At 66.1% G+C, this 57,671-nt stretch carries 47 protein-coding genes and 1 pseudogene (2 of these 48 only partly in view); 33 read left to right on the plus strand and 15 right to left on the minus strand.

The features are described from left to right. The 5 genes from QYL93_RS18605 to fabB form a co-directional block, all read left to right on the plus strand. A protein-coding gene (locus QYL93_RS18605) for a GNAT family N-acetyltransferase (protein ID WP_305745038.1) crosses the window boundary here: on the plus strand, positions 1 to 546 show its 3' portion. Its footprint begins 186 nt before the window's first position; 546 of the gene's 732 nt are visible here — the last part of the coding sequence; its start codon lies off the left edge, out of view; the stop codon is at positions 544 to 546. A 122-nt stretch (positions 547 to 668) separates the two neighbouring features. Further along, positions 669 to 1,544 (plus strand): HlyC/CorC family transporter, encoded by an 876-nt coding sequence (locus tag QYL93_RS18610; RefSeq protein ID WP_305745039.1) that lies wholly within the window; start codon positions 669 to 671, stop codon positions 1,542 to 1,544. Next, positions 1,544 to 3,184 (plus strand): apolipoprotein N-acyltransferase, encoded by a 1,641-nt coding sequence (lnt, locus tag QYL93_RS18615; protein WP_305745040.1) that lies wholly within the window; start codon positions 1,544 to 1,546, stop codon positions 3,182 to 3,184. The genes QYL93_RS18610 and lnt overlap by 1 nt, the downstream gene beginning before the upstream one ends. Before the next feature lie 158 nt (positions 3,185 to 3,342). Further along, positions 3,343 to 3,873, plus strand: coding sequence for a 3-hydroxyacyl-[acyl-carrier-protein] dehydratase FabA (gene fabA / locus QYL93_RS18620; protein ID WP_305745041.1), 531 nt, complete (start codon positions 3,343 to 3,345; stop codon positions 3,871 to 3,873). Next, positions 3,870 to 5,084 (plus strand): beta-ketoacyl-ACP synthase I, encoded by a 1,215-nt coding sequence (gene fabB, locus QYL93_RS18625; protein WP_305745042.1) that lies wholly within the window; start codon positions 3,870 to 3,872, stop codon positions 5,082 to 5,084. The genes fabA and fabB overlap by 4 nt, the downstream gene beginning before the upstream one ends. 52 nt (positions 5,085 to 5,136) lie before the next feature. Here the strand turns inward: fabB and QYL93_RS18630 are convergent, their stop codons facing one another. Next, on the minus strand, positions 5,137 to 6,048 hold the full coding sequence (locus QYL93_RS18630) for a LysR family transcriptional regulator (protein ID WP_057200015.1): 912 nt from the start codon (positions 6,046 to 6,048) through the stop codon (positions 5,137 to 5,139). A gap of 155 nt (positions 6,049 to 6,203) precedes the next feature. Between QYL93_RS18630 and QYL93_RS18635 the strand changes: the two genes are divergently transcribed. From QYL93_RS18635 to QYL93_RS18670, 8 genes and pseudogenes are all read left to right on the plus strand, one after another. Continuing rightward, positions 6,204 to 7,274 carry an asparaginase gene (locus QYL93_RS18635; RefSeq protein WP_370876999.1) on the plus strand — a complete coding sequence of 357 codons (1,071 nt, stop codon included), beginning with the start codon at positions 6,204 to 6,206 and terminating at the stop codon, positions 7,272 to 7,274. A 315-nt stretch (positions 7,275 to 7,589) separates the two neighbouring features. After that, positions 7,590 to 8,510, plus strand: a complete 921-nt coding sequence (gene glyQ, locus QYL93_RS18640) for a glycine--tRNA ligase subunit alpha (RefSeq protein WP_057200239.1) — start codon at positions 7,590 to 7,592, stop codon at positions 8,508 to 8,510. A 23-nt stretch (positions 8,511 to 8,533) separates the two neighbouring features. Further along, positions 8,534 to 10,672, plus strand: coding sequence for a glycine--tRNA ligase subunit beta (glyS, locus tag QYL93_RS18645; protein WP_305745043.1), 2,139 nt, complete (start codon positions 8,534 to 8,536; stop codon positions 10,670 to 10,672). Between the two features lie 35 nt (positions 10,673 to 10,707). Continuing rightward, positions 10,708 to 11,277 (plus strand): D-glycero-beta-D-manno-heptose 1,7-bisphosphate 7-phosphatase, encoded by a 570-nt coding sequence (gmhB, locus tag QYL93_RS18650; protein WP_305745044.1) that lies wholly within the window; start codon positions 10,708 to 10,710, stop codon positions 11,275 to 11,277. Positions 11,278 to 11,346: 69 nt separating this feature from the next. Beyond that, entirely contained in the window at positions 11,347 to 12,105 is a 759-nt protein-coding gene (locus tag QYL93_RS18655; RefSeq protein ID WP_305745045.1) for a 1-acyl-sn-glycerol-3-phosphate acyltransferase, read from the plus strand. A gap of 18 nt (positions 12,106 to 12,123) precedes the next feature. Beyond that, positions 12,124 to 13,068, plus strand: a complete 945-nt coding sequence (locus QYL93_RS18660) for a M48 family metallopeptidase (protein ID WP_305745111.1) — start codon at positions 12,124 to 12,126, stop codon at positions 13,066 to 13,068. A gap of 66 nt (positions 13,069 to 13,134) precedes the next feature. After that, positions 13,135 to 13,635 (plus strand): annotated as a pseudogene (locus tag QYL93_RS18665) (MBL fold metallo-hydrolase); the annotation flags it as partial. A 120-nt stretch (positions 13,636 to 13,755) separates the two neighbouring features. Then, positions 13,756 to 14,247, plus strand: coding sequence for a rhodanese-like domain-containing protein (locus tag QYL93_RS18670; protein WP_370877002.1), 492 nt, complete (start codon positions 13,756 to 13,758; stop codon positions 14,245 to 14,247). A gap of 63 nt (positions 14,248 to 14,310) precedes the next feature. Here QYL93_RS18670 and lysM read toward each other — a convergent pair whose 3' ends face one another. Next, entirely contained in the window at positions 14,311 to 14,793 is a 483-nt protein-coding gene (gene lysM / locus QYL93_RS18675) for a peptidoglycan-binding protein LysM (protein ID WP_305745046.1), read from the minus strand. Positions 14,794 to 14,985: 192 nt separating this feature from the next. Between lysM and QYL93_RS18680 the strand changes: the two genes are divergently transcribed. Beyond that, entirely contained in the window at positions 14,986 to 15,753 is a 768-nt protein-coding gene (locus tag QYL93_RS18680; protein WP_305745047.1) for a type III pantothenate kinase, read from the plus strand. 23 nt (positions 15,754 to 15,776) lie between these two features. Here the strand turns inward: QYL93_RS18680 and QYL93_RS18685 are convergent, their stop codons facing one another. The 3 genes from QYL93_RS18685 to QYL93_RS18695 all read right to left on the minus strand — a co-directional run bounded on the left by QYL93_RS18685 (position 15,777) and on the right by QYL93_RS18695 (position 18,133). Then, positions 15,777 to 16,550: a hypothetical protein gene (locus QYL93_RS18685; protein ID WP_305745048.1), complete on the minus strand. Its 774-nt coding sequence runs from the start codon at positions 16,548 to 16,550 to the stop codon at positions 15,777 to 15,779. 58 nt (positions 16,551 to 16,608) lie between these two features. After that, the gene (locus QYL93_RS18690) at positions 16,609 to 17,271 is read right to left on the minus strand and encodes a TetR/AcrR family transcriptional regulator (RefSeq protein ID WP_305745049.1); all 663 of its coding nucleotides are present in this window, start codon (positions 17,269 to 17,271) and stop codon (positions 16,609 to 16,611) included. A 247-nt stretch (positions 17,272 to 17,518) separates the two neighbouring features. Further along, the gene (locus tag QYL93_RS18695; protein WP_305745050.1) at positions 17,519 to 18,133 is read right to left on the minus strand and encodes a phasin family protein; all 615 of its coding nucleotides are present in this window, start codon (positions 18,131 to 18,133) and stop codon (positions 17,519 to 17,521) included. A 229-nt stretch (positions 18,134 to 18,362) separates the two neighbouring features. On the opposite strand from QYL93_RS18695, the gene QYL93_RS18700 reads away from it, so the two are divergent. From QYL93_RS18700 to QYL93_RS18760, 13 genes are all read left to right on the plus strand, one after another. After that, entirely contained in the window at positions 18,363 to 20,348 is a 1,986-nt protein-coding gene (locus QYL93_RS18700; protein WP_305745051.1) for an SDR family oxidoreductase, read from the plus strand. 111 nt (positions 20,349 to 20,459) lie between these two features. Next, positions 20,460 to 21,548, plus strand: a complete 1,089-nt coding sequence (gene rfbB, locus QYL93_RS18705) for a dTDP-glucose 4,6-dehydratase (protein WP_305745052.1) — start codon at positions 20,460 to 20,462, stop codon at positions 21,546 to 21,548. Next, the gene (gene rfbD, locus QYL93_RS18710) at positions 21,545 to 22,435 is read left to right on the plus strand and encodes a dTDP-4-dehydrorhamnose reductase (protein WP_305745053.1); all 891 of its coding nucleotides are present in this window, start codon (positions 21,545 to 21,547) and stop codon (positions 22,433 to 22,435) included. Before rfbB ends, rfbD begins: the two co-directional genes overlap by 4 nt. 10 nt (positions 22,436 to 22,445) lie before the next feature. After that, a complete protein-coding gene (gene rfbA, locus QYL93_RS18715) occupies positions 22,446 to 23,330 on the plus strand; it encodes a glucose-1-phosphate thymidylyltransferase RfbA (protein WP_305745054.1) in 885 nt (294 codons plus the stop codon). An 18-nt stretch (positions 23,331 to 23,348) separates the two neighbouring features. Further along, positions 23,349 to 23,912, plus strand: coding sequence for a dTDP-4-dehydrorhamnose 3,5-epimerase (gene rfbC / locus QYL93_RS18720; protein WP_057200028.1), 564 nt, complete (start codon positions 23,349 to 23,351; stop codon positions 23,910 to 23,912). Between the two features lie 32 nt (positions 23,913 to 23,944). Beyond that, entirely contained in the window at positions 23,945 to 24,916 is a 972-nt protein-coding gene (locus tag QYL93_RS18725) for a glycosyltransferase (protein WP_305745055.1), read from the plus strand. Further along, complete coding sequence (locus tag QYL93_RS18730; protein ID WP_305745056.1) at positions 24,913 to 26,028, plus strand: DUF1972 domain-containing protein; 1,116 nt, start codon at positions 24,913 to 24,915, stop codon at positions 26,026 to 26,028. Before QYL93_RS18725 ends, QYL93_RS18730 begins: the two co-directional genes overlap by 4 nt. After that, on the plus strand, positions 26,025 to 26,921 hold the full coding sequence (locus tag QYL93_RS18735) for a hypothetical protein (RefSeq protein WP_305745057.1): 897 nt from the start codon (positions 26,025 to 26,027) through the stop codon (positions 26,919 to 26,921). Before QYL93_RS18730 ends, QYL93_RS18735 begins: the two co-directional genes overlap by 4 nt. 348 nt (positions 26,922 to 27,269) lie before the next feature. Continuing rightward, the gene (locus QYL93_RS18740) at positions 27,270 to 31,142 is read left to right on the plus strand and encodes a glycosyltransferase (RefSeq protein ID WP_305745113.1); all 3,873 of its coding nucleotides are present in this window, start codon (positions 27,270 to 27,272) and stop codon (positions 31,140 to 31,142) included. Positions 31,143 to 31,198: 56 nt separating this feature from the next. Continuing rightward, positions 31,199 to 32,995, plus strand: a complete 1,797-nt coding sequence (locus tag QYL93_RS18745; RefSeq protein WP_305745058.1) for a methyltransferase domain-containing protein — start codon at positions 31,199 to 31,201, stop codon at positions 32,993 to 32,995. Positions 32,996 to 33,028: 33 nt separating this feature from the next. Then, positions 33,029 to 33,544: a hypothetical protein gene (locus QYL93_RS18750; protein WP_305745059.1), complete on the plus strand. Its 516-nt coding sequence runs from the start codon at positions 33,029 to 33,031 to the stop codon at positions 33,542 to 33,544. Between the two features lie 373 nt (positions 33,545 to 33,917). Next, positions 33,918 to 35,090, plus strand: a complete 1,173-nt coding sequence (locus QYL93_RS18755; RefSeq protein WP_179682165.1) for a hypothetical protein — start codon at positions 33,918 to 33,920, stop codon at positions 35,088 to 35,090. 136 nt (positions 35,091 to 35,226) lie between these two features. Continuing rightward, positions 35,227 to 36,342 carry a hypothetical protein gene (locus QYL93_RS18760; RefSeq protein WP_305745060.1) on the plus strand — a complete coding sequence of 372 codons (1,116 nt, stop codon included), beginning with the start codon at positions 35,227 to 35,229 and terminating at the stop codon, positions 36,340 to 36,342. A gap of 261 nt (positions 36,343 to 36,603) precedes the next feature. Here the strand turns inward: QYL93_RS18760 and QYL93_RS18765 are convergent, their stop codons facing one another. The 10 genes from QYL93_RS18765 to QYL93_RS18810 form a co-directional block, all read right to left on the minus strand. Beyond that, positions 36,604 to 37,437, minus strand: a complete 834-nt coding sequence (locus QYL93_RS18765; RefSeq protein WP_305745061.1) for a hypothetical protein — start codon at positions 37,435 to 37,437, stop codon at positions 36,604 to 36,606. 268 nt (positions 37,438 to 37,705) lie between these two features. Beyond that, entirely contained in the window at positions 37,706 to 38,839 is a 1,134-nt protein-coding gene (locus QYL93_RS18770; protein ID WP_305745062.1) for a glycosyltransferase, read from the minus strand. After that, on the minus strand, positions 38,830 to 40,014 hold the full coding sequence (locus tag QYL93_RS18775) for a bifunctional 2-polyprenyl-6-hydroxyphenol methylase/3-demethylubiquinol 3-O-methyltransferase UbiG (protein WP_305745063.1): 1,185 nt from the start codon (positions 40,012 to 40,014) through the stop codon (positions 38,830 to 38,832). The genes QYL93_RS18770 and QYL93_RS18775 overlap by 10 nt, the downstream gene beginning before the upstream one ends. Then, on the minus strand, positions 40,011 to 40,766 hold the full coding sequence (locus QYL93_RS18780; protein ID WP_305745064.1) for a hypothetical protein: 756 nt from the start codon (positions 40,764 to 40,766) through the stop codon (positions 40,011 to 40,013). Before QYL93_RS18780 ends, QYL93_RS18775 begins: the two co-directional genes overlap by 4 nt. 303 nt (positions 40,767 to 41,069) lie before the next feature. Then, a complete protein-coding gene (locus QYL93_RS18785) occupies positions 41,070 to 42,065 on the minus strand; it encodes a GNAT family N-acetyltransferase (protein ID WP_305745065.1) in 996 nt (331 codons plus the stop codon). A gap of 211 nt (positions 42,066 to 42,276) precedes the next feature. Further along, entirely contained in the window at positions 42,277 to 43,230 is a 954-nt protein-coding gene (locus QYL93_RS18790; protein WP_305745066.1) for a lysophospholipid acyltransferase family protein, read from the minus strand. Next, positions 43,227 to 44,087, minus strand: coding sequence for a cyclopropane-fatty-acyl-phospholipid synthase family protein (locus QYL93_RS18795; protein ID WP_305745067.1), 861 nt, complete (start codon positions 44,085 to 44,087; stop codon positions 43,227 to 43,229). The genes QYL93_RS18790 and QYL93_RS18795 overlap by 4 nt, the downstream gene beginning before the upstream one ends. 147 nt (positions 44,088 to 44,234) lie before the next feature. Then, positions 44,235 to 45,548, minus strand: coding sequence for an ABC transporter ATP-binding protein (locus tag QYL93_RS18800; RefSeq protein ID WP_305745068.1), 1,314 nt, complete (start codon positions 45,546 to 45,548; stop codon positions 44,235 to 44,237). Then, positions 45,538 to 46,302: an ABC transporter permease gene (locus tag QYL93_RS18805; protein WP_305745069.1), complete on the minus strand. Its 765-nt coding sequence runs from the start codon at positions 46,300 to 46,302 to the stop codon at positions 45,538 to 45,540. The genes QYL93_RS18800 and QYL93_RS18805 overlap by 11 nt, the downstream gene beginning before the upstream one ends. 109 nt (positions 46,303 to 46,411) lie before the next feature. Continuing rightward, positions 46,412 to 47,110 carry a Crp/Fnr family transcriptional regulator gene (locus QYL93_RS18810; protein WP_162261372.1) on the minus strand — a complete coding sequence of 233 codons (699 nt, stop codon included), beginning with the start codon at positions 47,108 to 47,110 and terminating at the stop codon, positions 46,412 to 46,414. Positions 47,111 to 47,430: 320 nt separating this feature from the next. On the opposite strand from QYL93_RS18810, the gene QYL93_RS18815 reads away from it, so the two are divergent. From QYL93_RS18815 to QYL93_RS18840, 6 genes are all read left to right on the plus strand, one after another. Continuing rightward, a complete protein-coding gene (locus QYL93_RS18815; protein ID WP_305745070.1) occupies positions 47,431 to 48,888 on the plus strand; it encodes a FecR family protein in 1,458 nt (485 codons plus the stop codon). After that, entirely contained in the window at positions 48,889 to 51,054 is a 2,166-nt protein-coding gene (locus QYL93_RS18820) for a CHASE2 domain-containing protein (RefSeq protein ID WP_305745071.1), read from the plus strand. It begins immediately after the preceding gene. A 55-nt stretch (positions 51,055 to 51,109) separates the two neighbouring features. Further along, positions 51,110 to 52,663, plus strand: a complete 1,554-nt coding sequence (locus QYL93_RS18825) for a c-type cytochrome biogenesis protein (protein WP_305745072.1) — start codon at positions 51,110 to 51,112, stop codon at positions 52,661 to 52,663. Between the two features lie 464 nt (positions 52,664 to 53,127). After that, on the plus strand, positions 53,128 to 54,801 hold the full coding sequence (locus QYL93_RS18830; protein WP_305745073.1) for a bluetail domain-containing putative surface protein: 1,674 nt from the start codon (positions 53,128 to 53,130) through the stop codon (positions 54,799 to 54,801). A 179-nt stretch (positions 54,802 to 54,980) separates the two neighbouring features. After that, a complete protein-coding gene (locus QYL93_RS18835; protein WP_305745074.1) occupies positions 54,981 to 57,332 on the plus strand; it encodes a glycosyltransferase family 41 protein in 2,352 nt (783 codons plus the stop codon). 275 nt (positions 57,333 to 57,607) lie between these two features. Next, positions 57,608 to 57,671, plus strand: the beginning of a protein-coding gene (locus QYL93_RS18840) for a class I SAM-dependent methyltransferase (protein ID WP_305745075.1). It continues 1,472 nt past the right edge of the window; only the first 64 of its 1,536 coding nucleotides appear in the window; the start codon lies at positions 57,608 to 57,610; its stop codon lies beyond the right edge, outside the window.

Raw genomic sequence — 57,671 nt, forward strand, 5'->3', positions numbered from 1 at the left:
GACCGCTACCTGCGCTTTGGCTACGCGGCCAACGACGAGCAGATCCGCCGCTATGCGGACCAGCTCGACTTCAACCGCGACGAGATCTTCGGCATCTACAACCGGCGCCTGGAGCTCATCGCCATGGCGCACCTGGCCTTTTCCGAGCACCCCGAATACAAGCACTGCGCCGAGTTTGGTGTCTCCGTGCTCAAGCAGGCCCGGGGCCGAGGCTTCGGTGCCCGCCTGTTCGAGCGTGCCGTGATGCATGCGCGCAACGAGGGGGTGAACATGGTGTTCATCCATGCGCTTTCCGAAAACACCGCCATGCTCAAGATCGCCCGCAATGCCGGCGCTCAGGTGCGCCGCGACGGCTCGGAGTCCGAGGCCTACCTGCAGATCGCTCCGGCCAGCCTTGACACCCGCATGGCCGAACTGGTTGAGCAGCAGTTCGCCGAGGTGGACTACCAGCTCAAGCGCCAGGCCAAGCAGTTCTGGGACTTCCTGGCCAGCGTGCAGGAAGTGCGCAGCGGCGTGCAGCATGCGCGCCACCAGTCCGCCGAATAGGCCGGACAGCGTGGGCAGGCGGTCCTGCACCTGCCGATTGGCCTCAGGACGACAGGCGATGTCACAACAATCCGCTATCCTAGGGGCCTGTTCCACTACCGCACGTCCTGCACTCCAAGACAGTGTCTGACCCGCACCCCGGGCGATTGCCCGAAAAGGAAGACAAGCGCACCTTCCTGCAAAAAGTCGCCGAGTTCATCCACCCCGGACCGGACTCGACCGAAGAGCTGATCGAAACGCTGGCCGAGGCCGAAGACAACGACGTCATTGGCGCCGAGTCGCGCGTGATGCTTGAGCGTGTGATCCGCATGGCCGACATGACGGCAGGCGACGTGATGGTGGCCGCGCCCCGCATGGACCTCGTCAACATCGACGCGCCGTTCGACGAGCTCCTGTACCTGGTCATCAACACGGCGCATTCGCGCTTTCCGGTGTACCACGGCGAGCGCGAGAACATCATCGGCATCCTGATGGCCAAGGACCTGCTCAAGCTGCAGCGGGCGCCCGAGCTGAACATCCGCGCGCTGCTGCGCCCGGCCGTGTTCGTGCCCGAGAGCAAGGGCCTCAACGACCTGCTGCGCGAGTTTCGCGGCAACCGCAACCACCTGGCCATCGTGATCGACGAGTTCGGCCGCGTGGCAGGGCTCGTCACCATCGAAGACGTGCTTGAGCAGATCGTGGGCGAGATCGAGGACGAGTTCGACATCCCCGAGGATGCGGGCGACATCTTCGCCCTGGCCGACCGCACCTACCGCGTGAGCGGCGACACGCCCATCGAACGCGTGGCCGAGTCCTTCGAGGTCACGCTGCAGGGCAGCGATGCCGAGGAACAATTCGACACCATTGGCGGCCTCATTGCCCACGAAATGGGCCATGTGCCCAAGCGTGGCGAGCAGGTGGAGCTCGGTGGCCTGCACTTCGTGGTGCTGCATACCAAGGGCGGCGCCGTGCGCTGGTTCAAGGTATCGCGGATCGAAGAGAGCCAGGCTGGCGCTTGATGGGGTTGGCGTACCGAACGCAGGGATCCGGACTTGCCTTGCCCGTGCTGATCGCCGTGCTGGCGGGGCTCGCGCAGGCGGCCTCGCTGGCCTTGCCCTGGAATGGGCAGCCCCAATGGTGGCTGCAGATCGCATCGCTGGCCGTGCTGGGCTGGCAGGTGCGCGCGGGCGTCTCCACCGTGCGCCGTGGCGCGCTGCTGGGTTTTGCCTTCGCCACCGCCTGGCTGTGCGGCACCTTCTGGTGGCTCTATATCTCCATGCACACCTATGGCGGGCTGGCTGTGCCGCTCACGGTGGCTGCCATCCTGGGGCTGGCGGCCTTTCTGGCCAGCTACTATGCGCTCGCGCTCGGCGTCTTCTGCCGGCTGGCCGTGGTGCACCGTGCCGGCGCTGCGCTGCTGTTCGCAGCGCTCTGGACGCTGGCCGAAATGGCGCGCGGCTGGCTGTGGACCGGCTTTCCCTGGGGCGCCGGCGGCTATGCCCACGTGGATGGCCCGCTGGCAGTGCTGGCACGTTACGTCGGCGTCTACGGCCTGTGCTTTGTCACGGCCCTGATCGCCATGCTGCTGGTGCAGGCGCGCGCCAGCGATCTGCGCAGCCTGCGCGCCTGGGCGCTGGTGGCGGGCGGGCTGGCGCTGCTGGGCCTGGCCACGGTGGACCGCCACTGCGCCGTGGAGCTGTGCCACACCCCTGCGGCACGCGCCCCTGCACCGCTGCAACTGGCGCTGCTGCAGGGCAATATCCCGCAAGACGAGAAGTTCCAGCCGGGCTCGGGTGTTCCCATGGCGTTGCAGTGGTACCGCGAGCAACTGGAGGGTGCCACCGCGCCCCTGGTCGTGGCGCCCGAGACGGCCATTCCCTTGCTGCCACAGCAACTGATGCCCGGCTACCTCGAAGGCATCGCGCAGCGCTACGCCAGTGGCTCGCAGGCGGTGCTGCTGGGCATTCCGCTGGGGGATGAGCGCGAGGGCTACACCAACTCGGTGCTGGGCGCACGGGCGGGGCTGGCCGTGCCCTACCGCTACGACAAGCACCACCTGGTGCCGTTCGGCGAGTTCATCCCGCCCTTCTTCAAGTGGTTCACGCAGATGATGAACATCCCCCTGGGGGACTTCAACCGGGGGGACGTGGGCCAGGCGCCATTTGCCTTTGCGGGCCAGCGCATCGCCCCCAACATCTGCTACGAGGATCTGTTTGGCGAGGAGCTGGGCGCGCGCTTTGCCGATCCGGCCGGCGCCCCCACAGTGTTCGTCAATTTCAGCAACATCGGCTGGTTCGGCAACACGGTGGCCATCGACCAGCACCTGCACATCAGCCGCATGCGCGCGCTGGAGTTTGAGCGCCCCATGGTGCGCGCCACCAACACCGGTGCCACGGCCATCATCGACCACCGGGGCGTGGTCACGCACCAGCTGGAGCGCCACACCCGTGGCGTGCTGCTCGGCGCGGTGCACGGCCGGGGGATGGATGCGCAGCAGGGCTGGGCCATCACGCCCTACGCCTTCTGGGTGTCGCGCTGGGGCCTGGTTCCCCTGGCACTGCTGGCGGCCGCCATCGTGCTGGTTGCGGCCCTCGGGGCGGGTAGGCGTGGCCGGGCTGTGCGGTCGAAAAACGGGGTTTTCGGGAGTAGCGGGCCTTGATCCTGGTCAGCTGCGGCAGGGGTGCCCCAGTGCCCTGGCAGGCCAATGCGCGGCACAGGCTCGCCGTGCCTTGATAATAGAGCCCGCAAGCGGGGGCTTGTGTTGGATACAACGATGATTTGAAGCGGTGTGGCCGCTGTTCTGGAGCACGACTGAAAATGGCAGATTCCTTTTCCTACGAACAACTGATCGCCTCGGGCGAGGGCCGGCTGTTCGACGCTGACAGCGGGCGCCTGCCGCTGCCGCCCATGCTGATGTTCGACCGCATCACGCACATCGACAGCGATGGTGGCGAGCACGGGCTGGGAAAGGTCCGCGCCGAGCTGGACGTGCGTCCCGACCTCTGGTTCTTTGCCTGCCACTTCCAGGGTGACCCGGTCATGCCCGGTTGCCTGGGCCTGGACGCCATGTGGCAGCTGATCGGTTTTTACCTGACCTGGCTGCGCCTGCCGGGCAAGGGCCGCGCCCTGGGCGCCGGCGAAGTCAAGTTCACGGGCGAAGTGGGCCCGGACGTGAAGCTGGTCACTTATGAGATCGACATCAAGCGCGTGATCAAGCGCAAACTGGTCATGGCCATCGGTGACGCGCGCCTGTATGCTGACGGCAAGGAAATCTACGTGGCCAGCGACTTGCGCGTGGGCCTGTTCAAGCGCGAGGAAGCCGGCGAAGCCCCAGGGGAGGCAGCATGAAACGCGTGGTCATCACGGGCACGGGCATCGTCTCGTGCATTGGCAATGACAATGCCAGCGTCACCGAGTCGCTGCGCGAGAGCCGTCCGGGCATCCGCGCCATGCCCCAGTTCACCGAACTGGGCATGCGCAGCCAGGTGGCCGGTGTGCCGCAGATCAACCTCGAAGAGCTGATCGACCGCAAGCAGCTGCGCTTCATGGGTGATGCGGCGGCCTATGCCCACATTTCGCTGGCCAACGCTATTGCCGAATCGGGCCTTACGCCCGAGCAGGTCTCTCACCCGCGCACCGGGCTCATCATGGGCTCGGGCGGCGGCTCGCCCGCCAACCAGATCGAGGCTGCGGACATCCTGCGCAGCAAGGGCATCCGCCGCGTGGGGCCTTACCAGGTCACGCGCTGCATGAGCTCCACCGTGTCCGCCTGCCTGTCGACCAATTTCGGCATCAAGGGCATCAACTACTCCATCACCTCGGCCTGCAGCACCTCGGCGCACTGCATCGGCGCAGCCGCCCAGCAGATCGCCTGGGGCATGCAGGACGTGATGTTCGCCGGTGGCGGCGAAGAAGTCAGCTGGGGCATGGGCCTGCTGTTCGACGCCATGGGCGCCATGTCCAGCGCCTACAACGCCACGCCCGAAAAAGCCTCGCGCGCCTATGACGCCCACCGCGACGGCTTCGTGCTGTCGGGCGGCGGCGGTGCCGTGGTGCTCGAAAGCCTGGAACATGCACAGGCACGCGGCGCCACCATCCTGGGCGAAATCGTCGGTTTCGGCGCCACCTCGGACGGCGCCGACATGGTCGCCCCCTCGGGTGACGGCGCCATCGCCTGCATGCGCCAGGCCATCGCCACGGTGGACGGCCCCATCGACTACATCAACACCCACGGCACCTCCACGCCCGTGGGCGACGTGCCCGAGCTGCGTGCCATCCGCGAAGTCTTCGGCGACGCCATTCCCCCGTTCTCGTCCACCAAGTCGCTCACCGGCCACTCGCTGGGCGCCACCGGTGTGCAGGAGGCGATCTACTGCCTTTTGATGCTGCGCCAGGGCTTCATCGCCGGCTCGGCCAACATCGAAAACCTGGAGCCCGCTGCCGAGGGCATGCCCCTGGTGCGCGAGACGCGCGATGCGCCGATCCGCACCGCGCTGTCCAACAGCTTCGGCTTTGGCGGCACCAATGCCAGCCTCGTTTTGCGCCGTTGGGATAACTGATCCGCGTAATCCTCCCGCAACCCGCCATCCTGCACGGGATGAGCGGGTTTTTTCATGCCCTCTGGTTCTGGGATGACAGGGCTTGGTGCAACAAGCCGGGGAGCATGGCCAGCATGCGCGTGGCCTGCAGGCCTGGGGGCAGGGCGCGGGCGTGGTAGCAGTACAGCGACATGGGCGGCAGTTCGTGCAGCTCCACGGCCACCATGGCCTCTGGGTCGAGTTGGGTGGCGGTGAGAAAGTCGACCACCGTCCAGCCCATGCCCCGGCGCACCAGGTCCAGCGCCAGGCGCGAGGTCTGCACCTGCAGCCCCGGGCCGGCGGGCGTGCCCAGGCGCTGGGCGATCTCGTCGATGGACTGGCGCATGGGGTCGTCCCCCACCAGCCGGATCACAGGCACCTGGGCCAGCCGGGCGGCGGGCGTCACGGCACGCGGCGCACGCGTCCACACCGACTGTGCCACCGCCAGGTACATGCGGCCGCTGACCAGCAGGTCGCTGCGCACCTGCGGATGCGGGTGCTTGTAGAAGCCCAGGCAGAAGTCCACGCTGCGCGTGAGCAGCGCCTGCGTCATCTGGTCCTGGTGGATGGTGCGCACCTCCACACCCACCTGCGGGTAGCGCAGCGCATGCTCCTGCAGCACCAGGGGCAGGAATTCGTGTGTGATGGACGGAATGGCCGCCAGGCGCACGTCCCCGGTGTCGCTGGTGCCCAGGTTGCGCGCCGTGCGGCGCAATGCGTCGAGCTGGCGGTGGATGCCGCTGGACTCGGCTGCCAGCACCTGGGCCTCGGGTGTGGGCGTCAGGCCAGCCGGCGTGCGCACGAACAGGCGGTAGCCCAGCTGCAGCTCGGTGTGCGCCACGGCCTTGCTCACGGCCGAGGGGGTGATGCACAGCAGGCGCGCTGCCGCGCTCATGTTGCCGGTTTGCAGCACGGCCTGGAACACCTCGAGTTGGCGCAGGTTCATGGGTATGAGTGAAATTCACAAGGAAGGGCTGATTATTCCCTGTTGGTGTGCGCAAGTCTCTCATACGATCCGGCACCGCCAACGAGCGGGTGAGGGCGCAGCAGGAAAGTCTGTTGGCAAGCCTCTTCAAAAACTACTGTCTGGAGATTTCCGTCATGCGCATTTCCCACCCCATGCACCGCTGGCTTGCCGGCCTGCTGCTCTCCGCTGCCTCGGCTGTGGCCATGGCCCAGGCCGCCCGCCCCCATGTCGTGGTGCTGGCCACCGGTGGCACCATCGCCGGTGCCGGCGCGTCGGCGGCCAACAGCGCCACCTATGCGGCGGCCAAGGTGCCGGTGGACAAGCTGCTGGCCGGCCTGCCCGAACTGACGGGCGTGGCCCGTGTCACGGGTGAGCAGGTGTTCCAGATCGCCTCGGAAAGTTTCACCAACGCGCACCTGCTCCAACTCGGCAAGCGCGTCTCGGCCCTGGCCAAGCAGGCGGACGTGGACGGCATCGTCGTCACGCACGGAACCGACACGCTCGAAGAAACGGCGTATTTCCTGAACCTGGTGGTGCGTACCGCCAAGCCCATCGTGGTCGTCGGCTCCATGCGCCCCGGCACGGCCCTGTCGGCCGACGGCGCGCTGAACCTGTACGACGCCGTGAGCGTGGCCGCCAGCAAGGATGCTGCCGGCAAGGGCGTGCTGGTCACCATGAACGACGAGATCCAGAGCGGTCGTGACGTGAGCAAGACCATCAACATCAAGACCGAGGCCTTCAAGAGCCAGTGGGGCCCGCTGGGCATGGTGGTGGAAGGCAAGAACTACTGGTTCCGCGCGCCGGTTAAGCGCCACACCACGGCGTCCGAGTTCAACATCGACGAGATCCAGGCCCTGCCCGCAGTGGACATCGTCTACGGCTACGGCAACATGAACAGCACCGGCATCGAGGCCTACGGCAAGGCCGGCGTGAAGGCGCTGATCCATGCAGGCACCGGCAACGGCTCGGTGGCCGCACTGGCCGTGGCCTCGCTGCAGGCGCTGCGCGCCCAGGGCGTGCAGATCGTGCGCTCGGCCCGTGTGCCCGATGGTTTTGTGCTGCGCAATGCCGAGCAGCCCGACGACAAGTACGACTGGGTGGTGGCCCACGACCTGCGCCCACAGAAGGCCCGCATCCTGGCCATGGTGGCCCTGACCAAGACGAATGACAGCAAAGAACTCCAGCGCATCTTCTGGGAATACTGATTTTTGACTTGGCGCACCACGCGTGCGCCGACCGGTCGCCCCAAGGGGCGGCCACCGGTGCGCACCGGCAGACTGCCCGCGCAACTGGTTGGAAAGGCCGGGGCTCCAAAAGGGCCCCGGCCTTTGTACTTGGTGCTTTGTTTTCGCGCTCTGGCGCGGCCTCCCTGGGCCTTGCGAGCGAAGGCCCGCTGCAGCGCCGTAAAATCACGGGTTTTGCGCGCACGCTGCAAAGGCCCCCAAGGGCCTGTCCGCTGCGTGCGCCCGGCTTTTTCATCCCCTTTTGCCCGGCCCTGGTCCGCCAGCGCCGCAGACGCCATGTTGACATTCCAGCAAATCATCCTGAAGCTGCAGTCCTACTGGGACGCGCAGGGCTGCGCCCTTTTGCAGCCCTACGACATGGAAGTGGGCGCTGGCACCTCGCACACCGCCACCTTCCTGCGCGCCATCGGCCCCGAGCCCTGGAAAGCCGCCTACGTGCAGCCCAGCCGCCGCCCCAAGGATGGCCGCTATGGCGAGAACCCCAACCGCCTGCAGCACTACTACCAGTTCCAGGTGGTTCTGAAGCCCGCACCGGCCAACATCCTGGAGCTCTACCTGGGCTCGCTCGAAGCCCTGGGTTTCGATCTCAAGAAGAACGACATCCGCTTCGTCGAAGACGACTGGGAGAACCCCACCCTGGGTGCCTGGGGCCTGGGCTGGGAAGTCTGGCTCAACGGCATGGAAGTGACGCAGTTCACCTACTTCCAGCAGGTGGGCGGCATCGACTGCAAGCCCGCCACAGGCGAGATCACCTATGGCCTGGAGCGCCTGGCCATGTACCTGCAGGGCGTGGACAACGTCTACAACCTGACCTGGACCGAGGGAGCGGACGGCTCGAAATTGAGCTATGGCGACGTCTACAAGCAAAACGAGGTGGAGCAGTCCACCTACAACTTCGAGCACAGCGACGCCGACTTCTTGTTCACCGCCTTCAATGCGCATGAAAAGCAGGCCAAGCACCTCATGGAGCAGCAACTCGCCCTGCCGGCCTACGAGCAAGTGCTCAAGGCGGCGCACAGCTTCAACCTGCTGGATGCGCGCGGGGCGATCAGCGTGACCGAACGCGCTGCCTACATCGGCCGCATCCGCAACCTGGCGCGCGCCGTGGCGCAAAGCTACTACGAGAGCCGCGAGCGCCTGGGCTTTCCCATGGCCCCCCGCGAATGGGTGGAGCAAATGCCCAAGAAAGCCGCCTGAGCCACCGCCGGAGCCCCTGAAAAATGACAACGCAAAATCTTCTGGTCGAACTGTTTGTGGAAGAGCTGCCTCCCAAGGTGCTCAAGAAGCTGGGCGACGCCTTTGCCGGCGTGCTGGCCGAGCAACTCAAGGCCCTGGGCCTGGCCACGCCCGCATCCGCCGTGACGGCATTCGCTTCGCCGCGCCGCCTGGCCGCGCACGTGACGGCCGTGGCCGGCAAGGCCGCCGACAAGGCCGTGCAGCAAAAGCTCATGCCCGTGACGGTGGGCCTGGATGCCAGCGGCAACGCCACGCCCGCACTGCTCAAGAAGCTGCAGGCCCTGGGTGCGGACGTGTCCGACCCGGCAGCGGCCGTGGCCGCCTTGAAGCGCGCCCCCGACGGCAAGGCCGAGGCGCTGTTCTATGACAGCGTGGTGCCTGGCGCCACGCTGGAAGAGGGGTTGCAGAAGGCACTTCTGGAATCCATCGCCAAGCTGCCCATTCCCAAGGTCATGAGCTACCAGCTCGAGTCCGACTGCGAACTGCCCGGCTGGACCAGCGTGAATTTCGTGCGCCCCGCGCATGGCCTGGTGGCGCTGCATGGCAGCACCGTGGTGCCCGTGAAGGCGCTGGGCCTGAAAGCCGGCAACAGCACCCTGGGCCACCGCTTCGAGGCGGCCGTGTCGCCCGTGGTGTTCCAGGACGCCGACAGCTATGCCGCCACGCTGCACAAGGACGGAGCGGTGATCGCTTCGTTCGCCGAGCGCAAGGCCGAGATCGCGCGCCAACTGGCGGCCGCCGCCGCCAAGGTGGGCAACGGTGCCCGCCCCATCGAGGACGACGCGCTGTTCGACGAAGTCACCGCGCTGGTCGAGCGCCCCAACGTGCTGACCTGCGCGTTCGAGCAGGAATTCCTCGACGTGCCGCAAGAGTGCCTGATCCTCACCATGAAGGCCAACCAGAAGTATTTCCCGCTGCTGGACGCCGCGGGCAAGCTGACGCACCAGTTCCTGGTGGTGAGCAACATCAGCCCAGAGGACGCGAGCTTCGTGATCGGCGGCAACGAGCGCGTGGTGCGCCCGCGCCTGGCTGATGCCAAGTTTTTCTTCGACCAGGACCGCAAGAAGACCCTGGCATCGCGCGTGGATGGCCTGTCCAAGGTGGTCTACCACAACAAGCTGGGCACCCAGGGCGAGCGCGTGGAGCGCGTGCGCGCCATTGCCAAGGCCATTGCCGGGCAACTGGGCGATGTCACTCTGGTGGCGCAGGCCGATCAGGCCGCTATGCTGGCCAAGACCGACCTGGTGACCGACATGGTCGGCGAGTTCCCTGAGTTGCAGGGCACCATGGGCCGCTACTACGCGCTCAACGACGGTCTGGGCGAGGTGGTGGCCGATGCCATCGAAGACCACTACAAGCCGCGCTTTGCCGGCGACACGCTGCCGCGCAACACCGCTGGCGTGGTGGTGGCCCTGGCCGACAAGCTCGAAACCCTGGTCGGCATGTTCGGCATCGGCAACCTGCCCACGGGCGACCGCGACCCGTTCGCGCTGCGTCGCCATGCGCTGGGGGTGATCCGCATGCTGGTCGAAAAGGATCTGCCGCTGAGTTTCCAAGCCATTGCCACGGCCGCCTATGATGGATTCCCTGCAGGTTTGATTGCTGATGCTCGGACGGAACTTTCATTATTCCTCCTTGATCGTCTGAAGGGCTACTTGAAGGATTTGGGCTACGGTGTAGCTGAGATCGAAGCGGTCGTAAATGCCCAAGGGATGAGTACGTGGCGCGATTTACCTGCTCGACTCGCTGCCGTGCGTGCCTTTGCCGCGCTGCCCGAAAGCCCGGCCCTGGCTGCCGCCAACAAGCGCGTGGCCAACATCCTCAAGAAGGCCGGCGAGGTGGACGCCCACGTCAACCCCGAGCTGCTGCAGGAAAAGGCCGAGCAGGATTTGTATGCGGCGCTGCAGCGCTTCGTGCCCGAGGCCAATGCGCAGTTCGACGCGGGTGACTACACGGCATCGCTGCAGACCCTGGCCGTGCTGCGCGCCCCGGTGGACGCCTTCTTCGACGACGTGATGGTGAACGCCGAGCAGATGGACCTGCGCCTGAATCGCCAGGGCCTGCTCAAGAGCCTGCACGACGCGATGAACCGGGTAGCCGACCTCTCCCGCCTGGCGGCGTGACCTGCTAGGCTGGCGTCTGTCACAAGGGGACCCCCATGAAACTCGCCATCCTGGACCGCGACGGCACGTTGAACCCGCTGGGTGAGGACTTCGTCACTTCGCCCGAGGAATGGACGGCCGTTCCCGGCGCGCTCGAGGCCATTGCACGGCTGAACCACGCCGGCTGGCATGTGGCACTTGCCACCAACCAGCCGGGTCTGGGGCGCGGGCTGTTCGACGTGGTGGCGCTCAACGCCATCCACGCCAAGATGCACAAACAGCTTTCGGCCGTGGGCGGGCGCATCGACGCCGTGTTCTATTGCCCCCATGCGCCCGACGAGGACTGCGCCTGCCGCAAGCCCGGCCCGGGCCTGCTCGAGCAGATCAGCGACCGCTATGGCGTGGAGCGCAATGACGTGCAGGTGGTGGGCAGCTGCCTGGCGCACCTGCAGGCCGGCGCCGCGCTCGGTGCGCAACTGCACCTGGTGTGCACGGGCAGTTCCGCCGGCGTGGTGCCGGGCCAGGCGCTGCCGCCCGGCTATCCCCCCGGCACGCAGGTGCATGCGAGCCTGGCGGCCTTCGTCGAGCAGTTGCTGCCGGCCGCCATCCCTTTGATGGCGGTCTGACCCACAGCGCCCCTTGGTGCCCGCCGCACGCCTTTGCTGCGGCGGCACCCATCGCAAGACCTTTTCACCATGGCCCTGATCCGCTCCATCATTCACCTGCTCTGGATGGCGACCACCGTCATGCCCTATGCGCTGGCCATCATGTTGGGCACATTGCTCGGCGTGCGCGGCCTGCCGCTGTACCGCATAGCGGCCGCATGGCTGTCGCTGTGCATCAGCGGCGCACGGGTGCTGCTGGACATCCGCACCCGGGTGACGGGCATGGAGAACCTGCCCCAGGGCGAGAACGAGGGCGCAATCCTGCTGGTCAAGCACCAGTCCACGTACGAGACCTTTCTGATGCCCACGATCATGCCGCACCCGCTGGCCTACGTGTTCAAGAAGGAGCTGCTGTACGTGCCCTTCTTCGGCTGGGCCATCGGCCGGCTGGACATGATCCACATCGACCGCAGCCAGCGCGCCCAGGCCTTCAGCAAGGTGGTGGAGCAGGGCAAGGACCTGCTGGCCAAGGGCATCTGGATCATCATGTTCCCCGAGGGCACGCGCATCGAGCGTGGCCAGAAGGGCACCTACAAGACCGGCGGCACCCGCCTGGCCATCGACACCGGCGCACCGGTGGTGCCGATTGCCGTGACCTCGGCCAAGGTTTGGTCGCGCAAGGCCTTCGTCAAGCGCCCCGGTGTGGTGGACGTGTCCATCGGCAAGCCCATTTCCAGCGTCGGGCGCGAGCCGGAAGAGCTGATGCGCGAGGTCGAGGACTGGATCGAGGCCGAAATGCGCCGCCTCGACCCCGAGGCCTATCCCGCGGCCGCACTGACGGCGCCCTGATCGGACCCCATTCCCATGATGCAGCGGCTCGTGCAACTGGCGTTGGACTTCTTCGACACCCCGCCTGCCAGCCCCGCACCGGCGCCCAAGGCGGTCGAGCCACCGCCGGCGGCCAGGATTCCCGTGGCCGCACCGCCCCGGCCCGTGGGTCCGCCTGCGGTCCCGCTGCCTTCGCTGCTGTCTCCCGCCGAATTCCGCCACCCCGAGGCCAAACGCGAACTGCTGCTGGGTGATGCCGTGGTGGCGTATGCGCTGCAGCGCGCGCGCCGGCGCACCATCGGCTTCAGTGTCGGGCCGGACGGCCTCTCTGTGCGCGCCCCCAGCTGGGTGACCCTGGGCGCCATCGACGCGGCGCTGCGCGAAAAGTCCGAGTGGATCGTGCGCAAGCTCGGCGAGGCGCGTGAGCGCCAGCAGCGCATGGAAGGCGGGCGCATCGTCTGGGCCGACGGCGCCGTGCTGCCCTACCTGGGCCGGCCGGTCACCGTGGTGCTCGACCCCGCGCATGGCTTCAGCGGCCGTGGTGGGCAACTCAAAGCCATCGCCTCGGCCGAGGACCCGGATGCACCGCTGGCCTCGCGCCTGCACATCGGCCTGCCGCACAGCGCGGGCCCCGCGCAGATCCGCGATGCCGTGCAGGCCTGGCTGATGCGCGATGCCAAGCGCCATTTCACAGCGCGGCTGGAGCACTTTGCGCCGCTGCTGGGCGTGCGCTGGACCAGCCTGCGCCTGTCGAGCGCGCAGACGCGCTGGGGCAGCGCCAAGGCCGACGGCTCCATCCGCCTGAACTGGCGCCTGCTGCACTACCGGCCTGCGGTCATCGACTACGTGGTGGCGCACGAGCTGGCCCACCTGCGCGTGATGGACCACAGCCCGCGTTTCTGGGACACGGTGGCCACCGTGGTGCCGGACTACGCGGCCCTGCGCAACCACCTGCGCGATGAGCCAGCCCCGCTCTGGGATTGAGCGCGCGCAGGGCGGGGCGAAACCGGGCGCGGCAAAATGGCGGAAACCACCGCATTCAGGCCCACCATGATTCCCCTGCAGCTCTTCGATCCCGCCTCCAGCACCTACACGTACGTGCTGCACGACCCCGCCACGCGCCAGGCCGCCATCATCGACCCGGTGGACGAGCAGCTCGACCGTGACCTGGCGGTACTGCAGTCCCTGGGGCTCACGCTGCGCTGGACGCTGGAGACGCACACCCATGCCGACCACATCACCAGCGCCGCGCGCCTGGCCGAGCACACGGGCGCGCAGACCGCGGTGCCCGCAGGCTGCGACATCGGCACGGCGGTCGTGCAGCTGCAGCATGACGACACCCTGGCCTTCGGCGGCGAGACGCTGCAGGCGCTGCACACGCCTGGCCACACGGCGGGCAGCATGTCCTACCGCTGGCGTGATCATGTGTTCACGGGCGATGCCCTGCTCATCAACGGCTGCGGCCGCACGGACTTCCAGTCGGGCGATGCGGCCAAGCTGTACCGCAGCATCACCGGCGTGCTGTTCGCATTGCCCGATGACACCACCGTCTGGCCAGGCCATGACTACCAGGGCCGCAGCCACAGCAGCATCGCCGCCGAAAAGGCCGGCAATGCGCGCGTGGCCGGCCGCAGCGAGGCCGAATTCGTCGCGCTGATGGACTCGCTCAACCTGCCGCGTCCGCGCCGCATGGACGAGGCCGTGCCCGCCAACCAGCACTCGGGTCAGCGCCAGGATGCCGATGGCGCAGCGCTGCAGGCCCCGCGCGTGGCCGAGGGCTATGCCGGTGACGTGTCACCAGCGCTGGCCTGGCAGTGGGTGCAGGACGGCCAGGCCGTGCTGATCGACGTGCGCAGCGATGCCGAGCGGGAGTGGGTGGGCCAGGTGCCCGGTGCCGTGCCCGTGGCCTGGAAGCAGTGGCCCGGCATGGCCATGAACGCCGAATTCGATGCCCAGCTGCGCCTGGCTGTGCCCGAGGGCGGGCGCGCCGTGCTGCTGTGCCGCAGTGGTGTGCGCTCCGTGGCCGCCGCGCGGCGTGCGACGGAGCTGGGCATCACGGCCTACAACATCCTCGAAGGCTTCGAGGGCGACGCCGACGGCCAGGCCCACCGCGGGCGCAAGGGCGGCTGGCGCTACCGCGGCCTGCCATGGCGTCAGGGCTGAAGACAAGGCGCCATGAAAAAAGCGGGCCATGTGGCCCGCTGTTTCTTGGGAAGCGCTGTGCGCTCAGAGTGGCGGAATGCGCAGCTTCTGGCCGGGGTAGATCTTGTCGGGGTGCGTGAGCATGGGCTTGTTGGCCTCGAAGATCTGGGGGTACTTGTTGGCGTCGCCGTAGAACTTCTTGGCGATGGCCGAGAGCGTGTCGCCGCGCACCACGTCGTGGTATTGCGCCTCGGGCTCGGGGTTGGTCACGCTCATCAGGTTCTCGACACTGGTGACGCTGGCCACGTTGCCGCAGCACAGGGTGACCTTTTCCTTGGCCGCCTGCGTGGGGGCATCGCCCTTGACGGTGACCTTGCCCTGGCTGCCATCGAACGCCACCTGCACGTTGGTCGCGCCCAGGTTCTGCGTGCCGATGTAGGTCTCGATGGCCTTGGCTGCCTTGGCGTTGAGTTCTTCTGGCGATGGAGCGGCGGCCGTGGCGGCCTGTGCTTCCTTGCCACCGAACAGCTTTTCGCCGGCTTCCTTGATGAAACTGAAAAGACCCATGTCGTATCTCCTAAGGTTGCAGAAACAGGAAGGGCCACTTTAGCGGCAAAGTGCGACACCCTGGTGTAAGACGGGCGCGCGACACGATTTTTCACATTGGCAGGCGCCGCTGTCGCCGGTGCGACGGGCGCCGTGGCGGCCTTTGGAGGGTGCGCCCGGTGTACCTGGCCAAAACTCGGGATAATCCGCCGCATGACTTTTCTGGCCATCGACGTCGGCAACACCCGTCTCAAATGGGCGTTGTACGACGCCCACCGCCCCGGGGCTGCGCTGTTGGCGCATGGCGCCGAGTTCCTGGACCATATCGAGAAGCTCGCCGAAGGCAGCTGGGCAGCCCTGCCGGCGCCTGAGCGCATGCTGGGCTGCGTGGTGGCGGGCGATGCCGCCAAGCGCCGCGTGCAGGAGCAGATGGAGCTCTGGGATGTGGGCGCCCAATGGGTGGTCTCATCCGACGAAGAGGCGGGGCTGGTCAACGGCTACGACCACCCCTCGCGCCTGGGCTCGGACCGCTGGGTGGCCATGATCGGCGCGCGCCACCATGTACTGGCCCAGGGGCGTGCGCGGCCGCTGGTGGTGGTGATGGTGGGCACGGCGGTCACCGTGGAGTGCATCGATGCGCACGGGCGCTTCCTGGGCGGGCTGATCCTGCCGGGCCACGGCATCATGCTGCGCGCACTCGAAACGGGTACCGCCGGCCTGCACGTGCCCACGGGCGACGTGCGCATGTTCCCCACCAACACCAGCGATGCACTGACCAGCGGCGGCACCTACGCCATCGCCGGTGCCGTGGAGCGCATGGTGCAGCATGTCATCCAGCACTGCGGCGAGGAGCCGGCCTGCATCATGACCGGCGGCGCCGGCTGGAAGATGGCGCCGAGCATGACGCGCCCCTTCGAGCTGGTGGACAACCTGATCTTTGACGGTCTGCTGGAGATCGCCTCACGCCGTTTCGCCAACTGAGTGCCGGGGCGTCGCCCGGCAGATCAGTCTTCCAGTTCGGCGCGCGCCATCTCCACGTCCAGGCGCTCCATCGCGTCGGCAGACTCGCAGGCAGCGGCCTTCTCGTAGAGCTGGGTCGCCTCCTTCATCTTCTTGTCGCCTTCGAGCATCACCAGCGCATTGGCGTACTCCACCATGGCGATGGCCGAGCCGGGGTTGAGTTTCAGGGCCTCCTGGAACAGCTTGAGCCCCGTGTCTTTCTTGGCGCCATAGGTCATGCCGCCGATCAGCGAGCCCACCTTGTCGATCACCTCGGCGTGGAAGGCTCCCAGTGCGATGCGGGCATCGGCGTGCTTGGGCGCCAGGGCGATGGACTTTTCGAGCGACTCCTTGACCTTTCCGCCCAGGCCCTGGGCGAGGGCCTTGGCCACGCTGATGCCCTGGCTGTAGCGGCCCAGGGCATAGGCATGCCAGTACCAGGCGTTGGGGTTGGTCGGGTCGTCTCCGGCCTGGGCTTCGGCGCGCTCGGCCACCTGGGTGAACAGGTCCAGGCGGGTTTTTTCCTTTTGCTCCAGGTAGTTGGCGTAGATGGCCGTGGCCTTGTTGGCCACGGTGATGCCGGGGCCGCCTGCAGCCAGGCCCGCAGCCGTCGCCTTTTCGAAGTCGCCGCTGTGGAACAGTGCCCAGGCCTGCAGCACGGCCGCATCCTTGGGGCAGGGTTCGGCGTCGCCGCTGTGCAGTCGCGCCCAGTGCTTCTTCACGCTCGTGGCGTCGAAGCTGTAGTCACCCGCATGGGGGAAAGGGGTCCATTTGGCCATGGTGTGTCTCCTGTGGTTCTTGGGGTCGGGTGTAGGGGTGGACAGGGCGCCCTGGGGCTCAGCCCGGCGCGGTGGCATAGGCACCGACGAGTTCCAGCAGGTGCGCGCGCTGCCCGCTTTCCAGGTAGGGCATCAGCAGGTTGAGCACGTGGTGGGCACCGCGCAGCAGGGCCGCCTGGGCGCTCTCGGGTTCCAGCGCGCGGCGCGGGTCGCGCACGTACTCGAAGCTCAGCCAGTAGGTCAGCACCACCACCATGCTGGTCGCGGTGGCCTCCAGCTCACGCGTGTCGATGTGCAGCGCGTCCGATCGGCCCATGCCGTCCAGCATGGCGCGCACGGCCCGGGTCTTGTTCTTGAGGATGGCCTGGAAATGCGTCTCCAGGCGCCGGTTCTTGGACAGCAGGTCGTTGAGGTCGCGGTACAGGAAGCGGTACTGCCAGATCAGCTCGAACAGCGTGTGCATGAAGAACCAGGCGTCCTCCACGTTGCGCACGCCATCGGCGGCAGCGAGCAGCTCGGTCAGCGACTCTTCGTAGCGGTCGAAGAGCGCATTGATCAGCTCGTCCTTGGCCGGGTAGTGGTAGTACAGGTTGCCGGGGCTGATGCGCAGCTCGGCCGAGATCAGGGTGGTGGAGACATTGGGTTCGCCGAACCGGTTGAACAGCTCCAGCGTGACTTCCAGAATGCGTTCTGCGGTGCGTCGCGGCGCTTTCTTCACCATGTGTGCGGGCCCTCTTCGCGTCGATTGGGATCGGTGTTGGTATGTCTCTGGGGGCTACTCTAACCGAGCCGCAGATGCTGCACTGCATCAATATTGGCATGTCCTTGGAACGTGTTGACGTTCCAGCAGCGGCCACCCGCGCAGAGCGCGCGGCCCGTGGCTCGAAGCGTGCCACAACGCAAAAGCGGCTGGCACGCACAAGGCGTGTCAGCCGCTGGCTGCAGCGGGCGGGCCCGCTGGCAGGAGGTCAGTTGGAAGCAGCAGGTGCCGAGGCGGAAGCTGCGGCCTTGGCGCTGGCCTTCTTGGCAGGGGCTGCGGCCTTCTTGGCGGGAGCGGCCTTGGCTGCAGGCTTGGCGGCGGCCTTGCGGGGAGCGGCTGCCTTCTTGGCGGCGGCTTTCTTTGCGGGGGCTGCTGCCTTCACGGCGGCCTTGGCAGGGGCCTTGGCCGAAGCGGCCGCCTTGCCGGCGCCCTTGGTAAGTGCGTCCACGCGGGCGGTCAGGGCTTCCAGGTCACGCGCCGAAGGCACGCCGAGCTTGGACAGTGCCTTGGCCACACGGTCTTCGAAGATGTTCTCGAGCTTGTCCCACTGGCCCTGGGCCTTGGAGCCGATGTCGCTGGCCATGGTGGTCACGCGGCTCGTCGCTTCGGAGATCTTCTCTTCGGCCACGGCCTGGGTCTTGCGCTGGATGGACAGGCCTTCCTTGACCAGGGACTCGAACACCTTGCCGCCTTCTTCCTGGGCCTTGGAGAAGGCACCCAAGCCCGCCAGCCAGATCTGCTGGGCCGAGTCCTTGACGGTGCTCGACAGTTGGGCATTGCTCTTCTTGTTGTCGGCGCTGAGTTTCTGCAGTTTCTTGACCATGGGGACTCCGGTATGCGGGTGGGTGTTGGGGGTTGCCAGTGCCGGGTGGCTTTGGCGCATGGCCGAACTGTACGCCGCGCGGCAGGCCAGGTGTAGGCGCGCGCTCCTAAAAACGTAGAGCGTGGCGTCTAGCAGGCCATACCACCGGCCAGGGGGCTGCGCGGGTTTGTGCTGAATCCACCGGCCGTGCCCTTGCGCAAGAATGAACAGATCTCACAGGGAGGTTTTCATGCAGTATTTCGTGACGGGGGCAACGGGGTTCATTGGCAAGCGGCTGGTGAAGAAGCTGCTGGAGCGCAAGGGGGCCGTGGTGCATTTCCTGATCCGGCAGGGGAGCGCTGACAAGGTGGCCGACCTGCGCAGCTACTGGGGCGTGTCGGCCGCACGGGCCGTGCCGGTGTTCGGCGACCTCACGGCCAAGAAGCTCGGTGTGGCCTCCGAGGACGTGAAAAAGCTCAAGGGACAGATCGACCACTTCTACCACCTGGCGGCGGTCTACGACCTCGGGGCGGATGAGGAAACCCAGGTGGCCGTAAACATCGAGGGCACGCGCAACACCGTGGACCTGGCCAAGGCGATCGACGCCGGGCATTTCCACCATGTCTCGTCCATCGCTGCGGCCGGCCTGTACGAGGGCGTGTTCCGCGAGGACATGTTCGAGGAGGCCGAGGGCCTGGACCACCCGTACTTCCAGACCAAGCACGAGAGCGAGAAAATCGTGCGCCAGGACTGCAAGGTGCCCTGGACGGTGTACCGCCCGGCCATGGTGGTGGGCGACAGCACGACCGGCGAGATGGACAAGATCGACGGCCCCTACTATTTCTTCAAGCTGATCCAGCGCCTGCGCCAGTTGCTGCCGCCCTGGATGCCCACCGTGGGCCTGGAGGGCGGGCGCGTGAACATCGTGCCGGTGGACTTCGTGGTGAACGCGCTCAACGTCATCAGCCACCAGCAGTCCATTGCCAAGAAATGCTTCCATCTGGTGGACCCGGTCGGCTACCGCGTGGGCGACGTGCTGGACATCTTCAGCCGCGCCGCGCATGCGCCGCGCATGAACCTCTTCATCAACGCCGCGCTGCTGGGCTTCATCCCCAAGGGCATCAAGAAGAGCCTGATGGCCATGGCGCCGGTGCGCCGCGTGCGCAATGCCGTGATGAAGGACCTGGGCCTGCCCGAGGACATGCTGACCTTCGTGAACTACCCCACGCGCTTTGACTGCCGCGAAACCCTGGCGGCGCTCAAGGGCTCGGGCGTGGCCTGCCCCAACCTTAAGGACTACGCCTGGCGCCTGTGGGATTACTGGGAGCGCAACCTCGACCCCGAGCTGTTCATCGACCGCAGCCTCAAGGGCACGGTGGCCGGCAAGGTGGTGCTGGTGACGGGGGGCTCCTCGGGCATCGGCCTGGCGGCGGCGCACAAGTTTGCCGAGGCGGGCGCCACCACCGTCATCTGCGGGCGCGATCAGGACAAGCTCGACGAGGCCTGCGCCGAAGCCCGGGCCAAGGGCTACGAGTTCATCGCCTATGCCGCCGACATCGCCGACATGGCCGATTGCGACCGCTTCGTGCAGTTGCTTATCGACAAGCATGGTGGCGTGGACTTCCTGATCAATAACGCGGGCCGCTCCATCCGCCGCGCCATCGAGTCGAGCTACGACCGCTTCCACGACTACGAGCGCACCATGCAGCTCAATTACTTCGGCTGCCTGCGTGTGACCATGGGCTTTCTGCCCGGCATGGTGGCCAAGCACAAGGGCCATGTGGTCAACATCAGCTCCATCGGCGTGCTGACGAATGCGCCGCGCTTTTCTGCCTACGTGGCCAGCAAGGCGGCGCTTGATGCCTGGACGCGCTGCGCATCGAGCGAGTTTGCCGACCAGGGCATCACCTTCACCACCATCAACATGCCGCTGGTGCGCACGCCCATGATCGCGCCGACCAAGATCTACAACAACGTGCCCACGCTGAGCCCCGAGGAGGCGGCCGACATGATCGCCCAGGCCTGTATCTTCAAACCGGTGCGCATCGCCACGCGCCTGGGCATTACCGGCCAGCTGCTGCATGCGCTGGTGCCGCGCGTGGCGCAGATCACCATGAACACCAGCTTTCGCATGTTCCCGGATTCCACCGCCGCCAAGGGCAGCAAGGACGCCAAGCCGCAGCTGTCGGCCGAGGCGGTGGCGTTGCAGCAGATGATGCGCGGCATCCATTTCTGATGGCCTTTTCACCCGCCCCGGCAGGCCCGTGTTGAACTCTGTTACCGGGTAACCGGGCAGGGTGGGATAATCGCGGGTTCTGCCGAGCAGGCATTTCACACAGCCCACCCTATGATTCTGGTTACCGGCGGCGCGGGTTTCATCGGCGCCAACTTCGTTCTTGACTGGCTTGCTGCCTCCAGCGAGCCCGTTGTCAACCTCGACAAGCTCACCTATGCGGGCAATCTGCACAACCTGGACAGCGTTAAGGGCGATGCACGCCATGTCTTCGTGCAGGGCGATATCGGCGACAGCGCACTCATCGCCCGCCTGCTGGCCGAGCACCAACCCCGCGCGGTGGTCAACTTCGCGGCCGAATCGCATGTGGACCGCTCCATCCACGGGCCCGAGGATTTCATCCAGACCAACATCGTCGGCTCGTTCCGCCTGCTGGAGGCTGTGCGTGCCTACTGGAGCGCGCTGCCCGAGGGCGAGCGCGAAGCCTTCCGCTTCCTGCACGTCTCCACCGACGAGGTGTATGGATCGCTGGCACCCACCGACCCGGCCTTCGCCGAGACGCGCGGCTTCGAGCCCAACAGCCCCTACAGCGCCAGCAAGGCGGCCAGCGACCACCTGGTGCGCGCCTGGCACCACACCTATGGCCTGCCGGTGCTCACCACCAACTGCAGCAACAACTACGGGCCCTACCACTTCCCCGAGAAGCTGATCCCGCTGATGATCGTCAACGCCCTGGCTGGCAAGAACCTGCCGGTGTATGGCGACGGCATGCAGGTGCGCGACTGGCTCTACGTGAAGGACCACTGCAGCGCCATCCGCCGCGTGCTCGAAGCCGGCACTGCGGGCGAGACCTACAACGTGGGCGGCTGGAACGAAAAGCCCAACATCGAGATCGTGAACATGGTCTGCAGCCTGCTCGACGAGTTGCGCCCACGTGCCGATGGCCAGAGCTACCGCACCCAGATCACCTACGTGAAGGACCGCCCCGGCCACGACCGCCGCTACGCCATCGATGCGCGCAAGATCGAGCGCGAGCTGGGCTGGAAGCCCGCCGAAACCTTCGACACCGGCATCCGCAAGACGGTGCAGTGGTACCTGGACCATGCCGACTGGGTTGCCAGCGTGCAGACCGGTTCCTACCGCGACTGGGTGCAGACCCAGTATGCGCAGGAGCCCGCAGCCGTGGCGGACGCCAGCGCATGAACATCCTGCTCTTTGGAAAAGGCGGCCAGGTCGGTTGGGAGCTGCAGCGCAGCCTGTCCGTGCTCGGTACCGTCACGGCGCTGGATTTCGACAGCACGGAACACTGTGGTGATTTCTCGAATCCGGCCGGCGTGGCCGAGACGGTGCGCGCCCTGCGCCCTAACGTCATCGTTAATGCTGCCGCCCACACCGCCGTGGACAAGGCCGAGAGCGAGAGCGACTTCGCGCGCACGCTGAATGCCACCACGCCCGGCGCCATTGCGCAGGAGGCCGCGAAGCTCGGCGCCTGGCTGGTGCACTACAGCACCGACTATGTGTTCGACGGCAGCGGCAGCCGCCCCTGGGTGGAGACCGATGTACCCGCGCCCCTGAGCGTCTACGGCCGCACCAAGCTCGAAGGCGAGCAGTTGATCGCCCAGTCCGGCGCAAAGCACCTGATCCTTCGCACCAGCTGGGTCTACGCCGCACGCGGCGGCAATTTTGCCAAGACCATGCTGCGCCTGGCCCAGGAGCGCGAGCGCCTGACAGTGATCGACGACCAGTGGGGCGCTCCGACCGGCGCCGACCTGCTGGCCGACGTGACCGCCCATGCCATCCGCCACCTGCAGCAGCGCCCCGAAGATGCGGGCCTGTACCACCTGGTGGCGGCCGGCGAAACCAACTGGAACGAGTACGCGAAGTACGTGCTTGCGGTGGCCGCCCGGCATCCGGTGGCTGAAAAGATCATCGCCAAGGAAGTGGCGCCCGTTCCGACCAGCGCCTTCCCCACCCCGGCCGTGCGCCCCCACAACTCGCGCCTGGACACCACCAAGCTGCGCAGCACCTTTGGCCTGACCCTGCCCCATTGGCAGACGGGCGTGGTGCGCATGCTCACCGAGATTCTCTGAAAAATACCCCATGACGGCACGCAAAGGCATCATCCTCGCCGGAGGCTCCGGTACCCGGCTGCACCCGGCCACCCTGGCCATCAGCAAGCAGTTGCTGCCGGTGTACGACAAACCCATGATCTACTACCCGCTGAGCACGCTGATGCTCGCGGGCATCCGTGACATCCTGGTGATCAGCACGCCGCAGGACACGCCGCGCTTCGAACAACTGCTGGGCGATGGCAGCCAGTGGGGCATCCACCTGCAGTACGCGGTGCAGGCGAGCCCGGACGGCCTGGCCCAGGCCTTCGTGATCGGCGAGTCCTTCCTCGGCGATTCCCCCAGCGCGCTGGTGCTGGGTGACAACATCTTCCACGGCCATGACTTTCATGAGCTGCTGGGCAGCGCGACCGAGCGCCAGAGTGGCGCCAGCGTGTTCGCCTACCATGTGCATGACCCCGAGCGCTATGGCGTGGCCGAGTTTGACGCCCACGGCAAGGTGCTGTCGCTCGAAGAAAAGCCCAAGGTCCCCAAGTCGAGCTATGCGGTGACGGGCCTGTATTTCTACGACAATCAGGTGGTAGAGCTGGCCAAGGGGCTCAAGCCCTCGGCCCGCGGCGAATATGAGATCACCGACCTCAACCGCCTGTACCTGGAGCGCGGCCAGTTGAATGTGGAGATCATGGGCCGGGGCTATGCCTGGCTGGATACCGGCACGCACGAGAGCCTGCTCGAAGCCGGCCAGTTCATCGCTACGCTGGAACATCGCCAGGGCCTGAAGATTGCGTGTCCCGAAGAGATTTCCTGGCGCAGCCAATGGATCGACAGCGCGCAGCTGGAGCGCCTGGCGCAGCCGCTGACCAAGAACGGGTACGGCCAGTACCTGATGCGCGTGCTCAAAGAAAAGATCTACTGATTTCCTGAAATTCACTCCATGCAAGCAACCCGCCTGGCCATTCCCGATGTCGTGCTGATCGAACCCAAGAAGTTCGGCGATGCACGCGGCTTCTTCTTCGAGAGCTTCAACCAGCGTGCCTTCAACGAGGCCACCGGTACCGACCACCAGTTCGTGCAGGACAACCACAGCCGCAGCGCCCGGGGCGTGCTGCGTGGACTGCACTACCAGGTCCAGCAGCCCCAGGGCAAGCTGGTGCGCGTGGTGCGCGGTGCTGTGTTCGACGTGGCGGTGGACATCCGCAAGGCCTCGCCCACCTTCGGCCAGTGGGTCGGCGAAGAGCTGAGCGAAGACAACCACCGCCAGCTGTGGGTGCCGCCAGGCTTTGCGCACGGCTTTCTGGTGCTCAGCGAGACGGCGGAGTTCCTGTACAAGACCACCGACTACTACGCGCCGGCGCACGAGCGCTGCATCATCTGGAACGACCCCTCCATCGGCATCGAGTGGCCCGACATCGGTGCCAACCCGCTGCTGTCGGCCAAGGACCAGCAGGGCCTGACCCTGGAGAACGCGGAAGTCTTCGCTGCTGTCGCCGCCCGCTGACGGCGGGCCGTGGCGCACCTGAAAAGTCCGGCATGACCCTGCATGTGCTCCTGTGCAGCCACAACGGGGCACGCTTCATCGCACAGCAGATTGCCTCGATCCGCGCCCAGTCCCGGGCCGTGGACGTGATCCACGTCTTTGACCATGCGTCGGAGGACGGCACACGTGAAGTGCTGTCGCAGCTGGCGCAGGGGGCTGGTGGCGCGCCGCTGGCGCTGCACTGGATCGACAGCGCCCCTGGCCCCGCTCTGTCCTTTTTCAATGCCATGGCGCAACTGGCCCCCAAGGTGGGCGCAGGCGATTGCATTTTCCTGGCGGACCAGGACGATGTATGGCTGCCTGGCAAGGTGGCGGCCATGCTCGATGCCGCCGCCGGGCTGCCGCAGCCCTGGGCGCTGTTCCACGACGTGCAGGTGGTGGACGAGGCGCTCGCGCCCCAGCAGCCCACTTTCTACACCGGCAACCCCTATGCCGTGCCCCGTGACCTCGACCCCCGGCGCCTGTTGCTGGTCAACCCGGTGATCGGGCACACGCTGGTGCTCTCGGGCGACATGCTGGCCTGCGTGGCCCGCCTGCCCGAGCCTTCGGCCTATGTGATGCACGACTGGGCCGTGGCGCTGGTGGCGCAACGCATGCAGCGCCTGGCCTGCGTGCCGCAATGCCTGTCGCTGTACCGCCAGCACGGCGCCAACCTGCTGGGTGCATCGCGCCAGCGCTCGCTGGGCGAGCAGCTGCGGCGCGGTATGCAACTGGCCGAGCGGGTGCTGGTCCAGTCCATGGCCTGGGCCCGGGCGCAGCAGAGCGGCGCTTTGCCTTCGGCGTCCCCGGCGGCCCATGTGCCTGGCTGGCTTTCAAGGCCCTGGGCCGGCCGCAGCCGTGCGCGGGTGGCGCTGCACCTGGCCTGGCACGCGCTGGTGTCGGGACCCACGCGGCGGCGCCGGGCCATGGGGCTCTTTCTGGTGCTGCAGGCGCTGCGGCCATCGGTCCAAGGCCCGCAGCGATGACCGATTCCTCCAGTGGACCGCTGCGCATCGCGGTAATCGGCACCGATGGCCTGCCGGCGCGCTATGGCGGGTTCGAGACCTGCGTCGAGCAGCTCGCGCCCCGGCTGGCGCGCCGGGGGCATGCCACCCTGGTCTTTGGTTCCTCGGTGGGCCGCACCGCATTGGCGGTGGATGGCGAGCGCCTGGCGCACCGCTACCTGCCGCTGCGTGCCAACGGCCTGTGGTCTGTGCCCTATGACCTGCTCAACTTCCTGGTGTGCTGGCGCAAGGCGGATGCCATGCTGGTGATGGGCGTGTCGGGCGGCATCTTCCTGCCCCTGATGCGCCTGGCGGCAGGCCGGCGGCGCATCATCGTGAATGTGGACGGGCTGGAGACCCGGCGCGACAAATGGACCGGGTTCAAGCGCTGGTTCCTCGAACGCAGCGAGGCCCTGGCCGTGCGCCACGCCCATGTGGTGGTCAGCGACAACCAGGGCATTGCCGACATGGTGCTGGCCCGCTATGGCCGCACCAGCAGCGTCATCGCCTATGGCTGCGACCATGTGCTGCAGTTGGCCGAAGGTGCAGCGCAGGCGCTGATCAAGGAACGCTTTGGCCTGGCACCCGGCAGCTACCTGCTGACAGTGGCACGGATCGAACCCGAGAACCACATCGCTGAGATGCTGCAGGCCTTTCTGGCATCGCCCCAGCCGCTGTATGTACTGGTTGGCAACTTCAGCGCCACGCCGCTGGGGCGTGAGCTGCTCGCGCGCTACCAGGGCGAGCCGCGCGTGCGCTTCATCGATTCCCTGTTCGACCCCGAGGCGCTGGCGGCCCTGCGCGCCGGTTGCCATATCTATCTGCACGGGCACAGCGTGGGGGGTACCAATCCCTCGCTGGTCGAGATGCTGCCGTACCAGCGGCCGCTGCTGGCCTTCGATTGCATCTTCAATCGCTACACGCTGGGGGACGAGGGGGGCTACTTTGCCGACGTATCCATGCTCACCCGGCAGTTGCAAAGCCCGCAGGAGAGCGCGTGGGTGCCAGGGCCGTCGCTGGCGCAGCGCTATCGGTGGGAGGCCATTGCCGATGCCTACGAGGCCCTGTGCAGCGCAGCGGGCGCTACCCCGTGACGCCGCGCGTTCTGGCCTGCGTGGTGGCGTACCACCCGGACAGCCATAGGCTGTCGGCCTTGATTGCTCGACTGCTGCCAGATGTGGCGCAGGTGCTGGTCATCGACAACGGCCAGACCATCGACCCGGTGGCGGAGCCCTGGTCGGGTATGACCACCGTGCAATGGCACCTGGCGCCAGGCAACCTGGGTGTGGGTGCAGCGCTCAACCTGGCGCGCCACCGGGCGCTGGACGGAGCCTTTGACTTCCTGCTGAGTTTTGACCAGGATTCCCTGCCCCCCGCCGGGTACGTGGCCAGCCTGCTGGGCGTCTGGGCGCGGGCCGGTGATGCCGCTGGCGGCTGGGCGGCGCTCGGGCCTGCTGTGCGCGACGAAACCACTGGACGGGCACTGCCCGTCCATTGCGTGGACCCGCACCTGCGCCTGGTGGCGTCCGCAGATCCCTGGTCCGCGCAGCAGACGGTGGCGGTGGACCACGTGATCACCTCCGGCTGCCTGTATCCGGTTGCGGCCCTGGCTGCCGTGGGGCCGTTCAGGGGAGACTGGTTCGTGGACATGGTCGATACCGAGTGGTGCTGGCGCGCCCGCCACCGGGGTTGGTCGGTGCGGCAAACCGGGGCGGTGGTGCTGCAGCACACCATCGGCAAGGCGGGCGTGAAGGTGCTGGGGCGCCAGGTGCTGGCGCATCCGCCGCAGCGCATCTACTTCCAGGTGCGCAACACGCTGTGGCTATTGCGTTCGCGGGAGGTGCCCCGTGGCTGGCGCCGCAAGCTGCTCGCCCCGCTGGCACGCAAGCTGCTGCTGCAGCCGCTGCTGTCCGAGCGGCGGCTGGCGCGCCTGCTCGCCGCAGTCCGGGGCGGGGTGCACGGGCTGTTGCAACGCCCGCCTGGGTAAGGCCGTGTGCCGGGGAGATGCCGCCGGGTGTGACCGGTGTCGCGCCAATGCGCAATATTTTGGATGTGCAGGGGTATGTGGTGCAACAATCCGTTGCCATTGCCAGGGTAAGCGCATGATCGTGGCTGCATACGACAGAATATAGAATTGCAGACCTGCCTTGAGGGCCGCTGCGGCGGCTTCAAGCGAAAAATCCCACAGACCTGGTCTCTGCCTGGCGTACACGGTGGCCCTTTTCGTTGACGAGGGCCCGGCCCTTGCCGTGCCTGCGCCTTTTTTGCGGAAGCACGCCGGTTTCCATGCGCCACAGACCGTTCCCACGTTCCTTTCCTGATCTGAATGCACAACATGCACCCTAGCGAGGCTGAGATCATCCCTTACCACGCCTCACCCGTGCCTCCCGCCCCAGGGGGCGTACTCGTCCTGGCGCCCCATCCCGATGACGAAGTCTTTGGATGCGGCGGGGCCATCACCGGGCATGTTCAGGCGGGGCACTCCGTGCACGTCGTCCTGCTGACCGCTGGCGGGCATGGCGAAGAAGGTGCGGCCAAGGGGTATGCAGACACCCGCCTCTCCGAAAGTACCGATGCGGCCCGTGTGCTGGGCCTGCCGCCGCCCCAGTGCTGGGGCCTGCAGGACCGTGAAGTCACCTATGGCGAAGCGCTGGTGCACAGGATCATCCAGGCGGTGGCCGATACCGGCGCCAACGTGGTGTACGCTCCGTCGCCCTGGGAGCTGCACCCCGACCACCGCGCCACGGCGCTGTGCGCCATCGAGGCCGTGCGCCGGCTGGAGGGCGTGGGCCTGCACCTGTACGAGGTGAGCGCGCCGCTCAGGCCCAACCGGCTGCTGGACATCACGCCCGTGTGGGCGCTCAAGCAGCAGGCCATGCAGGTCTTTGCCAGCCAGGAGAAGAAGCTGCCGTATGCGAGTTTCATCTCCGCGCTCAACCGTTTTCGCGCGCTCACGCTGTTTCCGGCGTCTGAATACGCCGAGGCTTTCGAGAGCTATACCTCGGCCGATCTGCGCGCTGGCGGCCCGCTGCTGATCGAGGGCGAAAGGCAGCGCCTGCTGGGCCGCGGCGTGGCCGTGCTGCCGCAGGACCTGCCGCTGGTCTCGGTCATCGTGCGCACCATGGGCCGCCCCACGCTGGCCAAGGCCCTTGGGTCCGTGGCGCTGCAGACCTACCCGCATCTGGACATCGTGCTGGTGGACGCCTCCGGCGACGGCCTGCCTGGTACGCAGTGGGCCGACGGCCCCGTGCCGGTCACCCTGGTCTCCCAGGGCAAGAAGCTCAACCGCGCGCTGGCGGCCAATGCCGGCATGGCAGCGGCAACCGGCGAGTACCTCATCTTCCTGGACGACGATGACTGGTTCTACCCGGACCACATTGCCAAGCTGGTGCTGGCCGTGCGCCAGAGCGACACGGTGAAGGCGGTGCACACGGCGGTGGAATGCGTCGATGCCAAGAGCGAGCCCGTGGGCGAGATCTTCCAGTTCCCCTATGCCTCGGGCGAGCTGCGCTACGGCAACTTCATGCCCATCCACTCGGTGCTGTTCCACCGCAGCCTGGTGCAGGCCGGCGGCGCCGCCTTCGACGAGCGCTTCGATCTGTACGAGGACTGGGATTTCTGGCTGCAGGTGGAAAGCCGCACGCCGTTCGAGTTCGTGCCCGGCGTATCGGCTGCCTACCGCATCCATGCCGGGGCGGGCGAGGGCGTGCAGGCCGACCGCCAGCGCGCGGCCGATGCCACAGCCCAGCTGTATGCCAAATGGCAGGTGCTGCAGTCCAAGCAGACCTTCGAGGAACTGGTGACACGCTCGCTGTCGCGGCGCAGCGTGCTGTCTCAGCTGGCCGAGCGCGACAAGGACGTGAAGCGGCTGGCGCAGGACCTGATGGACCAGCAGCAGCGCGCCATGGATGCCATGCAGGCAGCCGACAAGGCCCGCCAGGACGCGCACCACCTGGGCGAGGCGCACGACCTGGCATGTGCTGCGCGCGACGTGGTGCGGCAGGAGCGTGATGCCACCATCGTCGAGCTCCACGCTGTAATGCGCGAGCGAGACCTGGCCCACCAGCACGGCGCGAACGTGCTGGACCTGTACACCGATGCCCAGGCGCACATCGGTTCCCTGGAGGCTTCTGCCAAGGCCTTGGGGGCCGAGATCGCCCTGGCGCGCAACCATGCTCACAACCTGCAGACCATGGTGGACGCCACGCAGCACCAGTTGCGCCTGGTGACGGGCTCGCGCTCCTGGAAGATCACCCGGCCGTTGCGCCTGGTGGTCCGGCTGCCGCGCTATGCCAAGAGCGTCGTGGCGGCCTATTCGGTCGCCCGCAGTCGGGGTCTGGGCCTGTCGCATCTGGTCAAGCGCACGGTGTCGGTGCTGCGCACCCAGGGCGTGCAGGGCGTGCGCCAGCGTCTGCGGCGCATGCTGCATGGCTCCGGGCATGAGCTGGAAGCCCTGGATGCCGGTGCGCCCGTGCCGGATGCGGTGGCCGGGGCCGCACCGCGCAGTTATGCCGACTGGGTGGCGAAATTCGACACCATGGACCCGGTCAAGCTCTCGCGCCTGGTGGCCGAGGCGGCCGACCTGCCGCGCAAGGCGCTGGTTTCCATCGTCATGCCGGTCTACAACCCCGACCCGCAGGATGTGGGCCGTGCCATCGAGTCGGTGAAGAACCAGGTCTACCCGCACTGGGAGCTGTGCATCTGCGACGATGCCTCAACCAAGGCGGGTACGCGCGAACTGCTGGAGGCCGCGGCCGCTGAAGACTCCCGCATCCGCCTGGCCTTCCACACAAAGAACCAGCACATCTCGGCGGCGACGAACACGGCCATCGCCCTGGCCAAGGGCCAGTACATCGCCCTGCTCGACCACGACGACGAACTCACGCCCCATGCGCTGCTGCGCGTCATGCAGGCCTTTGCGCGCCACCCGCAGGGCAAGGTGCTGTATTCCGACGAGGACAAGATCGATCAGACCGGCCGGCGCTTCGATCCGTATTTCAAGCCCGATTTCAACCTGGGCCTGCTGCGCTCGCACAACTACATGTGCCACTTCGCGGTTTATGACGCTGACTTCATGCGCCAGCTCGGTGGCCCGCGCGTGGGCTTCGAGGGCGCGCAAGACTACGACCTGGCGCTGCGCGCCATCGACAGCGTGGAAGCCGCCGCTGTGCTCCACGTGCCGCAGATCCTCTACCACTGGCGCACGGCGACCGGCAGCACGGCCTCGGGCCATGGCAACAAGAGTTATGCCTTTGAGGCCGGCCGGCGGGCGCTGCAGGAGCATCTGCAACGCCGTGGACTGCAGGGCGAGGTCCTGGAGGCGCCGGAGGCATCCGGCATGTACCGCGTGCGCTGGGGCATTCCAGCCAACCCGCCGCTGGTGAGCATCGTCATCCCGACCCGCAATGGCGAGAAGATCCTGCGCCAGTGCCTCGACAGCCTGGTGCAGACCCGCTACCCCAATTACGAAATCATCGTGATGGACAACGGCAGCGACGAAGCTGCTTCGCTGCAGTTGCTGGCCGAGCGCAAGGCGTCGGGGCAGATCCGGGTGTTGCGCGACGATGGCCCGTTCAACTTCTCGGCCATCAACAACCGTGCGGTGCACGAAGCCACTCGTGGCGAGTTCGTGCTGCTCATGAACAACGACATTGAGGCCACCCACCCCGAGTGGCTCGACGAGATGGTGGGCCCGGCCCTGGAGCCCGGCGTGGGCTGCGTGGGCGCCCGGCTGTGGTACCCCGATGGTCGCATCCAGCACGCAGGCGTGGTGCTGGTCTGCGGCGTGGCCGGCCATGCGCACAAGCTGCTGGCCCGGGGCCAGCATGGCTACATGGGCCGCGCGGTGCTGGCGCAGGACTTCGTTGCCGTGACGGCGGCCTGCCTGCTGCTGCGCAAGTCGGTCTACGAAGAGGTGAGTGGCCTGGACGAGAGCCTGGCCGTGGCCTTCAATGACGTGGACTTCTGCCTGCGCGTGCGTGAGGCGGGCTACCGCAACCACTGGACGCCCTATGCCGAACTGATCCACCACGAGTCTGTCTCGCGCGGCTATGAGGACACGCCCGAGAAGCAAAAGCGCTTCAACTCGGAAGTGAAGATCCTGCAGACCCGTTGGCCTGCCTTGCTGGCCAACGACCCCTGCTACAACCCCAACCTGACCATCGACGCCGAAGATTTTTCGCTGGCATGGCCCCCCCGGGTTTCCTGAGCCGGCGCTCGCCGCCGTCTTTGCCACGTGACCGTTTCCTTCCTTGAATCCACCGTATGAGCCGACTTGACTCCCTTTTGCCCCTGCTGGCCTGCCCGCGTTGCGGCTCCAGACTGATCCAGCACGAGAGCCGGGTGGTGTGTGGCGGCTGCGAGGCGGCCTACCCCCTGCGCAATGGGGTGCCCGTGCTGCTGCCGGAAACCATCGAGGAGGCGGGAACGGGGGAGGCCTCGGTGGACGATCCGGTATCGCGCCACCCCTACAGCCAGGAGTCGCTCAGAATCATCGAGGAGCACCGGGATGAATGGGTGCTGGACCTGGGCGCAGGCGGCAAGCTGCAGCGCTGGGACAACGTGGTGCAGATCGACATCTTTCGCTACCCCATGACGGACGTGGTCGGCTCTGCCGACCGGCTGCCGTTCAGGGACAACAGCTTCGGTGCCGTCATCAGCCAGGCGGTGTTCGAGCACCTGCAATATCCCCAGGCGGCGGTGGAGGAGATTCGCCGCGTGCTCAAGCCCGGCGGCGTGGTCAAGATCGACACCGCCTTCCTGCAGCCGGAGCACGGCTATCCCCACCATTTCTACAACGCCACCGAAACCGGCCTGCGCGAGTGGTTCCGCGAGTTTGACCTGCGTTGGAGTGGTGTGGAGCCCCACCAGCACCCGCGGTGGTCGCTGAGCTGGTTCCTCGGGGTCTACCTGGACCGCCTGCCCGCCGATGCGGCGGCCCTGCTGCGCACCACGCCGCTGGGCGAGGTGGTCGACGCCCTGCAGCGTTCCGGCACGGGGGCGGCCCAGCCGCAGGACGTGGCCATCATGGATGCCCTCGGCGCGCTGCCCGAGCACCACCTGCGCACGCTGGCTGCGGGGGTGTCCATCCGGGCGGTCAATCCTCCCAAGACGTTGTCTTCGACATCGATGCCATCCCTGGCGGGGGCGTCTCCCGTCGTGGCGACTGACCTGGACCGCAAGCTGGCGGCTGCGCGCATGGATCTGGAGTACCTGCGCTCGGAGCTGACCACGGTGCATGAGCGCCAGTTGCTCGCCAACGACCAGGCGCGCTACATGGCGCAGTACTACCGCCTGATCGCCGATGCTGGCGAAGAGGTATCCCTCGGGGCTGGGCGGCGAGCGCATGCCCTGTTCCACGCCAAGAACATGGTGCGCGCCGTGGTGCCGCCAGGCATGTGGCGGTTCATGAGGGATGGCTGGCGCACATTGTCTGGCGCAAGCGCCGCGCAGGGCGCGCAAACAGTCCATTCCCAGGCAGTGGCCGCGCCGTTCGTCTCGGCCGTGGTGCAGCCTTTCGACGTGGCGGCGCTCACCGCCACCTTCTTCTCGCTGGTGCACCAGACCTACTCGGGCTGGGAGCTGCTGCTGCTGGGGCACGCCGACCAGTCACCTGCGGTGCGCACGGCCATGGAAGACTTTGCCCGGCTCGATTCGCGGCTGACCATCGTTGCGCGGACGGATCCCGAAGGCGACTACGATTGGCGCGGACAGTATCGCCTGGTGTTGCAGGAGGGCACCACGCTCTCCTTCAACGCGCTGCAGGAGATGTTCACCTTGGCCAAAGTGCGCCCCGATACCTGGGCCATCATGGCAGACTACGACGCCTTCCTGGGGCGCGATGACGTGATGCCGCCCATGCGCTGCCTGAGCGCCCCGGTGCCGCAGACCGACAGTTCGTTGGCTGTCTTGGCGCCTTGCGTCCTGCTCGCGGGTGACGCATTGCGCCGAAATGGTGGCCGCAGCATCATTGATGTGAACTATCAGCAGGTCGCCCATATCCCATTGGTGCTTTTTCACACGCTGCAAGAGCCCTCATCCCTGCGAGTCGCCCACCGGTGATTCGTTGAACTTCCACACTATGTTGAGACACGCATGAAGAATTTTGCACAAAAGATCACGCTCGCCGCTGCCATGGTCGCGGTGTTGCCATGGCTGGCCGGCTGCGCGACCTCGCAGACTGCAGGCAATGCAGCCGCCGCACCGAATACGGTTTCGGCGGAGTCAAAGCCGCTGAACCTGGTGTTCGAATCGCCTGCGCTCGAGCCCAAAATGGCGCAAATCGGTGTGCTTACCAATTTCAAACGCTATTGGCAAGCCCATGTGGACCGCAACTGGGGCGTGCGCTACGATCTGGAGCATGGGATCGACCCCAAGCGGACGGATTCCAAGTTCTATGCGGAATACCATGCGAAAGCATGGACCCTGAAATCCATCAAGGTGCATGATGTCACCCAGGATGGCAAGAATGCCAATGTGGAAGTGGAACTCACACTGGTCGATCCGACCGGGAAGAAGTCTGACTCCAATTTCCGCACCTCCGATATCTGGGAGATCGTGGATGGGCAGTGGAAGCACGTCAATCTCGACGCTGTTCTGAAGTCGCGCTGATGAGGGGCCGTGGCAGCGCCGCAAGGGTCAGTTGGGTACGCCCGCCGGCTCTCTGGCGACTTGCCTCTGGCCCGCTGTGCCGCAGCAGGGCAGGCCGCAGGCTTGCCGTGTCGGGTGCAGGAAAAGGACAACGGGCGCTTGTTGCTGAGGTGCAACATCCTTCGCCCTAGTTGTGACACCAAACACATTTTATCTACGCACCCCTGCGCAAACCGGGGGGCGATTGTGTAGGATGCGAATCAACAGTCCATAGAGTCCGCTTGTCTAGATTGTGTACGCGGGGCGGATTGTTGAAGTATCTGGTGTAAACTTGTAAAGCTATGAGTGTGGGCTTGCTCAGGTGCTTTTTTTAATTTTTATGGAGAAATCTGTGATGAAGAAGAAACTTCTTGCTGTAGCAATGGGCGCCATGCTCGCTGCTGGTGCTGCAAACGCTGTGACCGTGAATCACGCTGGTTTGGGTGATTTGCTGGTCGCTCCCTCGTATTTCATCGGTGGGGGATGGCAAAGTGAGTTGAAGGTTATCAACACTAGCCTGACGCAATCCGTCGTCGCCAAGGTCGTGATTCACGACAACGAGCGCTCCGAAGAACGTCTGGACTTCTTGATCTACCTGTCGCCTGGCGACGTGTGGGTCGGTACCCTGGCAAGCCAAGCCGCTGCCGCCAACGGCCAAACGACGCGTTCGGTTGTGACGTCCAGCGACGACTCGATCCTGCTGCCTAACTCCAACACCTTCGCATCCGCTGCTACCCCAGCAGTGATCGTGAGCGGTGCTGGCGAAGGCCGCTCGCCACTGACCAACATCGGTTACATCACGATCATCGAATCGCAAGCATTCGACCTCGCTCCTAACCGTCCTGGCGTTGCCAAGGCTGCCATTAAGGCCGCATTTGACGCAGCTCCAGCTGTGGTCGCCGACACCAACACGCCTAACGTGCTGGCCGGTTTCCTGACCATCTCGAACACGCTGAACGGTCAGAACGCTTCGCTGCCTACCCTGGCACTGGCTGACTACAACAACCGCATCAAGCAAAACATCGGTGTTGACTCCAGCCTGGGCGCTCCACGTTCGCAAGCTACCGTTGCTGACATCGAAGACGCACTGTGGAAGACCTCGTTCGTCGTGCCTTACGTGGTCGGCGGTACGCAATCTTCGCTGGTGTCCTTCACGTTCCCCACGAAGCTGACGTACCGTAACGTCATCAGCGGCCAGTACCCCTTCCAACAGAAGGTTCAGATCGCTGCTGACGTGTTCGATTACAGCGAAAACACCATCGCCGGTCCAACGTTCAACATCTCGCCTCTGCCACCAGCATCGTCGACCAGCGTGTTCGAACACGACTGGCTGGCCTTCGGTAGCCAGATCAGCGTGGGCACGTTCACCGCTGGCTGGGCTAACGTTCGCTACGCAAACCCAACGGTCTCCGTTGGCCAAACCTCGGCTCCTTCTGTGAACCTGGGCAAGTCGGGCGGTCCTGGCGTTGTTACCTACATCAACACGATTGGCCCAGAAGTCACGTGGCACTACGCTCCTTCTAACTAAGAAGTTGCGACTTTAGTAAAAAGGCCGCCGGCGAGAGCTCGCGGCCTTTTTTTTTTGGGCGGATGCAATGCGGTATCTAATTGTTATTTTTTTGGCTGCAATGAGCACGTTTGCACAGGCTGCAAACTTTGTTTCGATGCACCAGTCAGCACACAGAATTGCCCTGGCCCTGCCAGTCGGCGGTACCAGCTACACCTTTGACACCAAGGTTGGCTTCAAGGAGCAATACGCGCCTACCGGCGTGACGGGTTGCGCCATCGGGTTCGGCACCGGCGGCTGCGCCTTCCCTGGCGGTGGCTCCCTCTCCCTGCCTGAGTTTACTGGCTTCCAGATGCAGAACCAGGAATTCAAGATCTTCATTCCCGCAGGTACGCGTTCGTTCCTGTTCTCGGGCTATGCGGCCCAAACCACCCAGTCGGCCTTCGTGCTGCGCTATGGCAAGGAGCCGACCCGTGTCGCTCCCCTGAGCGGCGCAGAGTACCAGGCCGCGCAGACCGGCGAACGCATCGACTCCTCGTTCACACGCCTGGTCAACGAAGACGTCGACCATTTCGTAGTGCACGACGGTGGCGGCACCCTGCGCTTCGTGGGCGGCCAGCTCGATGCCAAGCGCAGCAGCACCGACCAGGGCAAGTGGCTCTACGTGCGCCAGCTGAGCGGCGCCGCGCTCTACGACTACCAGGGCGCCCTGGACGTCGACATGCCCAAGTACGCGGCCGGCTACGCCAAGATCTCCTGGACGACCAGCCCCTTCCCGGATCCCGTGGACACTGCGTCGCCGACGACGCCTACTACGCCTACTACGCCGACGACGCCTACCACGCCTACCACGCCGACGATTCCGACCATCCCCACCACACCGACCACGCCTACGACGCCTGGATCGGTGACCACCAACGTGGTGTCCACAGCCGGCCAGCCTTTGAAGCTGGATATCACGTTGACGCAGACCAGTGCCGACGTCGCTGCCAGCGAGAAGACCAGTGTGTGGATCGCGGCACGCATTCCAGCCAATGGCTTGTTCTTCACGACGGATGTGTGGTTCTTCCGCAAGGTCGACAGCTGGGTTCAGTTGGGGCTGCCCAACCCTGAAACCGTTGCGTACTCCAGCCAGATCACCAATGCGGGCACCCTCAAGTTCACACCCAGCATGGACCTGATGGTGGAAGACCTGCGCGCTTTCAACGTCGAAATCTATTTCGGCTTCAAGAACAGCAACGGTTCCTTCGTCAACAAGGGCAAGATCTGGTAAGCACCAGCAAGCGCTTTGCGCAGACGCGAAAAAGGTCCCTAGGGGCCTTTTTTCATTTCATGGAGCGAGCACGCTGCGGGTCAGATGGATTGGGCATGCCTTTGCTGCCTCTCCACCACTGCCGCCAATCTCGCGCACAGCGCCAGGGCCAGAAGGCGTCGAGGCAGACGGAGCATCGACTGCAACGTCCGACAAACCGGTTCCTCGGCTGTGGGGCGTTTCGCTTCCATGCCTTGTGCCGCGCAGCCTCCCGGGCGGGTCTTATTGCCGGGGTGCGCTGGGAACCTGGAAAGGGTTGGCACCCTGGTTCTGCTGCATGTTGGCATTGTTGCGTGCAGCATTCAGTGCCTCGGACAGGCTGTTGAACACCGTGTTGGCTGCGTTCGGTGAGTTGGCGGCCGCAGGGGCGGCGTCAGGGGTTGCCGCTGCCTGCTGCTGGGCCGCCTGCCCGGCATTGGCCCCGGCTGGGGGCACGACCGCTGTGGCGGCTGCCTGCGTGGTGGCGGGATCCCCGGCAGGCGTCTGCGCCACCGGCGTAGCGCCCTGAACGGGCGATTGGCCCTGCGCTACGGGGGCGGGTGCCCCTGTGCCGGCGGCCCTGTCCGTCTTCTTGGTGAAATAGATGCTCTGCTGTCCGCCGGGTGCTGACAGCACCACGTGGGTGGGGTGGACCTGTGCCAGTGTGAACTCGCCCAGTGCCTGCCCCTCGCGGAAGGTCGAGAAGGGGCGCCCCTCCGTGGCCGCGCTGGCAAAGCGCGGGCCGAGGCGCACATTGGCCATCTTGACGCTGCCCGCAATCACCACCCCGTACAGCTGCAGATCCTGGTCGGTCACCACGGCGGGAGGAGGCGGTGGTGGCGGCGGTGGGACGGGTGGGACGCGATCCGGCCATGCCTTGCGCTGGGCGTCGAAGGGGTTGGCGCCCCCCGCCTGGATGGAGGTGGCCGCTGGAGGCGCAGTTGCGGGCGAGGGTGCAGCCACCGCAGTGCCTGGGCGCGCGAGCGCGCCAGGAGCGGTACCCTGGGGGGCGGCCTGCGCCAGTGCTTGCCCGGCCAGGGCGATGCCGGCGATGGCCATTGCCAAATGCATAGCCATGGCGCTTGGCGACGGTTTGTCCGGCGGGGGTGAAAGGAAACCAAGAGTAGACATGTACTCACTCCCAAGAAGTCGAAATGCCGGGCAAGCCTGGCGGAGAAACGTGCTGCTGGCACAGCCCGATGGGGCGGTCAGTGCATGGAGGCGTCGGGTGGCAAGGGGGCATGCGGCGGCATGGCTGCGCGTCCTGTCGGGTGTGATTTTCGCAGAGTGGCGGGTGCACATCGCGCTACAGGATGTGTCAGGTCCCGGGCCAGCGGCGTTCCGTTCAGCCTGTGGAACCTGTTCCTGTCTCCCGTGGGGCGGTATGGGGTGGCTCCAACATGGCCATCACTTCGAGTCCATCGCGGTCGTCCACCTGGCTGCTGCGCAAGCGCACAAACACGGTGCCGGAGCCGAAGTGCTCCAGCGTCTGGTAAGAGGCCGATGCCCGTGCCCCGGTTCCCAGGTACCCGACACAGATCTGCCGCAAAGGATCGGGGCTGAGCTCCAGCACCCAGCCTGTCTGGAGGGGTGCGGGCACCTCCAGCTCGATGCCTTCGAGGGTCCGCTGGCTTGGCTGGTTGATGTCCCCCAGCGGTCCGGGCGGTACCTGCTGCAGCCGGTGGGCCTTGTGCAGCCAGCCGTCATCGGCATGGTGTTTGGCAAAGTAGATGGCTGCGCCGGCTTCCATCAGGCCCTGCTTGTGGGGGGCGTTGCGCCAGGCGTGGATGGCCTGCGCTTCAGGCGCCATGGCCATGCCCAAGCCCTGGCGGCGCAAGCGCAGGCAGAGATCGGAGTCCTCGAAGTACATGAAGAAACGCGGGTCGAACAGGTCTCCGTCTGCGTCCAGTGCACGGCGGTGCACCATGACCGCGCCACCGGACAGCGCCCGCTGGCGCAGCGGTGCATGGCGGGCTTGCCAGTAGCGCAAGGCCTCAGCCCCCGTGGCGTGGCGGACCCGATCCCGGATGGGTGGCTCCCTGCGTGCGCGCTCGGTGGCCCATGCGCGCACGGCCGTGGGCAGCCAGCTGGGCGGCAGACGCCACTGCAGGGCCGTATCAAGAAACTGGCGAGGGGCGATCGCCCCCAGCGTGATGTCCTGGGCCAGCGCATCGAGCAGGATCCCCGTGCAGCCCTTGACAAGGCGCACATCGGGATTCACCAGGAAGAAGCAGTCAGCGGAAGAAGCACGCACGGCCAGATTGCAGCCCCGGCCGAATCCGATGTTCCCCTCGGCGCGATGGCAGTGCACTGCCTGCGGGAGCAGTGATCGCAGCAAGGCCCATTCGGCATCGTCATCGCTGTTGTCGACCACGCGCACCTCGATGCCCGGCGCATCCGCCAGCACCGACGCCACTGCCGCCGCAATCTCGGCGGCATCCCGGTAGTTCACCAGAACAGCGCAGCAGCTCAAGCCCATGGAGCCTCCTTGAGCGGGGTGGCTCGCACCAGGAAGGCGTAAGTATTCCAACTCGCCGGATCCGCTTTTAGGCGCGGGGTTTGCGCCCAATGGCTGGCCCAGTCTGCGGGGGCGGGTACCTGGACGCGTTCCAGGTGATCCACCGCAAACCCTGCGCTGGTCAGCAAGTCCTGCAGGGTCTTCCAGGTGAAGAAGCGGACATGGGTGACGCAGTGAATGCCCAGCGGGCAGTAGTCCCAACGCCCCTCGATCAGGTCGGCAATCACGCCCCAGTGGCCCACATTGGGGATGGAGATGAGCACCGATCCGCCCGGCGCCAGCAGGCCCCGGGCCCTGGCCAGCCAGGCGTGCGGGTCGTTGGCATGTTCCAGCACGTCCAGAAAACTGATGCAGTCGAACGCGCCCTGGCCTTGCCCCGGGAGCCCGGCGAACGGCTGCGTGAGAAAGTCGCCCTGCCACACATGGTCCACCTGGGTGCGTGCGGTGCGGCAGGCCTCTTGCGAATACTCGGCCAGGTGGGTCTCGCAGCCGCGCAGTTCCTTGATGGCCTGCAGGAAGCCGCCTTCACCGCCACCCACATCCAGCACACGGGCCACGCCGGCAGGCATCAGGGGCAGCATGTCCTCCCGCCGCGCCTGGTGGTAGCTGGCAAAGTCGTGCACGAAGGCGCCGGGTACCCAATGGGCGTGGCTGCGCACGGTGCCGGCGCGCACGGCGGCCACCGTGGTCAGCGTCACCAGCGGTACATGCTGGCCACTGTCGGGGATGAGGGGGAGCTCTCGGGCACCCAGTTGCTCCAGGTAGCGCTCCATGCCGCGCACCGTGCAGTAGTCGGGTGCCAGGGCCGGGGGAAAGCCCGGGTCGAAAGCGTGCACCGCCGTGGGCGCATCTTGCGCGTCGTCAAGCGCCCGTCCCAGCCGCTCCAGCACATCGGGGCCGATCATGGCGTGGCCATGGCGCAGCAGCAGCACGCGGGCGTTCCCATCCAGCGGTGCTGCCGCCGGTGCCTGGTCCAAGGCCTGGTGCCATGCCTGCGGGCTGGCCAGCGCGGGCGTCTCCAGCCACACGGTGGGTGGTGGCAGCACGCGGTGCAACTGGTCCCAGCCATGGCGGAATTCCTCCGACGACAGCGGGCTCGATGCGGTGGAGACAATGACCCGTGCGATCGGCGTCATGGTGCGTCCTGTTCCAGGGGCTGCGCGTCTGCCGCGAGCATCGACTGCGCCAGGGCGCGCACGTCCCCGCGCCGGTGGATGGCCACACAGGTCGTCGTGAGGGGGAATTTCTGCTCCCACTTCGCCTCGAACGCTGCCCCGCTGCGCGCGATGCGCTGTGCCGTTGGGCGGGGCAGGGGCGGGTGCTGCGGGGTGCTCGACCAGTGCTCGCAAAACGCATCCACAGCGGCGGCCTGCAAGCCTGCGGCCTGGGCTTGCAGCACCAGGTCGGTGGCGTAGAAATCCCACCCCAGCGCCGGGTCCATGCGCAAGCCGCTGTCGCTGCGCACGGCCACCAGCAGTTCGTCCAGGCTGTCCACCAGGCAGGGCAGGGGCAAGGGGCCCCGCAGAACCTGGCCTCGGTCCAGCACATGGCCCGCATGGGCCGCCTGCACGCCGGCGCCCTGCACGCCGTAGGTGCCCACGATGGCCAGGGGGCCCAGTTGCTGCTCGGCCTGCGCGATAGCCTGGTTGAACAGGGCGTCCCAGCCTTCGGGCAGAAACACATCCTGGTGCACCCATACGATCCAGCGCTGGGCCGGCTGGGTGTCCATCACGTCGTTGAAGGCCTGCGCTGCAGAGCTGGCATTCCAGCGCAGCCACAATGGGCGTTCGCCAGGCTGCAGACAGGGCGAAGCCAGCAGGCGCTCGCGGGCCACGTCCCAGTGGCTGACGCAGCTCACAAAAAGAAGGTCGTTGGCGAAGTCGGTCATGGTCAATGGCAATTCAGCACTCAGAGTACATCAGCGGCAGATGGGATGCCCGACAGCGGCGGGAGTTCAGCCAGATGTGCTTCTCGATGAAGGCAAGGCCGCTGGTGTAGCCCGCCGCCGTGTCCAGCTGGGGATCCACCACCCGGACAAGGCAATCGAATGCCGACTTCTGGCGTGCATTCGCGCCACCGGGCCAGCAGGTAGGCCAGCTCGACGGGAAGCTTGGCCATGCCCGGGACGGGCCAGCCGCATTCAGGTGCTTGGGCCCTGAGCTCCAGCGGGACGGTTGCGTGGCAGGCATGGTCAGCGAAAATCTGTGTCGCCGCTGGTCAGCCACCAGGGCTGCGTGCGCGTGGCCTGCGATCCGGTAGCCATGCGCTGGTTCACGCAGTACTGGCAGGCCAGTTGGTCGTTGGCGGGGGGGCTACCATCCAAGGCATGGATGCGCTGGGCCAGCGGTCCGCTAAACCAGCCGGTCATCTTGCTGGCGCCAGCAGACGCGGCCAGGGCGCGCGCCACTAGGAGCAAAGTGCCCATCTGGCGCGTAGGCCCCAGCCAGTCCATCAGCTCCCAGGATGCTGTTCCCGGACGCAGCACCACAGCACCCAGGATGCGTCGCGTGAACCGGCTGCGCACCCACCAACCCCTGTATGGGGCGTCCGGATGGTTGGCAAAACGGTGGCGCCACCACTGGGCATCCCGTTGGGGGAGCACAAAGCCCTGGGCGTCGTTGCGCAGATCGCTCCACAGGCTGTCCAGCAACGTGTTCGTCTGTGGATCGGTCCAGTCCAGCGGTGCCGTCGCCCATCGGCGAATGAATGAATGGTCCTCGGCCGGTAGTGGCTGACATTGCCACTCCAGGGACCTTATCTCTCCCACCATCTCGTACATGCCCAGCGCCTCACCCAGGCGGCCGGCGCGCTGGTGGGGAAAGCCAAAGCCTACGGCAAACCGCGGCTGTGACCACAACTGTTGCTCCAGCAAGGACCGGGCTGCGGTGGCGAAGGCACCGTTGCGCGACAGAACGCCCCGGGCCTTTTCCACCACCATCGCATCGCCCATCTGCAGTGCTGGATGCTCCTGTCCGTCCCACAGTACAGTGCGCACCGTGCTGCCGTAGTGCGCGATCAGTGTACCGTCGGCATCGCGCGTACCGGTGGCCAAGCCCCGGCCATCCCCATACCTCCATTGCCACAGGGCCTCGCTCATGGGCTGGCCGAAGACCTGGGTGAACAAGGCGCGTACCTCCGGCGCCTCGGTCGCGCCAAGGTTGACTGCATACCAGGATCTTGCGTTCATGGGGTGACCCTGGACAACTTGTGGCGCTGCAGCCTGGCGGGTCCCTGTGCGAGCTCCTTTCCCACTGAGCGCAGCGTGATGGCACGCCCTGCGATTTCTTGGAGTGTTGCGAGCACGCCCATGCCAGCAGCCATGCACAACGAAGCCAGCAAATGCCGCTGCTGCACAGGATTGAAGCTGGGCCCGGCGCTGACAAGCAGAACATCAGAAATCATGAAGCGCGGGTCGGTGCGTCGGCACCAACGTAGGTGCGGTAAAGGTCGGCGGCCCACCATTGCCACGGGTGTGCCAGCAAGTGGCCTTCCAGCGCCGTGTAGGCGCGTTGCAGGCCTCCCTCTTCAAGGGATGCCGGTTCAGTGATCTCCACTGCAAACTGCCCACCCGGACCCTCCTGGCAAGTGTAAAGCGCCAGCGGCGCATTCCCGGCACGGGCCAGAAACTGCGGGCCAGAGGCCATCAGCCTGCGTGCACCCAGAAAGTCCACCGGCTGTGACCGGTCCTGCGAGGTGGAAGGGCCATCGCAGGCAATGACGACGATCTCTCCCCGGCGCAGGGCGCTCACGAAGAAGCGCATGTTCTCCTCGACATGGATCACCTGTCCGGGTGCCAGCAACCGATTCAGCGCCGCAATCTTGGTGACAAAGTGGCGACTGATGGCTGGCGGCACCATCGCATCGTTCGTCAGCCTGGTGGACATCAGGTTGACCCGCAGCCCCGCTTGCGCCAAGGCCGCAAGCCCCACATAAAGACTGTCGAAGTGTGCCGTCAAGAGCACCACGCCCTGTTGGAGGTCGCGGGCCCTGAGCAAGTGTTCCAGGCCGGCAATGCGGGCCTGGATGGTGGTTCTGTCCAGGTGCGGGAGCCTGGCGGCTTCGACCTCTTCGCGCGACATGCACACAAAGCGCCTCAACGTCAGCCTGCGTGGCAAAGTGCGTGTGCCGGCCTGCGCGCGCAGCTGCGCCATGGCGTACTGTGTGGCCTCGCGCACGTAGCCGTGTCCCAGAGACAGCGTGCGCCAGTCCCAGTCCATTGCATAGTTGACACACCCGCGCAAAATCCACAGGGGGCGAGCCAGCCATCTTGGCAGGCTTGCCAGCAGGGGCAGGGCCAGGCCGTAGTCCAACCGCGCTACGCCCAAAGCCAGCCAGCGCGGGAAGCGTTTCAATTGTTCAGTGCCGGGGCGTCCGGCTTTTTCAACGTGAAGATGTAGTAGCCCATGTCGCCCTCACTGGCGAGCTCGCGGTAGTTGTTCAATACGAGCGACCAGTATTTGGCGATTCGATCGCGGTTGCGTTGCCCCGCGTTGAAATTCTGGATATGTTGGTACAAGGGGGCATACACCACCGGACCGATATCCTCGCTCGACACCAGCTCGAATCCGGTGTCGCGGATGAGCTGGTGATAGGTAGCGGGGCTCTCGAAATAATTGCCCTTGCGAAACTGCACGCCGTCCACGCGCGAACACGTGATGTCTGCCACCACAGCGGTGCTTCCCGGCCGCAAGGCCCGGAACAACTCACTGAAGAACAGGGGCTTGTTGTCGTAGTGGAACGACGATTCGATGCAGAGCCCGAAATCGAAGGCGTTGCTTGGCAGCGGCAGCGCCATGGAATCGCCCTGTTGGGCGTGAAAACGGTCCTGGACGCCACGGGCCTGCGCATTGGCCCTGGCAATCTCCAATTGGTCCTCGGAAATATCCACCCCCGTCATGCGCACATGCGGCAGTTGCTGCAGGACATTGATGCTGATCCCGCCGATGCCACAGCCCACTTCCACACCCAGTGCGCCATCCGGGCAAGGCGCGATGCATTCCACGACGCGGCGCACCAGGGACTGCTGCGCCTCGTACAAATGCTCCACTCCCTGGGGCCAATAGCCAAAGTTGAGCATCATGGTCGGCGGTGCGCTGCCCTTGCTGCCCAAGGCGATCCAATAGTCGCGGATCTGTGAATAAAAACCTGAAACTTCGCGTTCGTTCTGCATAAAATTCGGTGTTAGAAATGGCGTGGAACCGTTGTCCAAGCATAAGTCCATCATTGTGGAAATCAGCGCAGAGGGTGTCCCAAGCGCACGCAGGACCCCAAAAGGCCAACTTTAGCGAAAATCCTTATCCGCTCCGGTAAACCATCGGGAGTGCGATCAGGCTGCCTTCGATGCGGAATCTTGCGCTCATGTGGGCACCTTGGCGTTCCACTGGCGCGGCAGGCTCACCAGCCCTTGTTCCAGCCCGGTCTGCACCACGCGCAGCGTGATGGCGCGCTCAACGATCTCATAGGGGTGCAGGCCGCGTTCGCATGCCAGGATCACCGAGATCGTGTAGTCCCCCTGAAGCAGCGGCAGGCGAGGCAGCGTGAGGTAGCCCGTGCCAGAGCCGGAGGCGTCGCGCGACAGATCGACACCATCGTTGGCGCTGCCCGCGCTGGCAACTACCGTGCCGTTGGCATGGGCAATGCCGATGGCCACCGATGGGCACGGCAGGGCCGGGTCACTGTCGAACTGCACGCGCAGTTCCAGCGTCGTACGGCCGGAGTGGATGGCCAGTTCACGCCCGGCCACGCCATCGGCCAGCGCCTGGATATCGGTGATCACGGCCGTGCCATCGGGCGCCTTGCGCACCCTGGCACCGTGGGCCACGGAGTCGGCCTCGAAGGCGTCTGTCGCCACATTCGTGCCTGCATCCGCAGGGGCCGGCCTGGCGTCTGCCTCCCTGTTGGGCGCGTCTTCCATCACCAGCGACGTCTCGTACGCTGCAGTCACCTTGGGTGCCTCGTCCCACATGCGCATGCGTCCGCTTTCGAGCCAGAGCGCGCGCGAGCACAGTGCCTGTACGTGGTACATGGAGTGGGAACAGAACAGGATGGTCGCCCCCCGGTCCTTCATGTCCATGATGCGGTCGAACGACTTGCGCGCAAACGCGCCATCGCCCACCGACAGGGCTTCGTCGATCACCAGGATGTCCGGGTCCACGCTGGTGGCCACGGCAAACGCCAGGCGCACGAACATGCCGCTGGAGTAGGTCTTGACCGGCTGGTGGATGAACTGGCCGATGTCGGCAAACGCCAGGATGCCGTCCAGCCGCTCGTCCACCTGCGCGCGCGCCATGCCCAGGATGGCGGCGTTCATGTACACGTTTTCCAGCCCGCTGAAATCGGGGCTGAAGCCTGCCCCCAGCTCCAGCAGGGCCGCCACGCGCCCACGCACTGCCAGCGTGCCATTGGTCGGTGCCAGCGTGCCGCACACCATCTGCAGCAAGGTGGACTTGCCGGCGCCATTGCGGCCCACCAGTCCGACCACCTCGCCGCGGCGGATGTCGAAGCTCACGTCCTGCAAGGCCCAGAAATCGCGGCTGTACTGCTTGTAGCGGCCCCAGAGCAATTGCTTGAGCCGGTCGCTGGGTTGCTCGAACAGCGAAAAGCGCTTGCCCACGCCACGGGCCTCGATGGCCAGCGCCTGGGCGGTGTCTGCGGGGGTATCAAACGACATCGGAGAACCCCGTGCGAACCTTGTGGAAGAAAGCGGCGCCCGCAGCGGCGATGGCCGTGCAGGCCACCAGCAGCAGCGCCAGGGCCTGCCAGTCGGGCCAGCGGCCATGCAGCAGCACCTCGCGCGTTCCCGTCATGATCCAGGCCAGCGGGTTCAGCAGCAGCCAGGGGCGAACCGCCTCGGGCAGGGCCTCCACCGGAAAGAAGATGGGGCTCAGGAACATCAGTGCAGCCACCACCATGCCCAGCAACTGCCCCACATCGCGCACGTAAGTGCCCACCCCGGCCAGAAACCAGCCCAGGCCCAGCACCAGCGGCAGCAAGGGCAGCCAGACCAGCGGCAGCGCCAGCATGGTGACGGAAAGCCCGTGGCCGCTGAGCAATGCCAGGCCGACCAGCAGCAGCGCAGACACCCCCAGCCCCACGGATGCGCTGACCGCATTCACCCAGGGCATGATCTCCAGCGGAAACACCACCTTCTTGACCAGATGGGGCTGCTCCAGCACCAGATTGGGCGCGCGGTTCACGCACTCGGCAAAAAAGCCGAAGACCGCCAGCCCGGCGTAGATGCGCAGTGCGAAGGCCATGTTGCCCTCATCCACCCCATACCAGCGCACGCGCATGACGTGGCGGAACACCAGGGTGTACACCCCCAGCATCAGCAGCGGGGTGAGCACCACCCACACCATGCCCAGCCACGACTGGCGATAGCGTGCATGCACTTCGCGGCGCGCCAGTTGCATCACCAGCGACATGTGGCGCCAGGGCCACAAATACGACAACAAGACTCTCAAGGGGCAGTAACCGTAAAACAGGGAGGAAGGCCACCAGGGTTTCCTGGGGAAAGACCCGTGGCAAGAGGTGTCAGGCTTTGGGCGGATCGGCCCGGCCCTCGGCGATATCGCGCATCAGCTCGGGCTGCATCAGCTTGAGGATGTTGCCTTCACGCACCAGAACCTTGTGCAGGAACAGCACCTGAAACGCGCGGGTGACCGTCTCCCGGCTGGCATTGATCATGATGGCCAACTCCTGGTGGGTTGGGGCCTGGGCGACCTCGGCCACACCGTCGACCGGGCGCTGCGGCAATTGTAAAAGCAATACGCAAAGCCGCTGAAACGGGTTGGGAAGGCTCAGCAGCGTGCGCTGCGCCATCACCGTGCGCACCCGCTGCGCCAGCCGGGCCATCACCGCCTGCGCCAGCGCAGGGTGGCCCAGGATCAGCTCGCGCGCCGCTGCGCCATCGAGAAACGCCACCGTGGACTTCACGGCCGCAATGACGAATTCGGACGGAGGCTTGCCATCCACCAGTGCCAGCTCGCCGAAATAGTCCCCGGGGTCGACGAAGTACATGCCCACGCTGCGGCCATCCACGGTGAAATCCACCCCCTGCAGCCGTCCTTCCACCAGAAAACCCAGTTCCTGCGTCGGGTTTTCCTTGCCCATCACCATGGCCCGGCGGGGAAACGAGCGCAATGCCATGCGCGCCGACAGTGGTTCCAGGGCTTCGCGCGCCAACGGCTGCAGCAAAGGAAACTGGCTCAACAACTGAACGGAAACGGGCATAGATAGGGAAAAACGCGGCTTGAGCCGATAATACGAAGCCGCTGAAACACGGTGCCAAACGGGCGCCAGGAGGTGTCGATCCGCTGCGGATCGCGCCATGCACCAGTAGGAGTGTGCCGGGGCTGCGCCAAGCAGCACATGGCGGCATTACACCACTGGCAACGCTTCCAGCATATTGCCAGCGCTTCGGCAAGTGGTGTGTGACCGCGCTCACACACTGTGAAACAGACATGAGCGAAAATACAGCGTCAGAGCCATTTCCTGGCCTTGCGCCCCTCTTTGGCGCCGCCAGGCATTCTCTGCTGTCCGAAAGGCACACCATGAACCACCGATTGCTCCCCATCGCCGCCTGCCTTGCCTTTCCCTTGATGGGGATGGGTGGCGCTGCGCATGCCTCCACGCCCGGGCAATCCTTGGGCGCCGTCGTGGGCGAAGCCACGTTTGTCATTGGCGCGGCCTCTCTCCTCCAGGAAGACGGCAGCAGCCGTGCCCTGGACCGCGGCGCCGCCGTGCGAGTGGGCGACCGCATCGAAACCAAGGCCGGGGGCCATGTGCACCTGCGCTTTGTGGACGGCGGGCGCCTGAGCGTGCGGCCGGCCAGCCGCCTGCATATCGAAAGCTACAGCCATTCCGCGCAGCAGCCACAGCTGGGTGCCATCAAGTTCCGCCTCGATGAAGGCGTGGTGCGTTCGATCACGGGCAGCTGGGGCGAGGCAGCGCGCGAGCGCTTCCGTCTGAACACGCCCGTGGCCGCCATTGGCGTCAAGGGCACGGACTTCGTCGTGCGCTCCGACATGGAACGCACGGCTGCATCGGTCTACACCGGCGCCATCACGCTCACCCCGCTGGCCAACAACGGCTGCGGTGCCAGTGTCGGCCCTTGCATCAGCGGGCATGAAAAACTGCTGTCGGACGACATGAAGGGCCAGATCCTCGAGTACAGCCGACGCGACGCGACGCCCTTGCTGGTGGTCACCGACACCGTGACGCGCAATGCCCGCGCCGGTGAAATCACGGCGGCACGCACAGAAAAGTCACAGACCCAGGCACTGGACGACCTGCGCACCGAGCCTACCCCCGTCAAATCGCTCACCAGCGAACAGAAGGCGGTCGAAGTGGCCGTCTACACCCCTCCGGTGGCGCCCGTGGCGCCACCCCCTCCTCCTGCGCCCGAGCCTCCCGTTACGGTTGCGCCGACGCCGGCGCCGACGCCTGCGCCTGCGCCCGCACCTCCTCCGGTGGCGGTGCAGCCCCCCGCACCCGTGCAGCCACCCCAGGTGACCCAGCTGGCATGGGCGCGCAATCCCTGGACCTCGCGGGCCGAGGGCGACAGCTTCGTGGTGGATTACGAAACTGCGTTGAAGTCGGGCTGGAACCGTGTGATCGGCAACCCATCCTATGCGCTCTTTCAGAACCCGGACGCCCAGGGCAAGCTGCCCCAGGAGGGTATCGTCAGCTTCCGCCTGGCCAATGCCAGCGCTCAGTTCTACAAGGATGCTCAAACCGCCATCGAGTCGGTGGCAGTGCAGGGCGGCGCCTTGCAGGTGGACTTTGGGCGCTCGCTGTTCCAGACATCCCTGTACATGGCCAGCAAGAGCGTTGGCTCGCAAAACATCCAGGCAGCGGGCAATATCGGTGTGACAGGGCAGTTCACTCCCACGGCATCCAATGCCGGCATCACCGGCGGCCTGAATGCAAGCGGCACCGAAGCTGCCTATGCTTTCGAGAAAACCCTGCCCCAAGGTTCGCTCAGTGGCGTAACCCTCTGGGGGCGCTGATTGACGCCACGCCAGCCGCCAGCGGACAGACGTCCGGCAGGACGACACCGGGCTCTGCTGGCAGGTCTGGCCGCTGCAGCCATTGTCAGCCTGCTGCTTTCACTGCTTTTTGGTCCTGCACTGCAGGCGGCTGAAGAGCGGGCGGGCGATTGGGTCTGGCGCCTGGGTGGCCAGAAGAGCGAGGAGCGCCGCGTCCTCGTCGTCGACATCGACGAAAAATCGCTCGCCGAAATCGGCCCCTGGCCCTGGCCGCGCAGCACGCAGGCGCGCCTGATCGAGCAGATCGCCCAGCTGGGCGCGCGCGAGCAGATCCTGGATGTGGTCTTCACCGACCCGCGTGACGACGACGCCTCGCTGCTTGCCGCCGTGGCCGAGCACCGCCCGGTGCTGGCGCAGGTGTTTGCGCTGGGCGCATCCGGCCCCGGCACGGGCCTGCCCCAGCTCAGCGAACAGGCCGCTCCGCGCGTGGGCCAGCCCTCGGGCGCGCTCGACTGGGCCAGTTGCCCGGCCCCCTTCTCTGAGGCCCTGGGGCATTTGTCCAACTTCCCTGCGCTGGCCGCGCTGGGGGACATGCCGCAAGGGCGCACCGGCCACATCAGCCCGCGCATTGCGGACGATGGCGTGGTGCGCCACCAGCCGGCCATCATCTGCTGGCAAGGCAAGTCCTACCCCTCGCTGGCCATCGCCTCGCTGATGCGCGCCACCTCCGAAACCAGCCTGCTGCTGCAGCGCGGCGGCTGGTGGGACGCGCCCTGGACCCTGGGCAGCGCCGGCCAGGCGCTGCCTGCCCTGCCTCTCGATGAGCGCGGCAACATGCGTGTGGCCTGGCGCCTGCACCCCGACAGCTTCGTGAGCATTCCTGCAGCCGACGTGCTGGCCGGCCGGGTGCCGACCGACATCATGACCGGCGCGTGGGTGCTGGTGGGCGCAAGCGCCTTCGGCATGAACGACACCATTGCCACCCCCTACAGCGGTGCCAGCGCTGGGTTGCTCGCGCATGCCCAGATCCTGAGCGCCCTGGTGGACGGGCACACGCCCTACACCCCGCGTGCCGCGCTGCCCCTGCAGGCGGTGGCTGCGGCACTGGGCGCGCTGCTGTTGTGGCTGCTGGTGCGGCTTGCCGGGCAGGGCGGCGGCGCTGCGCGCGATGCCCAGGCGCTCACGCCCTCGCCCATGCTGCGCATGCCGGTGTACCTGCTGCCCCTGGCGGCCCTGGCCTTTGCCCTGGCACTGGTCGTTGCGCATGCCATGGCCCTGTGGCTGGCCGATGTCTGGGTGGGCTGGCTGCTGCCCGCACTCTTCGTGCTGCTGGCGGGGGTGTTTGCCGGCACCATCGAGCACGCCCGCAGCCGCAGCGAGCGCGACCGCCTCTACCAGCACCTGGCCAGCTACCTGCCGGCACCCGTGGCGGCGGCCCTGGCGCTGCAGCCGCCATCGAGCGCCATCCGCGCCAGCACGCGGCAGGTCAGCGTGCTGCTGGCAGACATCCGCAATTTCTCGGCCTATTGCGAAGCCCGCCCGCCCGAGGAAGCTGCGGCCGTGTTGCACGCCTTCTTCTCTGCCGCCAGCCGCATCGTGCAGGCGCACGGGGGCGTCATCGAGTCCTTCCAGGGCGATGCCGTCGTTGCCGTGTGGAATGGGGCGGACGACATCCCCCTGCCATCGGCCACCGACGAGCAGCACGCCCAGATCCACTCACGGCAGGCAGTTGCCGCCGCGCTCGACCTGCTCACGGAATCCCTCAAGCTGCTGCCCGACCCCGCGCCTGCGGGCCTGGAGCCCCTGAGCCTGGGGCTGGGTCTGGAGACAGGCCCTGCCATGGTGGGCTCCTTTGGTCTGGCCAGCCGCCGCACCCACACGGTCATGGGCCGCACCATCACCATTGCCAGCCGCCTGGTCGATCTGACGATGGACCTGGCGCACCCCATCCTGGTCGGCGAAGGCATGGCCGCGCAGCTGGGTGGGCAGTTCTCTCTGGGCGCAAGGGCCGGTGGCAGCGGCACCCAGGAAACCCAGCACCTGCAGTCCATGGGCACCTTCCTGCTCGAAGGCCTGCGCGTGCCCCACCATATATATGCTGTGCCCCTGGACGCCCTGGCGGCACAGCACCCGCCTGCACCAGGGGATGACCAGGCGGCCCAACCAACAGCCCATGGCACAGCGTAGGCGGCACTACCATTTTTCTGCCGAATCCTGCGCAGCATCCACCCCCCCGGGTTCAATGCCCCGCACGGTGTGGCTGCTTGCCATGGCCATGTGCGCGGCCACGGCCGCGCAGGCACAACAGCCCCAGGTTCCCCTTGCACAGGGGCAGGGCAGCGCGCTGCCTTTGCTTTTGGCACCGGCGCAGGAGATGGCACCAGCGTTCAACGTCCCCCAGGTGCCTGCGGCGGGCGCAGAACCCGGCGCCGCGCAGGCCGCAGCGGCTGCTGTGTGCGTTCCGGTGCCTGACGGCACGCCTGCCGACCGCCTGACCCCTTATGTGATCACTTGCCAGCGTGTGCCCGAATGGCTGGCCCAGCTGGGCGCCCTGCTCAACAAGGAAGGCCGCTACGACGAGGCCGCCGAGCACCTGGAGCGCTCACTCATGCTGGAGCCCGACCAGATCCAGGCCGGGCTCGACTACGCCGTGGCCCTGGCTGGCGTGGGCGACCTGCTCAGCGCCACCCAGTTGCTGGGCCAGTGGCTGGCCCGCCCCGACCTGCCCGACACCCTGCGCGCCAGCCTGGCCCAGGCCCAGCAGCGCTATGCCGCCGCAGGCCGGGCCAGCACCGGCTGGCAGTGGCGCCGCCACGCCGGCCTGCGGCTGGGGCGCGACAGCAACCTTGCTGGTGCCCCTGGCATCACCAGCCTCACGCTGACCCTGCCCACCGGCAACATCACCTTGCCGGTGGAAGAGAGCAGCCTGCCCCGCCCCGGCATCTACGCCCGCGCCGATGTGCGCATGGACCTGGCGCGCCAATGGGCCGATGGCCAGCGTGTGGAAGTGGCCGCTGCCGTCCTCTCCCGCTCCAGCCCCCGAGCCACGCAGACCGAAACCACCCAGGCTGAACTCGCGGGCGAATACTCCCGCGTGGCTGGAGAAATCGGCTCGGCGGGCAACACCACCCTGCTGCAGCACTACACCAGTGCCGCCGTCGCCAGCCTGCATACACGTGGTGGCACACGTTACACCAGCTTTCACCTGGGCTCGGGCCTGCAGTTGCAGGACAAATACATGCCCAGCAACGGCCCCGGCCTGACTGGCAAAACTGAAATGTCGTCCATCTGCAACACCCGCGTGGGTGCAGAGGCGCAGCTGCGCAACCTGTACAGCAACCCTGTGCTGTCGGGTCGCTATGCCGGCCTGGCCCTGCAGTGGAGCTGCAATGCGCAGCCCCAGCAGGTGCTGGCAGACAGCCTTGGTCTGAGTTTCAGCCAATGGCAGATAGGTCTGCGCGCCGGGGTGGACATGCCCACCGATGCCACCCGCCCCGGCGGGCGCCAGCAGCAGTACAGCCTGCGCGCCGCTGCGCACCTGGGGCCCCGCTGGTACGTCGATGCCGAGCTGGGCCACAACCGCGACACCACCGCCTACAGCGCCATCCTCGACAACGGGCGCGTGCGCAACACCACCCGCCTGTCCATGCGCGCCGAATACCAGCACCCCCTGCGCCAGCTGGCGCCGGGCGCCGTGGCGGTATTCGGCTTTGAAGGCTTCAGGCAGACCGCCAACCTGCCCCTGTTCGCCATTCGCAGCAGCGGGCCTTATATCGCCATCCGCGGGCAGTGGTAGCGGCCAGAAGGCTGCGCGGTACAGGGCACCGAACCGTGATCCCTGAAAGCCGAGGGCGGTTGGGTCATGCTGACAAGCACAGGGCGGCCTTTGCGTCCAGGTAATGGCTGGTGAGGCCCGTTCTCGGGCGTTGCAGCCGATGCTCATCCTGCCAGGCCTCCCCCTTGATTGTTGGCCTGCTGCAACATTGGGAGCAGTGGCCCGGTGTCGCCAACAAGCGCGCGTTACTTGTGACCCGCGTCACGCCCCCTCCGGTGGGTTGCTTGCTACACTTCATCCCAAGTTGGCTAGGCATTGCTCTTGATCACTGGCATTTTTTTAAAAGTGCGTGTGATAATGCCAGAGCAAACTTGTAAAGATGGGGCTGAACTGGCACGCACGGCAGGCAAGCGTGGTGCACTAGACGGGCTGGCCTTGCTTTAGCAACTTGTTTTCATTTTTCAACTGTTAATAGGAAGTTTCAAATGCCTAAGCAAATTTTTGGTATCGACTCGACTGTCACCACGCTGAACCGCGCGTTCAACGACCAGTCGCCTGCCAACTCCGTGTACAACAACCAAGTGGCCCAAGCCACCTCGGTTGGCGCTACCCAGTTCGCTCTGTCGTTCGGCGCTGGCTTCACCAGCCAGACCGAAGACCAACTGTCCACCAAGATCCTGGGCAACCTGGGCCTGCTGCCTAACACCGCTCTGCAAACCGCACTGAAGGACTACCTGGTCCAAGTGGGTAAGGCCAACGTCGGTATCGTTGCAATGCAACTGGGCGACATCCTGGCTGGCCTGGAAAACGCCACGGGCGACCAAGCGGCTTTCTCCGCTGCTGCTCTGGCATGGAACAACGAAGTGACCGCTTCGTACACCTACTCGGCCAACCCAGCCAACACCACCGCATCGCCTGTCGGCCCAACCGACACCGCTGTGACTGGCGTGACCCTGGCCCTGACTGCCGGCGACGACTTCATCTCGCCAGCCGCTTCGGAAGCCAAGTTCAAGACCACCGGCAACAACGACACCATCCTGGCAACCACCGCTGGTTTCCTGTCGGCTACCGACGTGGTTGACGGCGGCGCTGGCGTTGACACGCTGAAGGCCACGCTGGCTGCTGCCGCTACGGTTGCTCCTACGCTGCAAAACATCGAAAAGGTGTTCGTTACTGCTGGTGCTGGTGCCAAGTTCACCGCTACCGGCGCTACCGGCCTGACCGAACTGTGGGTTGACGTGGCTGCTGGCGCTGCCGAATTCTCCGGTGTGAACCTGGCTACCACCGTTGGTATCCAGAACTCCGGCGTGGGCGGTGCACTGACCGTAGGCTTCTCTGGTGCTACCGGCGCTGCTGACTCTGCTAACGTAGTGTTCGCAGATGCCACTGGCAACGACGAAGTCATCGTGACTGCCATCGAAACCTTGAACGTGAAGAGCACTGCCGGTACCGTGGCCGCCACGACCGTCAACGCTGCCAAGATCACTGCCGACCTGGCTGAAAAGATCGTCATCAGTGGCGACCAAGGCCTGACCACGACCGTGACCGGCATCAACGTTACGAGCATTGATTCTTCGGCACTGACCAAGGCCCTGGGCCTGACCTTCACCACCACCGGCACGACGGCTGTGGCCATCACCGGCGGCGTGGGCGCTGACACGTTCAACATCACCGGCACGGCTGACGCCAAGATCACCCTGGTCGCTGGCGACGGTGCTGACACGGTCAACATCAACGCCCTGGGCGTGAACAAGGTCACCCTGGGTGGCGGTGCTGACACGCTGAACATCACGGGCCTGACCGGCGCTGGCGCCAAGGACCTGGACATCAGCACGGCTGCCAAGCTGGCTGCGTCGGCTTTTGAAGTGACCGACTTCGTGAGCGGTACCGACGTGATCAACCTGACGTCCGGCGCTGGAACGACCAAGGCTGCTCCTACGGGCACGCAACTGGCCAACATCGCCGCTTCGTCGTCGCTGCTGACCGCCGCCCAACTGGCTGCCACGACTGCTGGTGTCAACAAGGCCATCGCGTTCCAGTACGGTGCTGACACCTACATCCTGACGAACGACGGCACTGCTGCGCTGACCGCTGACGACAGCCTGATCAAGCTGACCGGCGTGGCTTCCCTGTCGGGCGCTTCGTGGACCTCGGCCTAATAGGTCAAGAAGGTAGCCTGCAAGGCTTGGCGTTTCGCTGAGCCACTGCAAGCCGCTTTCTGCAAAGCCCCCCAGGCGAAAGCCTGGGGGGCTTTTTTCATGGGTGGCTCTGAAGCCGCAGCCCGGTGTTGGCTGTTGAGGCTGGTACGCTGTGCACCCTCATCGTTTGATTCCAGCCCATGTCGTCCACCGCCGCCCATCCAATCCACTCCCGCCTTGCACAGCTTTTTCAGGAGCGCGCGTTTGCACAGTGCCTGGGCCAGGCGCAGGCGCATGTGGCGCAGCACGCACAGGACGCCATGGCCTGGGGCTGGGTGGTGCGCTCTGCCTTCGCGCTGGGCAATGGCACCCAGGCCCTACAGGCAGCCCAGCGGGTGTGCGAGTTGGCGCCCGGCGATGCACAGGCCTGGACCACATTGGGTGATGTGCGCCGCCATCTGGGGCAACTGGACGAGGCCTTGGTGGCCTTTCAGCACGCGCTGCAACTGGTGTCTGCCGTAGCGCCGCCCACGGGCCAGTCGCAGGCGGTGCTTGCGGTGCTTTCCAACAAGGTGGGAGACGTGCTCTACACACAAGGGCGATTCGAGCCGGCACACAAAGCCTTTGGGCGGGCGGTCCACCTCGCTCCGCGCTTTGGCCAGGCGTGGTTTCATCTGGGCATTGCCCACATGGCATTGGGCCAGTATGCCGAGGCACAGCAACCGCTGGCGCAGGCCTTGGCCCATGGCCACCCGCCCGCGCAGGTGCAGTCGGCATTGGGGGCTGTCTTCATGGAGCTCGGGGCGCACCGCCAGGCCCACGCCGCGTTGTCGCAGGCCCTCGCGCTGCAGCCCGAGGACACCATGGTGCTCAACAACCTCAGCATTGCCAGCCAGAACCTGGGCTTGCTGGCCGAGGCCGAGGCACTGATACGCCGCAAGCTGGCGCTCCTGGAGCACGACGTCAGCGGCTGGATCAATCTGGGCAACGTGCTGCGCGCACAGGGCCGTCCCGGGGAGGCGGCCACAGCTTTTGATAGGGCCATGTCGCTCGAGCCCGGCAACGTGACCGCACTGATCGCCATGGGCTTGCAGGCACATGAATCGCAAGCCCTGGCGCGCGGGCGCCGCTACCTCAGCGACGCGGCGGCGAGCCCCTCTGCAAGCCCCGCGCAGAAGCTTGACGCCATGGTGGAGCTGGCCTCCCTGCATGCCACGCTGGGTGAACATGAAGGGGCCGAAGCGCTGTTCATGCAGGTGCTGGCTGCCAAGCCTCGCGAGCGCAAGTACTGGAGCAAATGGCTTTTTGCCCTGAACAACCACCCGCACAAAAGCCCGCAGCAGATCATGGCGCAGTACCAGGCCTTTGAATCCCATTGCTTTGCCCCGGTGCCACAGCCCGTGGCCACCGCAGTGCCCGCGCAGGGGGTGGAGATGGCGACGAGTCGGCGCCTGCATATCGCTTATGTGTCGGCCGACTTCACGCAGCACGCGGTACGCCACTTTCTGCTGCCCTTGCTGGCCCACCATGACCGCAGCCGCTTCGAGGTATCGGCCTTTGCCAACATGTCCGGCCCGGCCGAGGTGCTGCCCGCCTACCAGGGTATGGCAGAGCACTGGCATTTCATCAAGGGCATGACCGACCGGGAGGTGGCCGAGCTGGTGCGCGCCAGCGGGGTGGATGTACTGGTGGACCTTTCGGGTCAGACCGGAGGCAACAGGCTCGATGTGTTCGCGCTCAAACCGGCGCCGGTGGCCGTGTCGTGGATGGGTTTTGGCTCCACCACGGGCCTTGGCACCATCGACTACTTCCTGACCGACAGGCATGCCGTGCCAACACAGGATGGTGCCTATTTTGCCGAGACACCCTGGCGGCTGGACCGTCCCTACCTGGCCTACCGGCCGGCGCCGGGCATGGGCGACCCCGGGCCTTTGCCCGCGTTCGCCAATGGCCATGTGACGTTTGCCTCGCTCAGCCGGTCCATTCGCTTCAATGACGGATTGCTCGACGCCTGGGCACAGCTGTTGGCCCGGCTGCCAGGCTCGGTGCTGCTGCTGGACAGCAAGAACATGGGCGATGCCGATCTGGTGAACCAGACCCAGGCGCGGTTTGCGGCGCGGGGCATTGCGGCCGAGCGCATTCAGTGCGGTTTTCACAGCCCGCCATGGGACGTGCTGCGCGGGGTGGACATTTCGCTGGACTGCTTTCCGCACAACAGCGGCACCACGCTGTTTGAGTCACTGTACATGGCCGTGCCTTATGTGACGCTGAGCGAGCGGCCTGGGGTGGGGCGCCTGGGCGCTGCCATTTTGCACGGCATGGGGCGGCCCGAGTGGGTGGCCCACACCGTGCAGGAGTATGTGGACAAGGCGGTGGCGCTGGCCAGCGACCTGCCCAGACTGGCCCAGGTGCGCGCTACCCTGCGCGAAGCCATGGTGGCCAGCCCCCTGATGGACGAGGCCGGCTTCACCCGCTCGGTAGAGGCGGCTTACACCGGCATGCTCGAAAGCCATTGGCAAGGCTTGCGGGCTGACACTGCTTCTTCGGCCTGACGCGCCAGGGCGTTGAATGGTGGTGATGCGCACGCATCGCTGCCGTAGGCTTGCATGGGGTGCCAGGAGCCTGTCGGACTTGGAGCGTCGAAAGCGAAAATCGGCCCCAGCGAGGGCAGTTTTTGCCGGATTTGCAGCCCCATAGCCAGGCTATGGGGCAAAAAGACGGTGAAAAATGGACCGCTGCGGCCGATTTGCAGCCGACGATTTCCAAGTCCGACAGGCTGCTGGTGGCGCATGTAAAAATGCAGGCCTTCAACAAGGAGTGGCACCGCATGTCAGACTGGACCGCCGGCTACGTGGCCGACATTGGCTATACCTATGGCTACTACCCCGAGC

It is taken from the genome of Acidovorax sp. A1169 (assembly GCF_030704685.1).
GTDB lineage: Bacteria > Pseudomonadota > Gammaproteobacteria > Burkholderiales > Burkholderiaceae_C > Acidovorax.

Bases quoted from the DNA above. Each gene is read 5' to 3' on its own strand.
- QYL93_RS18775 (WP_305745063.1), bottom strand. From the start codon at position 40,014: ATGACGCCGATCGCACGGGTCATTGTCTCCACCGCATCGAGCCCGCTG.
- QYL93_RS18740 (WP_305745113.1), top strand. From the start codon at position 27,270: ATGCACCCTAGCGAGGCTGAGATCATCCCTTACCACGCCTCACCCGTG.
- QYL93_RS18660 (WP_305745111.1), top strand. From the start codon at position 12,124: ATGCAGCGGCTCGTGCAACTGGCGTTGGACTTCTTCGACACCCCGCCT.
- QYL93_RS18810 (WP_162261372.1), bottom strand. From the start codon at position 47,110: ATGCCCGTTTCCGTTCAGTTGTTGAGCCAGTTTCCTTTGCTGCAGCCG.
- lnt (WP_305745040.1), top strand. From the start codon at position 1,544: ATGGGGTTGGCGTACCGAACGCAGGGATCCGGACTTGCCTTGCCCGTG.
- QYL93_RS18730 (WP_305745056.1), top strand. From the start codon at position 24,913: ATGACCGATTCCTCCAGTGGACCGCTGCGCATCGCGGTAATCGGCACC.
- QYL93_RS18635 (WP_370876999.1), top strand. From the start codon at position 6,204: ATGCGCATTTCCCACCCCATGCACCGCTGGCTTGCCGGCCTGCTGCTC.
- QYL93_RS18700 (WP_305745051.1), top strand. From the start codon at position 18,363: ATGCAGTATTTCGTGACGGGGGCAACGGGGTTCATTGGCAAGCGGCTG.
- gmhB (WP_305745044.1), top strand. From the start codon at position 10,708: ATGAAACTCGCCATCCTGGACCGCGACGGCACGTTGAACCCGCTGGGT.
- rfbC (WP_057200028.1), top strand. From the start codon at position 23,349: ATGCAAGCAACCCGCCTGGCCATTCCCGATGTCGTGCTGATCGAACCC.
- QYL93_RS18835 (WP_305745074.1), top strand. From the start codon at position 54,981: ATGTCGTCCACCGCCGCCCATCCAATCCACTCCCGCCTTGCACAGCTT.
- fabA (WP_305745041.1), top strand. From the start codon at position 3,343: ATGGCAGATTCCTTTTCCTACGAACAACTGATCGCCTCGGGCGAGGGC.
- QYL93_RS18630 (WP_057200015.1), bottom strand. From the start codon at position 6,048: ATGAACCTGCGCCAACTCGAGGTGTTCCAGGCCGTGCTGCAAACCGGC.
- QYL93_RS18750 (WP_305745059.1), top strand. From the start codon at position 33,029: ATGAAGAATTTTGCACAAAAGATCACGCTCGCCGCTGCCATGGTCGCG.
- QYL93_RS18755 (WP_179682165.1), top strand. From the start codon at position 33,918: ATGAAGAAGAAACTTCTTGCTGTAGCAATGGGCGCCATGCTCGCTGCT.
- rfbB (WP_305745052.1), top strand. From the start codon at position 20,460: ATGATTCTGGTTACCGGCGGCGCGGGTTTCATCGGCGCCAACTTCGTT.
- QYL93_RS18765 (WP_305745061.1), bottom strand. From the start codon at position 37,437: ATGGCTATGCATTTGGCAATGGCCATCGCCGGCATCGCCCTGGCCGGG.
- QYL93_RS18800 (WP_305745068.1), bottom strand. From the start codon at position 45,548: ATGTCGTTTGATACCCCCGCAGACACCGCCCAGGCGCTGGCCATCGAG.
- QYL93_RS18695 (WP_305745050.1), bottom strand. From the start codon at position 18,133: ATGGTCAAGAAACTGCAGAAACTCAGCGCCGACAACAAGAAGAGCAAT.
- QYL93_RS18725 (WP_305745055.1), top strand. From the start codon at position 23,945: ATGACCCTGCATGTGCTCCTGTGCAGCCACAACGGGGCACGCTTCATC.
- QYL93_RS18760 (WP_305745060.1), top strand. From the start codon at position 35,227: ATGCACCAGTCAGCACACAGAATTGCCCTGGCCCTGCCAGTCGGCGGT.
- QYL93_RS18825 (WP_305745072.1), top strand. From the start codon at position 51,110: ATGCCCCGCACGGTGTGGCTGCTTGCCATGGCCATGTGCGCGGCCACG.
- QYL93_RS18830 (WP_305745073.1), top strand. From the start codon at position 53,128: ATGCCTAAGCAAATTTTTGGTATCGACTCGACTGTCACCACGCTGAAC.
- QYL93_RS18685 (WP_305745048.1), bottom strand. From the start codon at position 16,550: ATGGCCAAATGGACCCCTTTCCCCCATGCGGGTGACTACAGCTTCGAC.
- rfbA (WP_305745054.1), top strand. From the start codon at position 22,446: ATGACGGCACGCAAAGGCATCATCCTCGCCGGAGGCTCCGGTACCCGG.
- QYL93_RS18815 (WP_305745070.1), top strand. From the start codon at position 47,431: ATGAACCACCGATTGCTCCCCATCGCCGCCTGCCTTGCCTTTCCCTTG.
- glyS (WP_305745043.1), top strand. From the start codon at position 8,534: ATGACAACGCAAAATCTTCTGGTCGAACTGTTTGTGGAAGAGCTGCCT.
- QYL93_RS18805 (WP_305745069.1), bottom strand. From the start codon at position 46,302: ATGTCGCTGGTGATGCAACTGGCGCGCCGCGAAGTGCATGCACGCTAT.
- QYL93_RS18655 (WP_305745045.1), top strand. From the start codon at position 11,347: ATGGCCCTGATCCGCTCCATCATTCACCTGCTCTGGATGGCGACCACC.
- rfbD (WP_305745053.1), top strand. From the start codon at position 21,545: ATGAACATCCTGCTCTTTGGAAAAGGCGGCCAGGTCGGTTGGGAGCTG.
- glyQ (WP_057200239.1), top strand. From the start codon at position 7,590: ATGTTGACATTCCAGCAAATCATCCTGAAGCTGCAGTCCTACTGGGAC.
- QYL93_RS18780 (WP_305745064.1), bottom strand. From the start codon at position 40,766: ATGACCGACTTCGCCAACGACCTTCTTTTTGTGAGCTGCGTCAGCCAC.
- QYL93_RS18690 (WP_305745049.1), bottom strand. From the start codon at position 17,271: ATGGTGAAGAAAGCGCCGCGACGCACCGCAGAACGCATTCTGGAAGTC.
- QYL93_RS18770 (WP_305745062.1), bottom strand. From the start codon at position 38,839: ATGGGCTTGAGCTGCTGCGCTGTTCTGGTGAACTACCGGGATGCCGCC.
- lysM (WP_305745046.1), bottom strand. From the start codon at position 14,793: ATGGGTCTTTTCAGTTTCATCAAGGAAGCCGGCGAAAAGCTGTTCGGT.
- QYL93_RS18785 (WP_305745065.1), bottom strand. From the start codon at position 42,065: ATGAACGCAAGATCCTGGTATGCAGTCAACCTTGGCGCGACCGAGGCG.
- fabB (WP_305745042.1), top strand. From the start codon at position 3,870: ATGAAACGCGTGGTCATCACGGGCACGGGCATCGTCTCGTGCATTGGC.
- QYL93_RS18745 (WP_305745058.1), top strand. From the start codon at position 31,199: ATGAGCCGACTTGACTCCCTTTTGCCCCTGCTGGCCTGCCCGCGTTGC.
- QYL93_RS18680 (WP_305745047.1), top strand. From the start codon at position 14,986: ATGACTTTTCTGGCCATCGACGTCGGCAACACCCGTCTCAAATGGGCG.